The organism is Streptomyces sp. NPDC001544, assembly GCF_042894285.1.
Taxonomy (GTDB): Bacteria; Actinomycetota; Actinomycetes; order Streptomycetales; family Streptomycetaceae; genus Streptomyces.
The window spans coordinates 57672-114053 of the sequence record NZ_JBIAVN010000004.1; the positions used below are offsets into that span (position 1 = coordinate 57672).

Sequence of the window (56382 nt, forward strand, 5' to 3'; positions counted from 1 at the left end):
GCCGTGCCCGCCTTTATCGCGGCTTCACCGCTGACCGGGTCCAGTTCCCAGAAGACGCACGAGCGACAGCGCTTGGGAAGGTCCTGAAGGTTGTCCAGCGTGAGCGGTACGAGCCGGCGCCCCATGAAGGCTGTTCCTCACTTCCTTCGCCCGCGGCCTCGCGAGCTGCTGTCAGTGTGCTCCGTTCCCTCAGCAGGCTGCCGACGAACCCGCCGACCGCACCGAGCCCGAGGCCCGCCCTCACCAGTCCGGACCGGCTCACCGATCGCATGGCCCCCGCCTCCCCCTCAGAGGTGCCACCAGGTGGATGCGCCCTACCTGATCGCATCGTATCCACGATGGGATTCCCTCGACACCGACTGAACGCAAAGAGCGGGTCGTGTTCCGGTACACACCGCAACACGCCCCGCTCCCTCGGTCAGCCGGACGAAGCAGCCCTCGCCCGGCCGCAGGCTCAGCCCTCCACGTCCTCGGCGTCCCCCTCCGAGAGACTCTTCTGGAGCTTCAGCTTCTCGCCCGGAGCGAGCGTGCTCAGGATCCGGTCGAGATCCTCCGCCGAGGCGAACTCGACGGTGATCTTTCCCTTCTGCTGCCCCAGGTCCACCTTCACCCGGGTCTCGAAACGATCCGACAGACGCGTGGCGAGCTCGTTCAGAGCCGGAGAGAGGACAGAACCGGCCCGCGGCCCCTTGGACCGCTGGGCCCTCTTCGGCCGTGATCCCATCAGGGTCACGATCTCCTCGACGGACCGGACAGAGAGTCCCTCGGCCACGACCCGGTAGGCAAGGCGCTCCTGCTCCTCCGGGTCCTCGACGGACAGGAGTGCCCGCGCATGCCCGGCGGAGAGCACGCCGGCGGCCACTCGGTTCTGGACCTTCGGCGAGAGCCTCAGCAGGCGCAAGGTGTTGGAGACCTGCGGGCGGGAACGGCCGATCCGGTCCGCCAGCTGGTCGTGGGTGCAGTTGAAGTCCTTCAGCAGCTGATCGTAGGCCGCCGCCTCTTCGATCGGGTTCAGCTGAGCGCGGTGCAGGTTCTCCAGCAGCGCGTCCAGGAGGAGCTTCTCGTCGTCCGTGGCCCGCACGATCGCCGGGATCGCCTCGAGCCCGGCCTCACGACAGGCCCGCCAGCGCCGCTCGCCCATGATGAGCTCATACCGGTCGGAGCCCAGCTGCCGTACGACGACGGGCTGGAGGAGGCCGACCTCCTTGATGGAGGTGACCAGTTCCTGCAGCGCGTCCTCGTCGAACACCTCACGCGGCTGGCGCGGGTTCGGCGAGATGGCGTCGAGAGGGATCTCCGCGAAGTGGGCCCCCACAGGAGCCGCATGCGCTTCCGCGGCACCAGGCGCCGACGGCTCCTCGATTTCCTCAGCGACCGCCGGCAGCGTAGCCACCTTCGCGGCAGCCACCCCCCGGTCGGTCGTCAGGACCGGCACCGCTGCAGGGGACGTGGACGCCGAACCTCCCACCGCGGCCGAAGCCGGGTTCTTCTCCGTCGGGGCAGCAGGGATCAAGGCGCCGAGACCACGACCCAGTCCCCTCCGTCGCTCGCTCACTGGATCCCCTCCACCATGCTCGGGTTGCTCTGTGCGCCGATGTGGGCGTTGGCCGGGTCATAGCTGACACCGACGCCCTTCAGGGCGATTTCTCGCGCCGCCTCAAGATAGGAGAGGGCACCGCTCGAGCCTGGATCGTACGTCAGCACCGTCTGCCCGTAGCTCGGCGCCTCGGAGATACGTACCGAGCGGGGAATGCTCGTCCGCAGCACCTCGTCACCGAAATGCGTGCGCACCTCGTCCGCGACCTGGGACGCGAGCCGCGTCCGGCCGTCGTACATGGTGAGCAGGATCGTCGACACATGCAGTGCGGGATTGAGGTGACCCCGCACCAGGTCGACGTTGCGCAGCAACTGCCCCAGACCCTCCAGCGCGTAGTACTCGCACTGGATCGGGATGAGGACCTCCTGGCCCGCCACCAGAGCGTTGACCGTCAGCAGTCCGAGCGAGGGCGGGCAGTCGATCAGGATGTAGTCCAGAGGCTGCTCGTAGGCCCGGATCGCCCGGTCCAGTCGGCTCTCCCGTGCCACCAGGGACACCAGCTCGATCTCCGCACCGGCGAGATCGATCGTGGCAGGGGCGCAGAAGAGGCCCTCCACATCAGGAACCGGCTGGACGACCTCCGCCAGGGGCTTGCTCTCGACCAACACGTCATAGATGGATGGGACTTCGGCGTGGTGGTCGATCCCCAAGGCAGTGGAAGCGTTGCCCTGGGGGTCGAGGTCGATCACCAGGACCCGACCACCGTGCAGGGCCAGCGAAGCGGCGAGATTGACGGTCGTCGTCGTCTTGCCAACACCGCCCTTCTGGTTGGCGACCACGATGACCCTGGTCTGTTCAGGCCGTGGCAGGCCTTCACCGGCACGACCCAGAGCCTCCACCGCAAGCTGGGCAGCACGACCGATGGGAGTGTCGTCCATCGGGGGCGGTGTTTCACGTGAAACATCCGCCCCCGTCGACTCGGTACGGGGACCGGGGACCGGATCGGTCATCGGTCCCGCGATGTTGGCGTCGGACCGCAAGGATTCACTCTCCTCGACTTCAGGCTCGCAATGAACAGAGCCTGCCATGCCTTCGGGGTCGTGAACCAGTGAGGCCTGGCGATCTGTGGAGAAATCCACCTCTGTGGACAACTCCGTTGCCTCTCCGAGTGAACCAAGAGGCTTCCGGTCACGCGGTTCGGCCGCGGCGCGGCCGCGACTGATGATGCCGTGCAGCAGTGAGCGACGTTTCACGTGAAACACGATGCACAGCCCGGCCGTCCGGACTGTCGCGACACTCCGTCATGCCTGGGTTTGGCAGCTTGTGTGGAGTACGTCTCACCGACGCCTGCGTGTGCGTCCCGTACGGGCCGCCTTGGCTCGCTTGGCCGCGAAACGTACACCGCCAGGGCTCTCCCCGACCTCTACCCGCACCACGGTGGACATGGGATCCACCACTCCCTCACCGACCTGGAGGACGGACGTCGACACCGCACCGAGCTTGCTCAGCGCCGTGGCCGCAGCCTTCAACTCCTCCTCCGCGGTGTCCCCCTTGAGCGCCAGCATCTCGCCGTACGGCCGCAGCAGCGGAATGCCCCAGGTGGCCAGCCGGTCCAGGGGAGCGACCGCGCGGGCCGTCACCACATGCACCGGCGGCACCTTGCCCATGACCTCCTCGGCACGGCCACGCACAACGGTCACATGGTCCAGGCCCAGCAGCTCGACGACCTCCGTCAGGAAGTTCGTCCGCCGAAGCAGCGGCTCCAGCAGAGTGATCTTCAGGTCGCTTCTGACGAGCGCCAGCGGAATCCCCGGCAGGCCGGCACCCGAGCCGACGTCGCACACGGTGACGCCTTCGGGGACCACCTCCGAGAGCACCGCGCAGTTGAGCAGATGCCGTTCCCAGAGGCGGGGCACCTCACGGGGGCCGATCAGCCCGCGCTGCACGCCCGCCTCGGCGAGCAGCTCCGCATAACGCACAGCATCGGCGAAGCGATCACCAAACACCTCCCGCGCCTGCTCGGGCACAGGGGGGAGCTCCGCTGCCTCCGTCACGGGGACCGTCCTTCCGTACCGCATCAGCGCATCAGCGCCGACCACCAGAACTACCAGGCTGACAAAATTCGGCCCCGCCTGCGCAACAGACGGGGCCGGGGAACGTACGAACCGAATCAGTTGGGCAGCACGACGACGAAGCGCTGCGGCTCCTCGCCCTCGGACTCGCTGCGCAGGCCCGCGGTCTTGACCGCGTCGTGCACGACCTTCCGCTCGAACGGGGTCATCGGCTTGAGCTTCACGGGCTCACCGCTGCTCTTGGCTTCCGCGGCGGCCTTGGCGCCCAGCTCGGACAGCTCCGAGCGCTTCCTGGCCCGGTAGCCGGCGATGTCCAGCATGAGCCGGCTGCGGTCCCCGGTCTCCCGGTGCACAGCCAGCCGCGTCAGTTCCTGCAGCGCCTCCAGCACCTCGCCGTCCCGGCCGACCAGCTTCTGCAGGTCGCGGCTGCCCGTGTCGCTGATGATCGACACAGAGGCACGGTCGGCCTCGACATCCATGTCGATGTCGCCGTCGAGGTCGGCGATGTCCAGCAGACCCTCGAGGTAGTCCGCCGCGATCTCGCCTTCCTGCTCCAGGCGGGTGAGGGTGTCTGCACCCTCGGCAGCGGCGGAGGTGGTGCCTTCCGTCACGGGATGGGCTCCTTCTTACTTCTTGGAGGGGGACTTGGGCCGCTGCGGGCCACCCTTGCGCTGCCCGGACTGGGCCCTGCTGCGGGTGCCGTTACCGGGCTTCTGAGGGGCGTTCTTGGCGACGGCGGGCTTGGCGTCCTGCCTGGCGTCCGGCTGGGCGTCCTCGGGCTCGTCGGACTTCTCGAGCGACATGGACGGCGCGCCCTCGCCCGCCTGCTTCAGCCCGCCGGACTGACGCTGGGCCTTGGACTGGCGCTTGGGCTGCTGACGCTTGGCAGCGGTGGCGGTGGTGGTGGTCACACCGTCCTCGGTCTGTGCGACGGTCTGACCCTCGCTCTTCACCACGGACCCGTCGGCCTGGGCCGCGAGGCCGGCCTTGGTCAGGCCGTTGATGAACTTGCGCTCGAACTCGTTGCGGTCGCGGCCCTTGGCGACGATCGCCTTGATGATCGCCTTCTCGCTGCGCCGACTGACCTTGCCGTGGTGCGTGACGTGCTTGGTCAGACGCTCCAGGTAGGCGGCCTGAGCCTTGGAACCCGGGGTCGGGTTGTTGTGGATGACGTACATCTGCTGGCCCATGGTCCACACGTTGGTGGTCAGCCAGTAGACGAGGACACCGACCGGGAAGTTGATACCGAAGACGGCGAACATCACGGGGAAGACGTACATCAGCATCTTCTGCTGCTGCATGAACGGCGTCTTCACGGTCGTGTCGACGTTCTTCGTCATCAGCTGACGCTGCGTGTAGAACTGCGACGCGGACATCATGATGATCATGAGGGCCGTGACGACCCGTACATCCGTGACCGTGGCGCCCAGGGCCTGGACGGTGGCGGAGCCATCCTTGAACTTCGCCGCCAGCGGAGCTCCGAAGATGTGCGCCTTACGGGCACTGGCCAGCAGCGACTCGTTGATGACGCCGATGGTCGTGCCCGACGCGATGCCGTTGAGCACGTGGTACAGGGCGAAGAAGAACGGGGACTGCGCCAGGATGGGAAGGCACGAGGAGAGCGGGTTGGTACCCGACTCCTTGTACAGCTTCATCATCTCTTCGGACTGGCGCTGCTTGTCGTTCTTGTAGCGCTCCTGGATCTTCTTCATCTCGGGCTGGAGCGTCTGCATCGCCCGGGTCGCCTTGATCTGCTTCACGAAGAGCGGGATCAGGCAGATACGGATCAGGATCACCAAGGAGACGATGGACAAGCCCCAGGCCCACCCGGTGTCAGGGCCGAAAATGGCGCCGTACACCGTGTGGAACTGGACGATGACCCACGAAACGGGTGTCGTGATGAAGCTGAAGAGGCTGGCAATCGTGTCCACTAATCATGCTCCTTGGGCATGGGACGAGGTCTCTGCGGCCGGGCTCGAAGGAGGCTCGGAAGGAAGCTTCCCCTCGAGGGCCGGTTCGGCGGCGGAGGGCCCGCCCCTGCGTGCCCGCCAGGCGTCACGCAGCATTTCGTGCCACCGCGGGCGCTTGCGCGGCGGAACATGGTCCACCCCACCCAGCGACCACGGATTGCACCGCAGAATGCGCCAGGCGGTGAGTGCCGTGCCCTTGATCGCACCGTGCCGGTCGATGGCCGTGTAGCCGTAGTGGGAGCACGACGGGTAGTACTTGCACACCGGCCCGAGCAGTGGGCTGATCGTCCACTGGTACAGCTTGATCAGAGCCAGCAGCGGGTACTTCATCGCGCGCCCCCTCCCAGCAGCCGCTGAAGGGCGGCATCCAGGTCTCGGGCCAGCTGTGCGTGGTCTGCGTCGCCCGCTCCGGGCAGCGCTCGTACGACTACCAGGCTACCGGGGGGGAACAGGGCCACTCGGTCACGCATCAGATGGCGAAGTCTGCGCTTCACTGAGTTCCGCACGACCGCGCCACCCACGGCCTTGCTCACGACGAAACCCGCACGCGTCGGGGGAGCGCTCTCCCCAGGCGCGTGCGGGTCCGTGGCACCGCTACGAAGGTGGACGACGAGGAGCGGGCGGCCGGCCCGGCGACCCCGTCGTACCGCGGTCGCGAAGTCCTCGCGCCGCCTCAGCCGGTTCTCGGTGGGCAGCACGACGTCATGACCTGATCGGAATCAGGCGGACAGGCGGGCGCGACCCTTGCTACGGCGGGACGCGAGAATCGCGCGGCCGGCACGGGTGCGCATACGCAGCCGGAAGCCGTGGGTCTTCGCGCGACGACGGTTGTTCGGCTGGAAGGTGCGCTTGCTCACTCGGGGGCTCCAGAAATAAATCGGTAGTGGCGGGGTGCCGCCCTGGCTGTCACCGTGCGCCCACGAGTAGCTCGCGTCACGCCCGAGTGCACCGCTTCCCGATCACCTTCAGCGATCTGTGCCCATCGGAGGCAGGCGGCAGCAGCCATCGACAACTCGACCTGGTTACGGTACGCGCGGCTGGGCCATCCGGTCAAACCGGGAGCCACGCAGAGACACTGTCCACAGGCTGGGGACAACAACTTGAACCGCACCCGCCGCCCTGACTACCGTGACTGGACTCCGATTCGTTCCTTTGTCCCCCGCCCCGCCGATGTACATCCCGATCCGTCCCGTGACCACACGTTCGTGGGACCTGTGAGAGAGCGTGTCCCTGTGGCTGACGTACCTGCCGATCTTGCCGCAGTGTGGCCACGAGTACTCGAGCAGCTCCTCGGCGAGGGTCGCGGCCAGGGCGTGGAGACCAAGGACGAGCACTGGATCCGGCGCTGCCAGCCGCTCGCGCTGGTCGCGGACACCGCGCTGCTCGCCGTACCGAACGAATTCGCGAAGGGCGTACTGGAGGGCCGGCTCGCCCCGATCGTCAGTGAGACCCTGAGCCGCGAGTGCGGCCGCCCGATCCGGATCGCGATCACCGTCGACGACTCCGCGGGCGACCTCCCGGCCCCGCCCGCGCCTCCCGCCCAGCAGCAGCCGCAGCCGCGCTACGAGGAGCCCGAGCTCCCCACCGGGCAGTACGAGGGATACGGCCGCCATCGGGCCGACGACCAGCTGCCCACGGCCCGGCCCGCCTACCCGTCCGAGTACCAGCGGCCCGAGCCCGGCGCCTGGCCGCGCCCGTCCCACGACGAGTACGGCTGGCAGCAGCAGCGCCTCGGCTTCCCCGAGCGGGACCCGTACGCGTCGCCGTCGCAGGACTCGTACGGGGAGTCGCGCCGCGACCCGTACGGTGAGCCGAAACGGGACTCCTACGGAGAGCCGCACCGTGACTCCTACGGCACCCCGCCGCAGGACTACCGTCCCCAGGCGATGGACCGCCCGTCCTACGAGCCGTCGTACGACAAGCCGCGCTCCGATTACGAAAAGCCCCGCTCCGACTACGAGCAGGCACGCCCGGACTACGACAAGCCGCGCTCGGACTACGACAAGCCGCGCTCCGACTACGACCAGCGCGACCCCGCCCGCCGTGAGCTCCCCGAGCCGCCGGCCGGTGCCGGCCACGTGCACCGCGGCGGCCCCGTGGGCCCGAACCTGCCCACGACCGGCGCCCCCGGCCCGCTGGCCGCGCAGCCCGCGCCGGCGACCGGACCCGGCGAACCGACCGCGCGGCTGAACCCGAAGTACCTCTTCGACACCTTCGTCATCGGCGCCTCCAACCGCTTCGCACACGCGGCCGCGGTGGCCGTCGCCGAGGCGCCGGCGAAGGCGTACAACCCCCTCTTCATCTACGGGGAGTCCGGGCTCGGCAAGACACACCTGCTGCACGCGATCGGGCACTACGCCCGCAGCCTCTACCCGGGCACACGCGTGCGGTACGTGAGCTCCGAGGAGTTCACCAACGAGTTCATCAACTCCATCCGCGACGGCAAGGGCGACAGCTTCCGCAAGCGCTACCGCGAGATGGACATCCTCCTCGTCGACGACATCCAGTTCCTGGCGGACAAGGAGTCGACGCAGGAGGAGTTCTTCCACACGTTCAACACGCTCCACAACGCCAACAAGCAGATCGTGCTGTCCAGCGACCGGCCGCCCAAGCAGCTGGTCACGCTGGAGGACCGGCTGCGGAACCGTTTCGAGTGGGGCCTGATCACCGACGTCCAGCCGCCCGAGCTGGAGACGCGCATCGCGATCCTGCGCAAGAAGGCGGTGCAGGAGCAGCTCAACGCCCCGCCGGAGGTGCTGGAGTTCATCGCCTCCCGGATCTCCCGCAACATCCGAGAGCTGGAGGGCGCGCTGATCCGGGTGACCGCGTTCGCCTCGCTCAACCGGCAGCCGGTGGACCTGGGGCTGACGGAGATCGTCCTGAAGGACCTGATCCCCGGCGGTGAGGACTCGGCCCCCGAGATCACCGCGACGGCGATCATGGCGGCGACCGCCGACTACTTCGGGCTGACGGTGGAAGACCTGTGCGGGACCTCGCGCGGCCGCGCGCTCGTCACCGCCCGCCAGATCGCCATGTACCTGTGCCGTGAGCTCACGGACCTGTCGCTGCCGAAGATCGGCGCGCAGTTCGGTGGCCGCGACCACACGACCGTCATGCACGCCGACCGCAAGATCCGCGCGCTGATGGCCGAGCGCCGCTCCATCTACAACCAGGTGACGGAGCTGACCAACCGCATCAAGAACGGCTGACGCAGCCGCACGACGGCACCGAGGGCGCCCCCGGGAGGCAGATCCCGGGGGCGCCCTTCGTCATGACGCGGCCATCCGCTGTTCGATTACCGGCCGGGTTACGGCCTTCCTCCACAGATTGGGCCACTTTCTTGCGTCCACATCCTGGGGACCACGGAGTTGTCCCGAAACCATCCACAGGCTGTGCGGTCGAAAGGGCATCAGCCCAGCTCATGCCCCTGTGGATCCGTGGACGGACGATCTCCACAGACTGTGGACGAAGCGGGGATCCACAGGCTGTGCACGAAGTTGTCCACCGACAACCCACAGGTTGGACGCCGTTGTCCCCAGCGATCGGCGGCTTCTCCACATCGCTGTCCACTGTTCGGCAACGCGACGCCCCCGATCACTGCCGCGAGTGAAAGCCGTCACACCAAGGTGCCGGATTGGGGTGTGGGAAACGTGGGTAAATCTGGGGACGCAGCTGGGGAGAACCGGCCCCGGGCTGTGGGTGCTGTGTGCAGAACTTTCTGTTCTCCACAGAACGCCTCGGTTGTCCACCGGCGTCACCCACAGGACCGGTGGACAAAATCCTGCCTCTGAGCTGGGAAAACGTGGTTATCCACGGTATCCACAGGCCCTACTACTACTCCCGACTAGAGAGAGCGGGAAATCCGTTTCGAAGCGGGGCCTGTGCACAACTCGCCGTCTCGAGCCCGGCTGCCCCTCGGAGCGACTTGACCCCGACAGGCACCTACTGTCAGTGCGGTGCGTCAGACTGGTCCCCGGTGTCCTTCCCGTCGCAGTGGGCTGTGACACCGAGTCGGAGGACTCAGAGGCAACAGCAGCAGGAGGCGGCTTACGGTGAAGATCCGGGTGGAACGCGACGTACTCGCGGAGGCAGTGGCCTGGGCGGCACGCAGCCTCCCGGCCCGTCCGCCGGCGCCTGTCCTCGCCGGCCTGCTGCTGAGGGCGGAGGAAGGCCAGCTGAGCCTGTCCAGCTTCGACTACGAGGTGTCCGCGCGGGTGTCCGTCGAGGCGGAGGTCGAGGAAGAGGGCACGGTCCTCGTCTCCGGCCGTCTGCTCGCCGACATCTCCCGCGCCCTGCCCAACCGCCCCGTGGAGATCTCCACAGACGGTGTACGGGCGACCGTGGTCTGCGGCTCCTCCCGGTTCACCCTCCACACACTGCCTGTGGAGGAGTACCCGGCGCTGCCCCAGATGCCGAACGCGACCGGCACGGTCCCCGGCGAGGTCTTCGCCTCCGCGGTGCAGCAGGTCGCCATCGCCGCCGGCCGGGACGACACGCTGCCCGTGCTCACCGGTGTGCGCATCGAGATCGAGGGCGACACGGTGACGCTGGCCTCCACCGACCGCTACCGCTTCGCGGTCCGCGAGTTCCTGTGGAAGCCGGAGAGCCCGGACGTCTCCGCGGTCGCCCTGGTCCCCGCCAAGACGCTCCAGGACACCGCCAAGGCGCTGACCAGCGGTGACAACGTCATCCTGGCGCTGGCCGGATCGGGCGCTGGCGAGGGCCTGATCGGTTTCGAGGGCGCCGGCCGTCGTACGACGACCCGCCTGCTGGAGGGCGACCTCCCGAAGTACCGCACGCTGTTCCCGACCGAGTTCAACTCGGTCGCCGTGATCGAGACCGCCCCGTTCGTGGAGGCCGTCAAGCGTGTGGCCCTGGTCGCCGAGCGGAACACCCCGGTGCGGCTCAGCTTCGAGCAGGGCGTGCTCATCCTGGAGGCGGGCTCCAGCGACGACGCACAGGCTGTGGAAAGGGTCGACGCCCAGCTCGAGGGCGACGACATCTCGATCGCCTTCAACCCGACCTTCCTGCTGGACGGCCTGAGCGCGATCGACTCCCCGGTGGCCCAGCTGTCGTTCACGACGTCCACCAAGCCCGCCCTGCTCAGCGGCAAGCCGGCGGTGGACGCCGAGGCGGACGAGGCCTACAAGTACCTGATCATGCCGGTGCGGCTGAGCGGCTGAGTCTGCGGTCGCTTCGGCGGCTGAGCGCCGACTCCAGCGAAGTCGCAGGTGAGGGCATACGAATGAGCGCGTATGCCCACAGCTGTGCGGGAGAGTCCGGGTTTAGGCTCGGACACAGGTACGACAGTGCCTCTCACGCCACACAGCGACCTAAGGAACACAACTGATGGAGCTCGGTCTCGTCGGCCTCGGCAAGATGGGCGGCAACATGCGCGAGCGGATCCGCCGCGCGGGCCACACCGTCGTCGGATACGACCGCAACGCTGACCTCGCGGACGTCCACAGCCTGGAAGAGCTTGTGGGCAAGCTTTCGGGCCCGCGCGTGGTCTGGGTGATGGTCCCGGCCGGTGCCCCCACCCAGTCGACGATCGACCGGCTCGCCGAGCTGCTGGAGCCCGGCGACGTGGTCGTGGACGGTGGCAACTCCCGCTGGACGGACGACGAGAGGCACGCCGAGGAGCTGGCCGCCAAGGGCATAGGCTTCGTCGACTGCGGGGTCTCCGGCGGTGTCTGGGGCCTGGAGAACGGCTATGCGCTGATGTACGGCGGCGACGCCGAGAACGTCGCCAAGGTGCAGCCGGTCTTCGACGCGCTCAAGCCGGAGGGCGACTCCGGTGCGGTGCACGCCGGCCGGGTCGGTGCCGGTCACTTCGCGAAGATGGTCCACAACGGCATCGAGTACGCCATGATGCAGGCCTACGCCGAGGGCTGGGAGCTGCTGGAGAAGGTCCACTCCGTGGAGAACGTCCGCGAGGTCTTCCGCTCCTGGCAGGAGGGCACGGTCATCCGTTCCTGGCTGCTCGACCTGGCGGTGAACGCCCTCGACGAGGACGAGCACCTGGCCGGGCTGCGGGGTTACGCACAGGACTCGGGCGAGGGGCGCTGGACCGTGGAAGCCGCCATCGACAACGCGGTGCCGCTGCCGGCGATCACCGCGTCCCTGTTCGCGCGGTTCTCCTCCCGTCAGGAGGACTCGCCGCAGATGAAGATGATCGCCGCGCTGCGCAACCAGTTCGGCGGCCACGCGGTCGAGAAGAAGCAGTAGCGCGGGCTCGGCGAAGACCGAAAAAGCGACGGAGCCCGAAGAAGTTGTCCACAGGGTCGCACGGCGATCCACAACCCTGGGGGAGGTCGGCGAACGACCATGCACGTCACGCACCTGTCGCTGGCCGACTTCCGCTCGTACGCCCGGGCCGAGGTCCCGCTCGACCCGGGCGTGACGGCATTCGTCGGCCCGAACGGACAGGGCAAGACGAACCTCGTGGAGGCGGTCGGCTACCTGGCCACGCTCGGCAGCCACCGTGTCGCCTCCGACGCGCCCCTGGTGCGGATGGGCGCCGATCGCGCGGTCGTCCGCGCGCAGGTCCGGCAGGGCGATCGGCAGCAGCTGGTCGAGCTGGAGCTGAACCCCGGCCGGGCCAACCGGGCCCGCATCAACCGGTCCTCGCAGGTCAGGCCGCGGGACGTGCTGGGGATCGTACGGACCGTGCTGTTCGCGCCCGAGGACCTCGCCCTGGTCAAGGGAGATCCCGGGGAGCGGCGCCGCTTCCTGGACGAGATGATCACCGCGCGTTCTCCGCGCATGGCGGGGGTGCGCTCCGACTACGAGCGGGTGCTCAAGCAGCGCAACACGCTGCTTAAGTCGGCGGCGCTGGCCCGTCGGCACGGTGGTCGCTCGACGGACCTGTCCACGCTGGACGTGTGGGACCAGCATCTGGCGCGGGCGGGCGCCGAGTTGCTGGCCCAGCGGCTGGATCTGATCGCCGCGGTCCGACCGCTGGCCGACAAGGCGTACGAGCAGCTGGCTCCCGGCGGTGGTCCGGTCGCCCTGGAGTACAAGCCGTCGGCGCCCGGTGAGGCGCACACGCGTGAGGACCTGTACGCCCAGCTGATGGCGGCCCTGGCGGACGCCCGTAAGCAGGAGATCGAGCGGGGTGTCACGCTCGTGGGCCCGCACCGGGACGATCTGGTGCTCAAGCTCGGTGAGCTGCCTGCCAAGGGGTACGCCTCCCACGGTGAGTCCTGGTCCTTCGCGCTGGCGTTGCGTCTGGCGTCGTACGACCTGCTGCGCGCGGAGGGCAATGAGCCGGTGCTGGTCCTCGACGACGTCTTCGCCGAGCTGGACGCCCGGCGGCGCGAGCGTCTGGCCGAGCTGGTCGCGCCGGGTGAGCAGGTGCTGGTGACGGCCGCGGTCGGCGACGACGTACCGCATGTGCTGGCGGGCGCCCGGTACGCCGTGTCCGGAGGGACGGTGGAGCGCGTATGAGCACCGAGGGTCCCGGCTCCGGGCAGGGGCCGCAGCAGGGCGCCGAGAAGCCTCGCGAGAAGGGGCGCGAGCCTTCGGGCGTCGATCTCGCGCGCGTGGCGCTGCGCGCGGCGAAGGAGCAGGCACGCGCGCGTGGTGACGCGGTGCAGCAGAAGAAGCAGGCGCGGCGCGGTGGTCTGCGTTCCGGTGCGCGCGCCGACGGCCGTGATCCGATGGCGCTGGGTGCGGCGATCAACCGGCTGATCACCGAGCGGGGCTGGGAGACTCCGGCGGCGGTGGGCGGTGTGATGGGCCGCTGGCCGCAGATCGTCGGCGACGACGTGGCCAAGCACTGCGTTCCGGAGAAGTACGACGAGGACGAGCGGGTGCTGGTCGTGCGCTGTGACTCCACGGCCTGGGCGACGAATCTGCGTCTGCTGGGGCCGACGCTGGTGGCCCGTCTCAACGAGGATCTCGGCCACGGCGCGGTCCGGCTGATCAAGGTGTACGGGCCCGGTGGACCCGCCCGTCGCTACGGTCCGCTGCGTGCCCCGGGCAGCACGGGCCCCGGTGACACCTACGGGTGACGGAACTCACACAAGGGGTTCACAGGGGTCCGCTGGGGGTGAGTTCCGGCGGTTCGGCGGTGGTTCGGCGGGGGTCGGACGCTCCCCGCACGCTCTTGCGAATCCCGGGCTGGCCGGGGAGTAGCGAAGGGTTGACGTCCCGAAGCGCTGAGTGCCGCTGTGAGCCTCTTGGAGCCCCCTTCCGTATATCGGGACCCGAGCGAGACCGGTTGAGGGCGGCACATGCGGACTCAGGTACCGGCAAACCCCCATCACTGTCGGCGCTACCGGTAGACTGGAAGACAATCCCGCCCCGAACGTGGGGACCGTCCGGGAAAAGCTGAGCAACGCTGATCAGGGCTTGACCAACGCAACATGCCGCAGCCGCTCCGGCAACCCTCCCCCAGAGGGGGCACCTCCAGGAGCCCGGCTCGTGCTGTGCCAGTGCCAGAAAGGGCGCTTCGTGGCCGATTCCGGCAACCCCAACGAGAACATCCCGTCCACCGACGCGGGCGCGAACGGCCCGGCGACCTCCTCGAACGGGGAGGTCACGGCCTCGTACGACGCCAGTGCCATCACCGTCCTCGAGGGTCTGGACGCGGTCCGCAAGCGACCCGGTATGTACATCGGCTCGACCGGGGAGCGCGGCCTGCACCACCTCGTGTACGAGGTGGTCGACAACTCCGTCGACGAGGCGCTGGCCGGGCACGCGGACACCATCGACGTGACGATCCTGGCCGACGGCGGTGTGCGGGTCGTCGACAACGGCCGTGGCATCCCGGTGGGCATCGTGCCCTCCGAGGGGAAGCCGGCCGTGGAGGTCGTGCTGACCGTGCTGCACGCGGGCGGCAAGTTCGGCGGCGGCGGTTACGCGGTCTCCGGCGGTCTGCACGGCGTCGGCGTCTCCGTCGTGAACGCCCTGTCGTCGAAGGTGTCCGTCGAGGTCAGGACAGACGGTCACCGCTGGACGCAGGACTACAAGATGGGCGTCCCCACGGCCCCGCTCGCCAAGCACGAGGCGATCGAGGCGACCGGCACCTCGGTGACCTTCTGGGCCGACCCGGACATCTTCGAGACCACCGAGTACTCCTTCGAGACGCTCTCGCGGCGCTTCCAGGAGATGGCGTTCCTCAACAAGGGCTTGACGATCAAGCTCACCGACGAGCGCGAGTCGGCGAAGGCGGTCACCGGTGCGGACGAGGCGGGCACCGACGAGAAGGACGAGGTCAAGACCGTCACGTACCACTACGAGGGCGGCATCGTCGACTTCGTGAAGTACCTCAACTCCCGCAAGGGAGACCTGGTGCACCCCACGGTCATCGACCTGGAGGCCGAGGACAAGGACAAGGCCCTGTCCCTCGAGGTCGCGATGCAGTGGAACAGCGGCTACAGCGAGGGCGTGTACTCCTTCGCCAACATCATCCACACCCATGAGGGCGGTACGCACGAGGAGGGTTTCCGTGCGGCGCTGACCTCGCTGATCAACAAGTACGCGCGTGACAAGAAGCTGCTGCGCGACAAGGACGACAACCTCACGGGTGACGACATCCGCGAGGGTCTGACGGCGATCATCTCGGTCAAGCTGAGCGAGCCGCAGTTCGAGGGCCAGACCAAGACCAAGCTGGGCAACACGGAGGCGAAGACCTTCGTGCAGCGGGCGGTCTACGAGCACCTCAACGACTGGCTGGACCGCAACCCGGTCGAGGCCGCGGACATCATCCGCAAGGGCATCCAGGCGGCCACCGCGCGCGTGGCGGCCCGCAAGGCCCGTGACCTGACGCGCCGCAAGGGTCTGCTGGAGTCGGCCTCGCTGCCGGGCAAGCTCTCCGACTGCCAGTCGAACGACCCGACCAAGTGCGAGATCTTCATCGTCGAGGGTGACTCCGCCGGCGGCTCGGCCAAGTCCGGCCGTAACCCGGAGTACCAGGCGATCCTTCCGATCCGCGGCAAGATCCTCAACGTCGAGAAGGCCAGGATCGACAAGATCCTGCAGAACCAGGAGATCCAGGCGCTGATCTCGGCCTTCGGCACGGGCGTCCACGAGGATTTCGACATCGAGAAGCTCCGCTATCACAAGATCATCCTGATGGCGGACGCCGATGTCGACGGCCAGCACATCAGCACCCTGCTGCTGACCTTCCTGTTCCGCTTCATGCGGCCGCTGGTCGAGGCCGGGCACGTGTACCTGTCCCGTCCGCCGCTCTACAAGATCAAGTGGGGTCGGGACGACACCGAGTACGCGTACTCCGACCGTGAGCGCGACGCGCTGATCGAGATGGGCCGGCAGCGGGGCAAGCGCGTCCGCGAGGACTCGATCCAGCGCTTCAAGGGTCTCGGCGAGATGAACGCCGAGGAGCTGCGCGTGACCACGATGGACCAGGAGCACCGGGTCCTCGGCCAGGTCACCCTCGACGACGCCGCCCAGGCCGACGACCTGTTCTCGGTCCTGATGGGCGAGGACGTGGAGGCCCGACGCCAGTTCATCCAGCGCAACGCCAAGGACGTCCGCTTCCTCGACATCTGAGTCGGTCTCAGCTGACCGCACCAGGAAGGATCCCCACCAGCAATGGCCGACGAGAACACTCCCGTCACTTCTGAAGAGGGCGGCGTAATCGCCCAGCGCGTCGAGCCCGTCGGGCTCGAGACGGAGATGCAGCGCTCGTACCTGGACTACGCGATGTCCGTCATCGTGTCCCGTGCGCTGCCCGACGTCCGCGACGGTCTCAAGCCCGTCCACCGCCGCGTCCTGTACGCCATGTACGACGGCGGCTACCGCCCCGAGCGCGGCTTCTACAAGTGCGCCCGCGTGGTCGGCGACGTGATGGGCAACTACCACCCCCACGGCGACTCCTCGATCTACGACGCCCTGGTCCGTCTCGCCCAGCCGTGGGCGATGCGGATGCCGCTGGTGGACTCCAACGGCAACTTCGGCTCGCCGGGCAACGACCCGGCGGCGGCGATGCGCTACACCGAGTGCAAGATGGCGCCGCTGTCGATGGAGATGGTCCGTGACATCGACGAGGAGACCGTCGACTTCACGGACAACTACGACGGCCGCTCCCAGGAGCCGACCGTCCTGCCGGCCCGCTTCCCGAACCTGTTGATCAACGGCTCGGCCGGTATCGCGGTCGGTATGGCGACCAACATCCCGCCGCACAACCTGCGCGAGGTCGCGGCCGGCGCCCAGTGGTACCTGGAGAACCCGGAGGCCTCGCACGAGGAGCTCCTGGACGCGCTCATGGAGCGCATCAAGGGCCCGGACTTCCCGACCGGCGCGCTCGTCGTCGGCCGCAAGGGCATCGAGGAGGCCTACCGCACGGGCCGCGGTTCGATCACCATGCGCGCGGTGGTCGAGGTCGAGGAGATCCAGAACCGCCAGTGCCTGGTGGTCACGGAGCTGCCGTACCAGGTGAACCCCGACAACCTCGCGCAGAAGATCGCCGACCTGGTGAAGGACGGCAAGGTCGGCGGGATCGCGGACGTCCGTGACGAGACGTCGTCGCGCACGGGCCAGCGCCTGGTCATCGTGCTCAAGCGGGACGCGGTCGCCAAGGTCGTGCTGAACAACCTGTACAAGCACACCGACCTGCAGACGAACTTCGGCGCCAACATGCTGGCGCTGGTCGACGGGGTGCCGCGGACGCTGTCGCTGGACGCGTTCATCCGCCACTGGGTGACGCACCAGATCGAGGTCATCGTCCGCCGTACGCGCTTCAGGCTGCGCAAGGCGGAGGAGCGGGCGCACATCCTGCGGGGCCTGCTGAAGGCCCTGGACGCCATCGACGAGGTCATCGCGCTGATCCGGCGCAGTGAGACCGTCGAGGTCGCGCGCGGCGGCCTGATGGAGCTCCTGGAGATCGACGAGATCCAGGCGAACGCCATTCTCGAGATGCAGCTGCGCCGGCTCGCCGCCCTGGAGCGCCAGAAGATCGTCCAGGAGCACGACGAACTCCAGGCGAAGATCAACGAGTACAACCAGATCCTCGCCTCCCCGGTCCGCCAGCGTGGCATCGTCAGCGAGGAGCTGGCCGCGATCGTCGAGAAGTACGGCGACGACCGCAAGACCATGCTGGTGCCCTACGACGGTGACATGTCCATCGAGGACCTGATCGCCGAGGAGGACATCGTCGTCACCGTCTCGCGCGGCGGCTACGTCAAGCGGACGAAGACGGACGACTACCGGGCGCAGAAGCGCGGCGGCAAGGGCGTGCGCGGCACGAAGCTGAAGGAAGACGACATCGTCGACCACTTCTTCGTCTCGACCACGCACCACTGGCTGCTGTTCTTCACCAACAAGGGCCGGGTGTACCGGGCCAAGGCGTACGAGCTGCCCGACGCCGGCCGGGACGCGCGCGGACAGCACGTGGCCAACCTCCTGGCCTTCCAGCCGGACGAGGCGATCGCCGAGATCCTCGCGATCCGGGACTACGCGGCGGCGCCGTACCTGGTGCTGGCCACCAAGGCCGGCCTGGTCAAGAAGACGCCTCTGAAGGATTACGATTCGCCCCGCTCCGGCGGTGTCATCGCGATCAATCTGCGGGAGCGCGAGGACGGTTCCGACGACGAACTGATCGGAGCCGAGCTCGTCTCGTCCGACGACGATCTGCTGCTGATCAGCAAGAAGGCGCAGTCGATCAGGTTCACCGCCTCGGACGAAACCCTGCGCCCCATGGGCCGCGCCACCTCGGGTGTCAAGGGTATGAGTTTCCGCGAGGGCGACGAGCTTCTCTCGATGAATGTTGTTCGACCCGGTACGTTCGTGTTCACTGCCACGGACGGCGGGTACGCGAAGCGGACCCGCGTCGACGAGTACCGCGTCCAGGGTCGTGGCGGCCTCGGTATCAAGGCCGCCAAGATCGTGGAGGACCGCGGTTCGCTCGTGGGCGCGCTGGTGGTCGAGGAGAACGACGAGATCCTCGCCATCACCCTCTCCGGCGGTGTGATTCGTACGCGAGTCAACGAGGTCAGGGAGACGGGCCGTGACACCATGGGCGTCCAACTGATCAACCTGGGCAAGCGCGATGCCGTCGTGGGCATCGCTCGTAACGCCGAGGCGGGACGCGAGGCGGAGGAGGTCGACGGCGACGTGGCCGTCGACGAGACCGCCGAGGCCGCGACCACCGGCACGGACGAGGGTGAGGCGCCCTCGGACGAGTAGCACGAGGAGTGAGTCATCGTGAGCGGAGCCACGGGCGCCGGGTCGGCCGGTACCTCCACGGGTACGGAAACGGGCGGCGGCGGCCGTGGCTCCGCCGCGAGCGCCGCGCAGTCGGATCCGCAGACCACCAATCTGAAAGCGGTCAAGCCGTCCGCGGCGGACTCGTCCTCGCCCGACTCCCGTGGATCCCAGGGGGGCACCGTGTCGGACACCAGAGGCCGTGACGCCCAGCCGGCGCCCGAGGCGGCCTCGCCGCTGCCCGGGGAACGGGGGCCGCAGCAGCCCTCCGGCCCGTACCACCCGCCGCAGGCCTACCCGGCGCAGGGCACCGGGGCGACCGGAGCCGTACGCCGTCCGCGCACCGGTTCCGGAGCCGGTACCGGCGCGGCGCGCACCGCGCCTCGCACCCGCAAGGCGCGGCTGCGGGTGGCGAAGGCCGACCCGTGGTCGGTGATGAAGGTCAGCTTCCTGCTCTCCATCGCGATCGGCATCTGCACGGTCGTCGCGTCCGCGGTGCTGTGGATGGTCCTGGACGCGATGGGCGTCTTCTCGACGGTCGGCGGCCAGATCTCGGAGGCCACCGGCGCCACCGAGTCCAGCGGCTTCGACCTGCAGGCCTTCCTCTCACTGCCGCACGTCCTGACGTTCGCCACGATCATCGCGGTCATCGACGTCGTCCTGGCCACCGCCCTCGCAACCCTCGGCGCGTTCATCTACAACCTCTCCGCGGGCTTCGTCGGCGGCATCGAGCTGACCCTCGCCGAGGACGAGTGATCCGCCCCTTCCATCCGCTGTCCCACCTCGGCTGACGGTCCCCCGACAACCGATTTTGGGACTGCCCCGGTCGTGCGCTAATCTTCAGGAGTCAGCGCGCGGGACACACACCGCAGAGCGCGGCGGGGCTATAGCTCAGTTGGTTAGAGCGCATCCCTGATAAGGATGAGGCCACAGGTTCAAATCCTGTTAGCCCCACCAGACACGAAGACCCCCGGTCCGTATGGGCCGGGGGTCTTCGGCGTCCGCGGTCTTTGGCGTCCGCGTACCGCCGGGTGCCTTGGGGGTGCCGACGCCTTGGATCGCGGGTGCCTTGGGGCTGTGGCGGGCCGGTGGCATACGACGAGACCCCCGACCGGTTCTGCCGGTCGGGGGTCTCTCTGTGCGGGTGCTGTACGCAAACTCGCCGTTGTGTCGATGTGTCGCCGGTGTGCTGCCCGGGGGCGTCAGGTCTGCAGCGGGGCCGTGTGCTCGGAAGCGGCGGACGCTTCCTGGTCGGGGAGGGGGCGGCGGCGGCAGCCGGGGGACTTGCCGTGGGCTTCGGCCTGGATGCGTTGCTTCATCGTGGGGGGCAGTGACGCGGCGTACAACCGGGACCAGGGGGTCAGCACCTGGGCCGCCACCTGGACAGCGGGGCTGCTGCACGGTTCCTCGGTCCGCGGTGCGGCCGCGGCGGTGGCCGCCGTGACGAATCCGAGCGCGGTGCACAGCGCGAGGAAGGCGGTCACGATGACGGTCCACAGCTTCATGACCTTGTTGCCGGCCATGGTCCCCTCACTTTCGGGTCGGGCGATTTGCGTACTTTGCTCATCATGTGTATGAGGGCCGCGAAGTGGTGGACCGACGCCCGTGGCGCGGCGATGTTCAGATGAACACCACTCGGATGGGCGTAAGAGAAAGAAATTGTTCTCACATAGACCGAAGTTGGGGTCCGGATGTAGGTCACCGATCGATATCGGTCGGTGTGTATAGTCGGGCGCCAGAGGTCCCCTACGTCAACGAAAGACGAGGTCGCGCGGTGAAGAAGCTTCTCCTGGTCGCACTGGCCGCCATCGGCGGGCTCCTCGTGTACCGCCAGATCCAGGCGGATCGCGCCGAGCAGGATCTGTGGACGGAGGCGACTGACTCCGTGCCCACGGGTTCGTGAGTACCGGAAACACCGAAATCTGAGCAGGCCCCGACCGCCCTCGCGGTCGGGGTTTCGTGTTGCAGGATGAGCGGCGGTCCGGTAGAGGCGCGAGGGGGCGGGGATGGGGACGGGGCGGTGGCCTACGGCGTGGTGGCGGACGGCGGTACGGTTCGCCGTCACCACGGTCCTGATCGGCGCGGTGACCGGCCTGCCGGGCGTCGCGGCCGCCGACGGCACCGCGACCGGGTCGCCGGGCGGCTACGCGTTCGCCCCGGGAGCCCGGCCCGTGAAGGGCACGGCGAGGACCACGGACGCCGAACGGCTGGAGCCCGGCCGGACCTACCGCAGCTCCCTGGCGAGGAACGCCACGCTCTACTACCGCCTCGACCTCACCGCCCCGGACACCGCCTACGTCCCCGTCACAGCCGTACCCCCGTCCGACGCGACCGTCGCGGCCACCGACGGCATCACCGTGTCGGTGCAGGACGCCCACGGCACCTCCTGCTCCTACGCCTCCGCCCGCTTCGGCGGCGGCCTGAGCCCGCACCCCGTCACCGCGCTGGGCATGCGCGAGGCGGGCAGGACGCAGTGCCAGGGCGCGGGCCCGTACTACGTGGTCGTCGAACGCCTCGACGCGACCGCATCCGGGGCCGGGTCCAGGTCCGGCGGCGCGTCCTCCACCGAGGCATGGGGCCTCGAGCTCGCCCCGGTCACCGAGCCGCCCCGCGCCAAGGCCGACGGCAGCGCGGCGCCCGAGGACTGGGACTCCGCCTCCCCCGAACCCCTCACCGGCACCCGCAGGGAGCGCACCGGCGGCGCGGGCTTCAGCGGGGCCCGGGCCCTCGGACAGGGCGTCTGGGGCACCCGTGTACGGCCGGGGCAGACGCTCTTCTACAAGGTCCCCGTCGACTGGGGCCAGCAGCTGTACGCCACTGCCGAACTCGGCAACACCACCGGCAGGCACGGCTATGTGACCGGCGCCCTCACCCTGGCGCTGTACAACCCCGTCCGCGGTGACGTCGCCGACGCGGGGGACGGCTACACCGGCCGCCAGACGGCGGCCACCCTCGCCCCCCTGCCACCCGTCGAGTACGCCAACCGGTACGCCGTGAGCAGCCAGGTCAACGCCCTGCGCTTCGCCGGGTACTACTACCTCGCCGTCCACCTCAACGGACAGGTCGCCGCCACCTTCGGCGACGGGCCGTACGAGCTGACCCTGCGTGTCCGCATCAAGGGCACACCGCACGCCGGGCCGGGCTACGCCGGGCAGTCCGAACCCGCGCAGCTCTTCGAGGTCACCGACGGCGACCGGGCGGCCGCGATCACGGGCGAGGTCCCCGGGAGCGGCACCGCGATGAAGGCCCTCGCCGCCGGAGGCATCGGCACCGGGACGCTGCTGCTGACGGGGCTCGGGCTGTGGACGCTGACCGCCCGGCGCAGGGCCGCGGCTCAGACCCGGGCCAGCGCCCAGAACCCGACCGCGTAACAGGCCAGCGCCAGCAGCAGGACCGGTACGACGACGCCCCGCGTGGGCCCGGGCCGGCGCCGGGGCTGGGCGGCATGCGCGGCACGCGTGGCCCTGGGGGCCTGTGGGACCTGTGGGACCTGGGCGGTGTAGGGAGCGGTCGGGGTCGGCGGCTGCAGCGGGGCGTACGGGGGAGAGGGGGCCGGCGGGGCGTACGGGGAGGCATGCGCGGGACCGTGGTTCTGTGTCGTGGGCGTGGGCGTGGGCGTGGGCGTGGGCGTGGGCGTGGGCGTGGGCATGGGTGCCGGTGCCGGGTCGGACGTCCACGTCGACGGATGCCGCGGGGGCGGCAGGCGGAAGCTGCCGGTGTCCGAGACGGATCCGTCCACCGGACCCGCGCCCGTGCTCGTACCCTCGTGCTTCCTGTACGCCCCTTCGTCCGCCCCTTCGTCCGCCCCCGGCTCCGGGCCTTCCCCCGACGGCCCCTGCGGACCGAACCCCGGGGGCAACGGGCCGAGTTGGTCGAAGATCTCGATCAGTTCGTCGTCGGGGCCGGGCTCCGGCAGGAGTTCCGTGGCGGCGACGAGGGCCTTGCGCGCCCCCGTGGCGGTGCGGAAGCGGGCTTGCGGGTCCGGCTGCAGCAGAGCCGCCACGACCTGCCACAGCGGCTCGGGAACGCCCTTGGGCGCGGCGGGCGTGCCGTGTTCCAGGAAGTACTGGATGAGCGCCTTGGCGTCGGGCTTGGCGCCCTCGAGCAGGTACAGGGCGACCAGGCCGACGGCGAACAGGTCGGCGGGGAAGTCCGGTTCGGCGCCCAGCATCTGCTCCGGCGCGAGGTAACCGGGCGTCCCCACCACGAGGTTGGTCTCCGTCAGCCGCGGCTCGCCCAGCCGCATCGCGATGCCGAAGTCGGACAGGCGGAGCCGGGGACGGCCGGTACCGGTGGCCTCCAGAAGGATGTTGGCGGGCTTGATGTCCCGGTGGATCACCCCTTCGGCGTGCACCGCGGCCAGGCCGGCCAGAAGCTGGTCGAGGAGCGTGCAGACGAACCGCGGCGGCAGGGGACCGTAGTCCCCGACCAGGTGGACCAGCGAGCCGCCGGCGACAAGGTCCATGGTGAACAGGACCTTGTCGTCGTCCGCGGCCCAGCTCGCCGGAGCGAGCACATGAGGGTGGTCGATCCGCAGGGCCTGCTCCCGTACGAAGCGCAGGAGGGAGTGGGCGTCGCGCTGCTGCAGCACCTTGGCGGCCACATAACGGCGACGGCGTTGGTCCCAGGCACGCCAGACCGCGCCCACTCCGCCGCGTCCGATCGGGTCGACCAGTTCGTACCGTCCGGCGAAGACCTCACCCATGACCGTCCGTCGCTCCTCCCCCTGCGGCCCCCGTGTGCTTCCCCCGTGACGTGCTTCCCCCGTGACGTGCTTCCCCCGTGACGTGCTTCCCCCGTGACGAGAGCTACGACCCCTCCCGGGTCGTGGAATCAGCTCTGGTGGGACTGGTAGTGCGCGACCGCGTCGGAGGTACGGCCGGCGCCGTACACCCGCAGGAACTCCGCGAGTTCCGGATGGCTCGGGGCCAGGGTGTCGGCGGCGTCGATGATGTCGCCGGCGGCGGCCACCGAGCGCAGCAGCGACTGGATCTCGCGGACCACCCGCTTCACCGTGGGCGCGCCCGAACTGCTCGTCGTCTGCGTGGTGTTGCTGAGCACCGATCCCCCCTGGGACTTCTTGATCTCGTCCATCCGCTCGGTCGCCTCCGCGGCGCTGACACTGCCGTCGGCGACCTGCCCCGCCAGGTCCTGCAGCAGCTGCACCCGCTGGACGACCGCCGGATTGCCGATCTTCGCGCGCTGACCGCTCATCAGCTGCGACAGCATCGGCGCGGACAGCCCGAGGACCGCCGCGAGACGAGCCTGGTTGAGACCAAGATCGTCGATGAGCTTACGGAAGAGCGCCCCCAACGGCTCCCCGTACCAGTTCCGCTGCAGCTCCCGCGCTCTTGCGGTGGCTTCCTGCTGTGCGGCGTCCATTGCGTCTCCCCATCGCTTCCCCTGAACGTGGGTTCGCTGTAGCGAACCACGAGGGGCATCTTACGGAGCGTGGTCGCCCACGGGGACCCCAACTTTTTTGCGAGATCCCGGGGGTGACCCGGTACTCTGGTCTGCGGCGCCCTCCGGTGTGTGATTCTTCCGGGGGATGCCTGTATCCGGGGCCTTAGCTCAGTTGGTAGAGCGCTGTCTTTGCATGGCAGATGTCAGGGGTTCGACTCCCCTAGGCTCCACTGCACAAAAGCCCCTCCGGCCTGCGACTGAGCAGATCGGAGGGGCTTTCGCGTGCGCGGGCCGCACCGTGTGCGCGATGTACGGCCGGGCACGTGCCCAGGAGCCGTGCGGGCACCGGACCGGCCCCCCACCGTGCCTCTCCGGGCAGTCTTTGCGGCCGATGCGGCTCACCACGGCCCCCCACGGTTCACCCGGCGACGATACGCACTGTTTACGGGGATTTGCAGATGTTTGCGAAAAAACAGTGGGGCGGGAGACGCCTGGTCTCCCGCCCCACTGTTCTCGCTGATGCCGATGCCGATGCCGACGTCGGCAGCGCGGCGTCAGCCGCGCTCGTCGCGGTCCGCCGCGTCCTCCTCGGCGTCCTTGGCCGCCTTGGCCTGGACCTCGGGGTCGAGCGGGGCCTCACCGCTGCCGTCGACCGACGACAGCCGGCCCGACTCGGGCACCTCCGTCGCGGCGGGCGGCTCCACCAGCCAGTCGGGGTTGGCCTGCTTGTCCCACCACTTCCAGGCGGCGAAGGCACCGCCGGTCACGACGCCCACCACGGCCAGCGCCTTGGCCAGGCGCCCCGCCCTGGCCCGCCGCCGGTGCTTGCGGGCCAACTTCTGGATCTCCTTCGGCGTCACCTGGCCGCGCAGCGCGGCCAGCGCGGCAGCACCCCGCGCGGCGGCCTCGTCACGTACCGGCCCGGCCGCCGCCACCGCCTGCTCGATCCTCGGGCGCGAGTAGTCGGCGGCCTGCCGAGCGGCCTTGCGGGTGCGGACGGCGGCCTGGTGGGCCGCCTGGTCGACCTTCGGTGGCACATGGGCCATGGCCTGCGTGCGGGCCACTTCCAGCCGGGGTGCGAGACGGGCGTCGTACTGGGCGCGGGCCTGCCCGGCGGCCTGCGTCACCTTGGGCGCGAGCCGTACACGTGCCTCCTGCGCGTAGTGCGCGGCACGCTCCTTGGCCGTGTCGGCGTAGGGCGCCACCACTTCCGCGGCGTGCAGCACGCTGTCCTTCGCCGAGCCGGTCGCGGCGCGCACGCTGTCGATGCGGGTCACGGGTTCCTCCTCCTCGGTGGCGTACGGTATTTCGACTTTCCACCCTTTTACGGATCATGCCTGTCAACGCGAATTGCGGCATGCGAGGGCGGGCATACGGGTGCCGCCCTGAACCGCCCACGCCCCGTGCCCCGCATGCATAACGGGTGAATACTGGGCAACAGGCGCCTGTCGTCGACAATGCCGACAATGCCATGGATCGCCGTCGCGCGCGCCCGTGCCGGAACGATTCGCGCCCATACGACACCGTCGGACCACGCACGGCCCGGAGCGTGCAAGGATCAGGGGGTCACAGGAAGACAACGGAAGGCAGATCGTGGCCGAGCAGCTCTACGCCACCCTGAAGACCAACCACGGCGACATCGAGGTCCGGCTCTTTCCGCACCACGCGCCGAAGACGGTCAAGAACTTCGTCGAGCTCGCCCAGGGCGAGCGCGAGTGGAAGCACCCGGCCACCGGCGTGACGAGACAGGACAAGCTCTACGACGGCACGGTCTTCCACCGGGTGATCAGCGGCTTCATGATCCAGGGCGGCGACCCGCTCGGCAGCGGCATCGGCGGCCCCGGATACGAGTTCGAGGACGAGTTCCACCCGGACCTGTCCTTCAACAAGCCCTACCTCCTCGCCATGGCCAACGCCGGACCCGGCACCAACGGCTCGCAGTTCTTCATCACGGTCTCCCCGACGACCTGGCTGAACCGCAAGCACACCATCTTCGGCGAGGTCACCGACCCGGCCGGCCAGAAGGTCGTGGACGCCATCGCCGCGGTCCCCACCACCAAGCCCAACGACCGTCCGGTTAACGACGTCGTCATCGAGTCCGTCGTCATCGAGCGACGCCAGGGCTGAGACGGGCCGGGGAACCAATAGCCCCGCTCGTCCGTAAGGATGAGCGGGGTGGCGCAGTGGCCACGAGACGACCGAGGTGACTCCCATGGACCAGGAGGCCGCAGGCAACGCGCAGGCCGCCGCGAGCGTGCCCGTGTGCTACCGGCACCCGGACCGCGAGACCGGCATCCGCTGCACCCGCTGCGAGCGCCCCATCTGCCCCGAGTGCATGGTCAGTGCCTCCGTGGGCTTCCAGTGCCCCGACTGCGTCCGGGGCGGCTCCGGCACGGGCCGGCCGCCATCCGCCTCCCGGCCCCGCACCCTCGCCGGAGGCACGGTCACCGCCGACCCCCGGCTGGTCACCAAGATCCTCATCGGGATCAACATCGCCGTGTTCATCGCGGTCCACGTACGGCCCTCGCTCCTGGACCACCTGGTGCTCATCGGCCAATGGCCTCCGAAGCCGTACACCCCCACGACGGGCGTCGCGGACGGCGAGTGGTACCGCCTGGTGACCTCGATGTTCACCCACCAGGCCGTCTGGCACATCGGCTTCAACATGCTGAGCCTGTGGTGGATCGGCGGCCCCCTGGAAGCGGCGCTGGGCCGCGCCCGCTACCTCACGCTCTACTTGGTCTCGGGCCTGGCCGGCGGCGCCCTGACCTACCTGCTGGCCGACCCGCACCAGCAGACCCTCGGCGCCTCCGGAGCCGTCTACGGCCTCTTCGGCGCGACCGTCGTGCTGGTGCGCCGGCTCAACTACGACATGCGGCCGGTCATCGCCCTGCTGGTGATCAACCTCATCTTCACCTTCGGGTTCAGCGGCATCGCCTGGCAGGCCCACATCGGCGGCCTGGTGGCAGGCCTCGTGTGCGGCTACGCCATGGTCCACGCCCCCCGCCGGCGGCGCGCCCTGATCCAGTACGGCAGCTGCGTCCTCGTGCTGGCCGTCGTGGTGGTGCTGACGCTGGTCAGGACCGCTCAGCTCACCTGATACCGAACCGTTGTCCACAGTCTGTGGTGGATCTGGTGCACAGGGTACGGACACAGCTGCGCCCCCTGCCGCTCAGGTGAGTTTTCCCAGGTCAGACAGGGGGCGCGAGTGTGGTCGTCGGGTAGTCGGGCAGTCATACCGGCGTCAACGTCCGACGGGTTATCCACAGATCGTCGTTTTCTATCCCCAGCGTGTGGACAGGGGCTGTGGATAACTCAGCGGATAACCCTGGGCAGAGCTGCGTTCACCGGGAAGCAGCCGCTACTTCCACTGCGTGGAGACGCCGAACCCCGCGGCGATGAAGCCGAAACCGACCACGATGTTCCAGTTGTCCAGCTTGTCGATCGGCAGGGATCCGTCCGTCACGTAGAAGACGACGATCCAGGCCAGGCCGATGAGGAACATCGCCAGCATGACAGGCGCGACCCAGGCCCGGTTGGTCAGCTTGATGGCCGTGGCCTGCTTCGACGGCGGCGGCGTGTAGTCGGCCTTCTTGCGGATACGTGACTTCGGCACGAGGGTCTCTCCTGTCGATGCGCTGCGTGGCCGCGCAGGTAGCTGGGTCGGGCTCCGGGGCAGCGTACAAGGGCACACTGAGCGCTCCCCCGGGCGTCCGTTAGCGTAGTGCTTCCGCGGCGCCGAAGGAGATAAGGGTACGTTGAGCAATTCTGCCGACTCTCCCGGGACGGGATCAACGGGTTCCACCCCTGACACCCCCGACGCCACTGTCCCGCCTGTCACCACCGTCCCCCCGGCCCCGCCCGCACGAGGTTCCCGTTTCCGGCCGGTGCGGGTCCTGACCGCGGCGGTCTTCGCCCTCGCCGGGCTGATCTTCTTCACCAGCTTCGACACGGCCAAGGGCACGGACATCCGCACGGACTCCTCCTTGCTGAAGCTGTCGGACCTCATCCAGGAGCGCAGCCACAAGAACAAGGGGCTGGACGAGTCCAACGCGGCCCTGCGGGACGACGTCGAGTCGCTGGCCGAGCGGGACGACGGCAGCACCAAGGCGCAGGACGAGAAGCTCTCCGGGCTGGAGAAGAACGCGGGGACGGAGAAGCTCAAGGGCAAGGCGATCACGGTCACGCTCAACGACGCCCCGCCGAACGCCACCGCCAAGCTCCCCGGCTATCCGGAGCCGCAGCCCGACTACCTGGTCATCCACCAGCAGGACCTGCAGGCCGTAGTGAACGCCCTGTGGCAGGGCGGGGCCAAGGGCATCAAGGTCATGGACCAGCGGCTGATCTCCACCAGCGCGGTGCGCTGCGTGGGCAACACCCTGATCCTCCAGGGCCGGGTCTACTCGCCGCCGTACAAGATCACGGCGGTCGGTGATCCCACGAAGCTGGAGCAGGCGCTGTCGGACTCCCAGGCGATCCAGACCTACATGGTGTACGTGAACGTCTACGGCCTCGGCTGGAAAGTCACCGAGGACGGGACGGTGACTCTGCCGGGCTACTCGGGCACAGTGGACCTGCACTACGCGAAGCCCGTGAAGTAGGTGCCCCCTCCAGGAGCCGCCGGTGCGCGTGATCGTCAGGACCGTCAGCGAGCTCTGCATCACCGTGGGCGCCCTGATCGTGCTGTTCGTGGTCTACGTGCTGTTCTGGACCGGGGTCAAGGCCGACAGGGTGATGAGCGACCAGATCGACCAGCTGCAGCGGCAGTGGTCGCAGGGGGCCGTGCATCCCACGGCCCCCGCGTCGGCTGCGGGGTCCCGTGCTCCCGCGTCCCGCGCTCCCGCGAAGTCGGCGGCCTACACATACGGCAAGCCCTTCGCGATCATGTACATCCCCCGGCTCGGTTTCACGTGGAACAAGCCCGTGCTCGAGGGCACCGGCACGGACGTGCTGAAGAAGGGGCTCGCCCACTACGCGCGCACCGCGCGGCTGGGCCAAGAGGGCAACTTCGCCGTCGCCGGCCACCGGCGTACGTACGGCGACCCGTTCAAGGACTTCCCCGAACTGCGGCCCGGGGACGCGGTCGTGCTGACGGACGGAACCACCTGGTTCACGTATCGGATCGACAAAGGGCCCTACAAAACCGTTCCGAGTGATGTTGAAGTGATCGACCCTGTGCCACGTAAGTCCGGGTACACGCGTCCGGGACGGTATCTGACACTGACCACGTGCGATCCCGAATGGGGCCACAGTCACCGGCTGATCGTCTGGGCGCACCTGGACTCCACACAGCCTGTGGAGGCAGGCAGACCGAAGGCTCTGCGCCGTTAGTCTGGTGAGGTACGGCGGGAGTCTGGTGCCGTGGGTGGAACGGAAGGGACGGCATGTACGGCTGGATCTGGCGGCATCTGCCGGGAAACGCGTGGGTGAAGGCGCTGATCTCACTGTTGCTGGCGCTGGCCGTGGTCTACGTGCTCTTCCAGTACGTCTTCCCCTGGGCCGAGCCGCTGCTGCCCTTCAACGATGTGACGGTGGACAACCAGTGAGTGCGCGGATTCTCGTCGTCGACAACTACGACAGCTTCGTCTTCAACCTGGTCCAGTACCTGTACCAGCTCGGCGCCGAGTGCGAGGTGCTGCGCAACGACGAGGTGTCGACGGCGCACGCCCAGGAGGGGTTCGACGGGGTGCTGCTGTCGCCGGGGCCGGGGACTCCGGAGCAGGCGGGGGTGTGCGTGGACATGGTCCGGCACTGCGCCTCGACGGGTGTCCCGGTGTTCGGCGTCTGTCTGGGCATGCAGTCGATGCAGGTGGCGTACGGCGGTGTGGTGGACCGCGCGCCGGAGCTGCTGCACGGCAAGACCTCGCTGGTGGAGCACGAGGGACGGGGTGTCTTCGCGGGGTTGCCGTCCCCGTTCACCGCGACCCGCTACCACTCCCTGGCGGCCGAGCCGGCGACGGTGCCGGCCGAGCTCCAGGTGACCGCCCGTACCCACGACGGCATCATCATGGGGCTGCGCCACCGTGAACTGCCCGTCGAAGGTGTGCAGTTCCATCCCGAGTCGGTGCTCACCGAGCACGGCCACCGCATGCTGGCCAACTGGCTGGTGGAGTGCGGTGACCAGGGGGCCGTGGCCAGGTCGGCGGGGCTCGCCCCGGTGGTGGGCAGGGCCACGGCGTGACCGCACTGCGCCCGGAGCGCAAGACCGATACCTCGTACGGGGATCAGTCGTACGAGGCTTCCGGTGCGCGTGGGGACTGGTACGGGCAGGGGGCGCGCGAGGAGCCGTATCCGTCTCCCGTCGACGAGGAGACGATGGCGCTGCGAATACCGGATCCGCCGCCCCAGCAGGCCTCTACGGCCGCTTCCGCCTCCTCTGCCACAGGAACCCGCTCCGGTGGCCGGGCGGCCCGCAGAAAGGCCGCCAAGCGTCGTGGTGGACGCCATGGCGCTGCCCGGGAGGGCGTGGAGGAGCCGCCGGAGGAGCCGAAGGCCGGGGCGCCGCTGTCCCGTGTCGAGGCCCGGCGTGCGGCCAAGGCCCGCAAACCGGGCGCTGCCGTCGTCGCGAGCCGGGTGATCGGCGAGGTGTTCATCACCACCGGCGTGGTGATGCTGCTGTTCGTCACCTACCAGTTGTGGTGGACGAACGTGCGGGCGCACGCTCAGGCCGGCAGGGAGGCGAACACCCTGCAGCAGGACTGGGCGAGCGGCAAGCGTGCCCCGGGGACCTTCGAGCCGGGACAGGGCTTCGCCATCCTGCACATCCCCAAGCTGGACGTGGTGGCGCCGATAGCGGAGGGCGTCAGCAACAAGAAGGTGCTCGACAAGGGCATGGTCGGCCACTACGGCGAGGGCGCGTTGAAGACGGCGATGCCGAGCGCGAAGACGGGCAACTTCGGTCTGGCCGCGCACCGCAACACGCACGGGGAGCCCTTCCGGTACATCAACCGGCTGCAGAAGGGCGACGCGGTGGTCGTGGAGACGCAGGACACCTACTACGTCTACAAGATGACCTCGATGCTGCCCGTGACAGACCCTTCGAACACGAGTGTGCTGGATCCCATCCCGAAGGGCTCGGGTTTCACCGCGCCGGGCCGCTACATAACCCTGACCACGTGCACCCCGGAGTTCACCAGCAAGTACCGGCTGATCGTCTGGGGCAAGATGGTCGAGGAACGCCCGCGCAGCAAGGGCAAACCGGATGCGCTCGTCGAGTAAGGGCAGATGAACAGTGGCAGCGACCGCCGACGACACCGAAGCACAGACGGACGGGCCCGAGGCGGCGCGCCCTCCCCGGCGCCGGCGAACGGGCCGGATCGCGACGGCGGTCAGCTTCTTCGGTGAACTCCTCATCACGGCGGGCCTGGTGCTCGGCCTCTTCGTCGTCTACTCCCTGTGGTGGACGAACGTCGTCGCCGACCGCACGGCGCACAAGCAGGCCGACAAGGTCCGCGACGACTGGGCCCACGGCTCGTCGAACGGCGGTGGGCCCGGGGCGCTGGACACCAAGGACGGCATCGGTTTCCTGCACGTCCCGGCGATGAGGAACGGCGAGGTCCTGGTGGAGAAGGGCACGTCGACGGACGTGCTCAACGACGGGGTGGCCGGCTACTACACGGACCCGGTCAAGGCCACGCTCCCGACCTCCGGCAAGACGGGCAACTTCGCCCTCGCGGCCCACCGTGACGGCCACGGCGCCAAGTTCCACAACGTCGACAAGGTGAAGGTGGGCGACCCGATCGTCTTCGAGACGAAGGACAAGTGGTACGTCTACAAGGTCTACGACATCCTCTCGGAGACCTCGAAGTACAACGTCAAGGTCTTGACCTCGGTCCCGAAGGAGTCGGGCGTCAAGAAGCCCGGCCACTACATCACCCTGACGACGTGCACACCGGTGTACACGTCCCGGTACCGGTACGTGGTGTGGGGGGAACTGGTCCGCGTGGACAAGGTCGACAGCAAGCGGACACCGCCGAAGGAACTGCGCGGCTAGCACCCTGTGAGCCGCGAACGGCCCTGCGGAGCGTTCCGCAGGGCCGTTCGCGTGTTCACCGGTCGGCCGGCTGTGGCAGCCGGACGTGGTCAGCCGGTGCCGGTCAGGTTCCAGGTGATCGGGTCTTTTCCGTCATCGGCGATGTCGTACGCGACCTTGCCGTCGGCGGACATGCCCGTCGTGTCGGCCGAGTTCCAGACGCAGGTGATGGTGCTGCTGCCGGATTCGTACGAGTTGATGTCGGGGTGCGTGGACTCGCTGCACTTGTTCACGTCGTTCTTCTGCACCCAGGTGGTGTGCTCGAACCAGTTGAACTTGGTGCCGCAGCAGTCGGTGCCGATGGTGGAGTGCCACTTGAGGACCTGAACCGCCTGGTAGAAGCCCTTTTCGTTGTACAGGCAGGTCGAGACGGTGACAACGACGTCAGGCTTGTTCGGCAGGTTGATCGTGCGGCTCTGGTGCGCGTACTCCTGGAAGCCGGGCTGGCAGTAGGTGCCGGCAGAGGCACTGGCGCTCGGCGCGGCGAGGAACCCCATGGTCGCTACGACGAAGGACAGAAGGATCGCTTGGACCGCACGTACTCTACGCGTCACGTTGCACGTCTTCCCGTTTTCGGGCGGGGGGCGAGACCTGGTCAGGTCTTCGTCTTCCCGCATGAGAAGACTGCGCTGACGCTCGTCCGGAGACAGGACGACAGATGTGAAGCGTTCCCCCGCTTACTTGAATGGTCGCGATCAAGTCTACTGATCACTCAGAACTGGCGCAAAAGCATCGTGCTCCCCACCGAACCGGTCGGTGGGGAGCACGATGTGGAGCCGGGCAGGACGTCAGCCGGTCACACCGCCGAAGAGGTTGGTGCCGCCGCCACCGCCGTTGTTGCCGCCGTTGTTGTTGCCGTTGCCGCCGAAGCCGACCGTCTGCAGGGTGATCTGCGTGCCGCCGGGATCGCCCTCCGGGGTGCCGCCCTGCGGGTCCTGGTTCACGACGACCGCGGTGTCGCTCTGGTCGCTGCCGTTGGCGAACTGGATGTTGTTGAAACCGGCCTGCTTCAAGGTTTCCTTGGCCTGCTTCACACTCTGCCCGCGAACGTCCGGCACCTGCGCCTGCTGATTCTGCTTGGCCTTGCCGATCTGAATCTGCACCGGGGAGTTCTTGTTCAGCTGGGTGCCGGCCTGCGGGTCGGTCGCGATGACCTTGCCGACCTTGGACTGGTCGTCGGTCTCCACGTCGGTGCAGTTGCCGACCAGGTTGTTGGAGGTCATCAGGGCCTTGGCCTCGTCGCAGGACTTTCCGGTGGCGTCGGGGACGGTCGCCTTCTCCTCGGCCTTGGCCACGGTGAGGGTGATCGTCGTGCCCTTCTGCTTCGACGTGCCACCTGGCGGGTCCTGGTTCGTGACGATGCCCGGCGGCTGGGTGGACACCTCGACCTTCTTCTCGACGTCGAAGCCCTTCTCCTTGAGCTGGGTCTCGGCCTTGTCGAACTGGATGCCGCGGACGTCCGGGACGGTCACCTTCGGCGTGCCCGTCGACACGGTCAGGGTGACGGTGTCGCCCTTCTTCACGTCCGAGTCCGCGGTCGGGTTCTGGTCGCAGACCGTCTTCGCCGGTTTGCCGCAGGCCTTCTTGGTGATCGAGACCTTCAAGTCGCGGTTCGCGGCCATGCTCTGCGCTTCGGACACCGTGTGGTTCACGAAGTTCGGCGCCGGGAAGGTCTCATCACTCGCGTTGTGCCCGGGGAACGCGTACTTGCCGATCAGGATCGCGCCCACCAGCACCAGGATGCCCGCCACGACGAGCAGGATGGTGGAGGTGTTGTTCTTCTTCGGCTGGCGGCGCCGGTCCGGGCGGTCGTCGTAGCCGAAGCCGCCGTCGTCCGGGTTCATCGGCGGCAGCATCGTCGTGGCGCCGGCGCCCGCTTCGGAGCGCAGGGCCGTGGTCGGCTGGTCGTCGGGGTAGCCGCCGTAGCCCACCGAGCCCAGTGCGGCCGTGGCCGCGACCGGCTGGCCGTCGAGGCAGGCCTCGATGTCGGCGCGCATCTCGTCGGCCGACTGGTAGCGGTAGTCGGGGTCCTTGACCAGGGCCTTGAGGACGATGGCGTCCATCTCGGGCGTGATCTCGGGGTCGAAGACGCTCGGCGGCTGCGGCTCCTCGCGGACGTGCTGGTAGGCGACGGCCACGGGGGAGTCGCCGACGAAGGGCGGGCGGACCGTCAACAGCTCGTAGAGGAGACACCCGGTCGAATAGAGGTCCGAGCGGGCGTCGACCTGTTCGCCCTTGGCCTGCTCGGGCGACAGGTACTGGGCGGTGCCGATGACCGCCGCCGTCTGCGTCATGGTCATGCCGGAGTCGCCCATGGCGCGGGCGATGCCGAAGTCCATCACCTTGACCTGGCCGTTGCGCGTGAGCATGACGTTCGCCGGCTTGATGTCGCGGTGGACGATGCCGCTGCGGTGGGCGTACTCCAGGCCCTGGAGGATGCCGATGGTCATCTCCATCGACCGCTCCGGCAGCAGCTTGCGGCCGCTGTGAAGAAGCTCACGGAGCGTGGAGCCGTCGACGTACTCCATCACGATGTACGGGATCGAGACCCCGTCGATGTAGTCCTCGCCCGTGTCGTAGACCGCGACGATCGCGGGATGGTTGAGCGAGGCGGCCGACTGGGCCTCCCGGCGGAACCGGGCCTGGAAGGACGGGTCGCGCGCGAGGTCCGCGCGCAGCGTCTTCACCGCCACCGTGCGGCCGAGGCGCGTGTCATGCGCGAGGTAGACCTCGGCCATGCCACCACGGCCGAGCACCTGGCCCAGCTCGTACCGGCCGCCGAGGCGACGCGGCTCTTCCATAGTTCCCTACCAGCCCTCTCCGTCGGTCCCGGCCGTCACATGTGTGTGCGGCCGGAGGCTGTCGTCCGGGCCTACCGTACCCGGCTCGCTTTGTGTGACCTGGCCAAGCCCGTCACCCGATACAGGACCGGTATCGCAACGTGCACCGATGTGAGGGGGACGTGAGCGGTGTCACTTCTTGGAACCGATGACCGCCTCCATCACGCTCTTCGCGATCGGCGCCGCGAGGCCGCCGCCGGAGATGTCCTCGCGGTTGGCCTGGTCGTCCTCGATCACCGTGGCCACGGCGACCGGCGAGCTGCCGTCGGAGAGCTTGGCGTAGGAGATGAACCAGGCGTACGGGTTCGCACTGTTCTCGACGCCGTGCTGGGCGGTACCGGTCTTGCCGCCCACGGTGACACCGCTGATCTGGGCGTTCTTGCCGGTGCCGTCCTTGACGACCGTCTCCATCATGGACTGCAGGATCTGGGCGTTCTTCGGGGTCAGCGGCTGGCTGAGCTCCTCCGGGTCCGTCTTGGCGACCGGGTCGAGGTTGGAGGACTGCAGTTCGTCGACCATGTACGGCTTCATCAGCTTGCCGTCGTTGGCGACGGCGGAGGCGACCATGGCCATCTGGAGCGGGGTCGCGGCGGTGTTGAACTGGCCGATCGAGGACAGCGCGGTCTGCGACCTGTCCATCTTGTCGGAGAACACCGAGGCGTTGGAGCGGACCGGGGTGAACTGCTCGGAGTCGAAGCCGAACTTCTTCGCCTCCGCCAGCATCTTGTCGTTGCCGAGGTCGGCGCCGATCTTGCCGAAGACGGAGTTGCAGGACACCTTGAGCGCCACGCGCAGGGGGGCGTTCTTGCAGGGGATGTTGCCCTCGTTCTTCAGCGGGGTCGTGGTGCCCGGCATGATGTACGGCAGCGGCGAGTCGGTGTTCTCGTCGGCCGACTTGTACAACCCGTTCTCCAGCGCGGCCGCCGCGGTGACCACCTTGAAGGTGGAGCCCGGCGGGTACGTCTCGCGCAGCGCACGGTTCTGCATCGGGTCGTTGGGGTTGTTCTTCTTCAGGAGGCTCTTCCAGGCCTTGGCGTCGGAGTCGCTGGCGCCCGCGAAGGACGACGGGTCGTACGACGGGTAGGAGGCCAGGGCCAGGATCTTGCCGGTCGACGGTTCGAGCGCGACCACGGCGCCCTTGCCGCCCTGCTGCTTCAGGCCGTTGTACGCGGCCTTCTGCGCGGCGGCGTTGAGGGTGGTGACGACGTTGCCGCCCTGCTGCTGCTTGCCCGTGATCATGTCGAGGGTCTTGCGGAAGAAGAGCCGGTCGTCGTCGCCGGTGAGGATGCCGTCGTCGATGGACTCCAGCTGGGTGGCGCCGAATGCCTGGGAGGCGAACCCGGTGACCGGCGCCCACATGGGGCCGTTCTTGTAGGTGCGCTTGTACTTCAGGTCGTTGTTCTTCGTCTCCGTGGACCCGGTGATGGGATCGCCGTCGACGATGATGTCGCCGCGCGGGGTGGCGTAGCGGGCGATGGTGACGCGGCGGTTGTCCGTGTCGTTCTTGAGGCTGTCGGCCTTGACGTACTGCAGCCAGTTGTCCCGGATGAGGAGGGTGAGGACGAGGAGGCCGCAGAAGATCGCGATCCGGCGCAGGGGTTTGTTCATGACGGGCGGACCACCTGGGTCATCTCGGCGTCGGGGTTGCCGGCGGGGGCGGGCGCCGGTCGTCTGGCGGTGTCGCTGATGCGGATGAGGATGCCGATGAGCGCCCAGTTGGCGATGACGGAGGAGCCGCCGTACGCCAGGAACGGCATCGTCATACCGGTCAGCGGGATCAGGCCCATCACGCCGCCGGCCACCACGAAGACCTGCAGCGCGAAGGCGCCGGACAGGCCGACGGCGAGCAGCTTGCCGAAGGGGTCGCGGGCGGCGAGGGCGGTGCGTACGCCGCGCTCCACGATCAGGCCGTAGAGCAGGAGGATCGCCATGATGCCGGCGAGGCCCATCTCCTCGCCGAAGGTGGCGAGGATGAAGTCGGAGTTGGCGGCGAAGCGGATGAGCTCGGAGTGGCCCTGGCCGAGACCGCTGCCGAGGGTGCCGCCGGAGCCGAACGCCCACAGGGCCTGCTGGAGCTGCTCGGAGTGGCCGAGCACGCCCTTTCGGCTGAGCAGGTACTCGTGCATCGGGTTCATCCACGCCTGGACACGCGACTTCACGTGCGGCTCGATGCTTGCCACGCCCACGGCGCCGGCCGCGGACATCAGCAGACCGAAGACGATCCAGCTGGTCCGTTCGGTGGCGACGTACAGCATGATCACGAACATGCCGAAGAACAGCAGCGAGGTGCCGAGGTCGGTCTCGAAGACCAGGATGAGGATCGAGATGAACCAGACGACCAGGATCGGGCCGAGGTCGCGGCCGCGGGGCAGATAGAGGCCCATGAAGCGGCGGCTGGCCAGCGCGAGCGCGTCGCGCTTCACCATCAGGTAGCCGGCGAAGAAGACCGCCAGGACGATCTTCGCGAACTCACCGGGCTGGATGGAGAAGCTGCCTACGTGAATCCAGATCTTGGCGCCGTAGAGGTTGGTGCCCAGCCCCGGGACGAGCGGCAGGAGCAGCAGCAGCAGCGCGGCGACCATGGAGATGTACGTGTACCGCTGCAGTACCCGGTGGTCCTTGAGGAAGACGAGAACGGCGACGAACAGCGCGATTCCCAGCGAGGTGTACAGCAGCTGCTTGGGCGCCGCACTACCGGCCTGGTCGATCGACTGCAGCAGTTTGGACTGGTCCAGGCGCCAGATGACGACCAGGCCGAGTCCGTTGAGCAGGGTGGCCACCGGCAGCATGAGCGGGTCGGCGTACGGGGCGAACTTTCTCACCACGAGGTGGGCGACGCCGGCCAGCAGACCGAGGCCGAGGCCGTAGCTCAGCAGGCCCGCGGGTACCTGGTCGTTGATGGCCAGGCCCACGTTGGCGTAGGCGAACACCGGGATGGCGACGGCGAAGACCAGAAGCGCCAGTTCGGTGTTGCGGCGGCTCGGGGCGCCGATCGCGCCGATCGTGGACGTGTGGTGCGTCGACTGGTTGGTAGTGCTCATCGTGTGACGGGGCCTCTCACGGCTTGCCTACTGCTTACCGCACAGCGAGACGACCTTCTGCTCATCCTCCGAGAGGCTGGGGCCGGGGCTGGGGGTCGCGGACGGGGTCGTGGACGGAGACTTCGAATGCGAAGGGGACGGCGTCGTGCCCGACGGGTTCGGTGTCGGCGAGGCCTTGGACGTGAAGGAGGTGGTGGTGGTTCCCGTGGTGCCCGAAGGCTTGCCCTGGCCGGTCCTGGAGCTGCTCTTGTTCGCGGCCGTCTGGCGTTCGGCTTCCTTCCTGCACGCGGAGGCCTGCACGGACAGTTCGTCGATCTTCGACTGGGCGTCCTTCAGGCCGCCCTCCGCGATCGTGTTCTTGACCTGCTTCTGCTGGTAGGGCGGCAGGTACTTGAGTTCGATCTCGGGGTGGTCCTTCTCCACCTTCGACAGCGACACCCAGGCCAGGTCCTGGCTGATGCCCCGGTACAGCGCCACGTGCTCGTCCTTGGTGCCCACGTAGTACTGCGTCTGGGTCCAGCGGTAGCCGCCGTAGAGGCCGCCGCCGATGACGGCGAGGGCGAGGGTGCCGTACAGGGACCGCTTGAGCCATCTGCGGCCCTTGCGGGGCTTGGTGAAGTCGTCGTCGGTGTAGTCGCCGAAGCTGCCGCCCGGGATGTAGCCGGTGGTGTCGCCGCTGCCGGGCGGGCCGAACTCGCCGCCGCCCTGGCCGTGGCCCTGGCGGCCGAGGCCGGAGGCGCGGCCGGCCGGGGTCTGCATGATGCCGTTGTCGTGCAGGTGGTGCTGGTTCTCGGCGACGGCGCCGACCACGACGGGCGTGTCGGACAGCTGCGCGGCGAGGGTGTCTCCGGTGTCCAGGTCCAGGACATCGGCGATGATGACGGTGATGTTGTCGGGGCCGCCGCCGCGCAGGGCGAGCTGGATCAGCTCCTGCACGGTCTCCTGCGGGCCCTGGTAGCTGGCGAGGGTCTCTTCCATCGTCTGGTGGGAGACGACGCCGGAGAGGCCGTCGGAGCAGATCAGGTAGCGGTCGCCGGCCCGGACCTCGCGGATGGACAGGTCGGGTTCGACGTGGTCGCCGCTGCCGAGCGCCCGCATGAGCAGGGACCGCTGCGGGTGGGTGGTGGCCTCTTCCTCGGTGATCCGGCCCTCGTCGACGAGGCGCTGGACCCAGGTGTGGTCCTGGGTGATCTGGGTGAGGACGCCGTCGCGCAGCAGGTAGGCGCGGGAGTCGCCGACGTGGACGAGACCGAGCCGCTGACCGGTCCACAGCAGGGCGGTCAGGGTGGTGCCCATGCCCTCGAGCTGCGGGTCCTCCTCGACCATGGAGCGCAACTGGTCGTTGGCGCGCTGCACGGCGGCGCCGAGGGAGGTGAGGATGTCGGAGCCGGGGACGTCGTCATCGAGCGTGACCAGGGTGGAGATGACCTCGGAGGAGGCGACCTCGCCGGCGGCCTGGCCGCCCATGCCGTCGGCGATGGCGAGCAGGCGCGGACCGGCGTAACCGGAGTCCTCGTTGCCCTCCCGGATCATGCCTCTGTGCGATCCGGCGGCGAAGCGCAGTGACAGACTCATGCGCACCTCGCCTGTCGGCTCCGGGTACAGCCGGTCGTGTCGAGCCACACTGCCCACCCTCCGGTCGGGAGCGCGCCGGGGGCCGTGGTGCGGTCCGCCGTGGCGTGCTCGCTCCGCTCGCGCTCAGTCATGATGTAGCACTACTTCCGCAGCTCGATGACGGTCTTGCCGATGCGGATCGGCGCGCCCAGCGGGATCGGCGTGGGAGTCGTCAGCCGGGACCGGTCCAGGTAGGTGCCGTTGGTGGAGCCGAGATCCTCGACGATCCACTGGCCGTCGCGGTCCGGGTAGATCCTGGCATGGCGGCTGGAGGCGTAGTCGTCGTCCAGCACGATCGTGGAGTCGTGGGCGCGGCCCAGGGTGACGGTCTGGCCCTGGAGTGCGACGGTGGTGCCGGTCAGGGTCCCCTCGGTGACGACCAGCTTGGAGGGGGCGTTGCGGCGCTGCCGGCCGCCGCCCTGCTGGCCGCGCTGCTGCGGGGGCGCGGCCTGCTGCCGGGCTGCGGCCTGCTGCGGGCGCGCGGCCTCCCGGCGCGATCCGCGCTGGGTGACGCGCGTACCGAACAGGTCGCTGCGGATGACCTGCACGGCCACGATCACGAACAGCCACAGTACGGCCAGGAAACCCAGCCGCATGACCGTGAGGGTCAGCTCTGACATTGCCCCCGCTTCACCCTTCGGCTTGCCGGTAAATGATGGTGGTACTGCCCACGACGATCCGCGAGCCGTCGCGGAGCGTAGCGCGGGTGGTGTGCTGCCCGTCCACCACGATGCCGTTGGTGGAGCCGAGATCCTGGATCGTCGAGGGCGTTCCGGTCCGGATCTCGCAGTGCCGGCGGGAGACGCCGGGGTCGTCGATCCGCACGTCGGCTTCGGTGCTGCGGCCCAGCACGAGCGTCGGGCGGGAGATCTGGTGGCGGGTGCCGTTGATCTCGATCCAGTAGCGGGTGCGCCCGCCGCTCATCGGGGCGGCCGCGGGCCGCTGGGTGGCGGGCTGTGGGTAGCCGTATCCGCCCGGGCGGGCGCCGGGGGGCGGGGCGGCGGGCATGGGCGGGGCGGCGGCGGGCGGGTAGCCGTAGCCGCCGGGGGCGCCCTGGCCGGGCCGTCCGGTGGGCGGGGACGCCGCGGGGGCGGCGGGTGCCGAGGGGGCCTGCTGGCTGCTGGAGGAGGCGAGGGTGCGGCTGCGCACCCGGTACAGGCCGGTGTCGAGGTCCTCGGCCTTCTCCAGGTTGACCTTGATCGGTCCCATGAAGGTGTAGCGCTGTTGCTTGGCGTAGTCGCGCACCATGCCGGCGAGCTCGTCGCCGAGCTGGCCGGAGTAGGGGCTGAGGCGCTCGTAGTCCGGCGCGCTCAGTTCCACGATGAAGTCGTTGGGTACGACGGTCCGGTCGCGGTTCCAGATGGTGGCGTTGTTGTCGCACTCCCGCTGGAGCGCACCGGCGATCTCCACGGGCTGGACCTCGGACTTGAACACCTTGGCGAAGGTGCCGTTGACCAGACCTTCGAGGCGCTGCTCGAACTTCTTCAGGACTCCCATGGGGCACCTCCTCCGTCGCTGTCGTCCTGTCGTGCCGTGCTGCTTGGGTGCTGCTTGCCGTGCTGCGTTACCTGGTACTGCTTACAGATCGTATCCACGCGCCCGGCAAAGAGCCGGTTCCCCGGGCGCCTCCCCTTCGAACTCCTCTTGTCAAGGATCGTAGAGGTGTGTGAAGACCAGTGTCCCGCACCCGGCTGTGGGCCCGGTCCGCCTCCTGGGGAGATGGCCGGGACCGGTACGAGGTTGATACGTGAACAGGTACTCCTTGATACGTGGGCGTCGGTCGGCGGCCCGGCCTGCGGGCGGCGTCGCCCGCAGGCCGGGGCGGAGGGAAGGGATGTGAATCCGCCCCGTACGACGTGCTAATGTTCTGGGTGTCGGAAGGGGAACGGCCCGCAGGGGCCGGAGCCGGAGGACACACCCAATGCGCGGGTGGCGGAATAGGCAGACGCGCTGGATTCAGGTTCCAGTGCCCGCAAGGGCGTGGGGGTTCAACTCCCCCCTCGCGCACAGTGAGATACCGATGAACGGGTCTCTGCCGGTGACGTAAGTCACGGCAGGGGCCCGTTTCTCGTTGCGTAGACGCTGTGGGGCATCGCACAGCTTGGTCAAGCCGTGGGGAAGGGCCCCGACGCGTGAGCTATCTCACGCGTCGGGGCCCTTCTGACGTTGTGTTCACCACCACCTCAACGGCGACCGTCCCGCCCCCCTCCCTCCCGCGGGCCGCCGGCATCCGCTGATCCGGCGCAGGAGCCGGACACGTCCATGTCGCCGGCAGCGCCGAACCGCGACCGTGCCGCACGCACTTCCTGCTGGGAGCTCCCTGCTTGGAGGTCCCCGCTCGGAGCGATCGGGCAGTCGGCGAACTTGTTCGCAACGAACGCGTTCGCTACGGTGGGGGCGGCTGGTGCGACTGATCCCCCGACAAGCCGCATCCCTCGCCACGACGGGCCCGGCAGCGCCGGCAGCCGACCGTCTCCCGGCATTCAGACACGCTTCCCCACGTCCTCGGAGGGGCCCATGAGCAGCAATCACTTCCCCGTCGCGATCATCGGTGGAGGTCTCGGCGGCCTGACCGCCGCCCGCGTCCTGGAGGTGCACGGCGTCGAGTCGGCGATCTTCGAGTGGGAGGCGTCGGCTTCGGCCCGTACGCAGGGCGGGATGCTCGACATCCACGAGAACAACGGGCAGAAGGCCCTGCACGCCGCAGGTCTGTACGACGACTTCCTCAAGATCGTCCACGAGGGCGGTCAGGCCATGCGTCTGCTCGGCCCCGACGGGACGGTGCACGTGTCCGAGGAGGACGACGGTTCCGGCGGCCGGCCGGAGGTCGACCGAGGCGATCTGCGCGACCTGCTGCTGAACTCCCTGCCCGAGGGCACGGTCCACTGGGGCCGGAAGGTCACCGGCGCCCGGGCGCTGGGCGACGGGCGCCATGAGGTGACCTTCACCGACGGGCTTACCATCACCACCGACCTCCTGATCGGTGCGGACGGAGCATGGTCACGGATCCGGCCGCTGGTCTCGGACGCCAAGCCCGCCTACACCGGCATCTCCTTCGTGGAAAGCGACCTGCTGGACGCCGATGCCCGCCATCCGCGCAGCGCCGCCGTCATCGGCGGCGGGTTCTTCATCTGCCTCGGCGACCAGCGCGGCTTCCTCGCCCACCGGGAGACCGACGGCAGCCTGCACGTCTACACCGCGCTCACGGCCGAGGAGGACTGGCTCGACACCATCGACCTCCGCGACACGGCAGCCGCCAAGGCGGCGGTCCTCGCCCACTTCGAGGGCTGGGACGAGGGCCTGCGCGGCCTGGTCGCCGACGCCGACGGCACGCTCACTCCCCGCCGCATCCACGCCCTGCCCGTCGGGCACCGCTGGCAGCGGACCCCAGGCGTGACGCTGGTGGGCGACGCCGCCCACCTGATGTCCCCGTTCGCCGGCGAGGGCGCCAACCTCGCCATGCTCGACGGCGCGGAACTCGGCCAGGCCGTCGCCGCCCACCCCGGCGACACCGAGGCCGCCCTGGCCACGTACGAGGCGGCCCTCTTCCCGCGCAGTGAGGCGTCCGCCGCCGAGTCCGCCGCCAGCCTGGACATGATGTTCGGCGAGCGGGGCCTGAAACAGATGGTCCACTTCTTCACCTCCGGCCCGGCGGCCCGGTGACGCCGGCTCCGACGGCCGCCGCGTCCCCCGCATCCGAACCCCTCGCACGGAGGAATCCATGACAGTGCCTCTTCGGCGCGCCCTCCGGGTGCGGCCGGGCCTGGATCTGGGACTGTGTGAAGCCGGCCGAGGCAGCCCGGTCCTCGTCCTGCACGGCGGACCCGGCCCCGACAGCATCGCGCCCCTGGTCGGCCACCTCGCATCGGAGCACCGGGTCCTGGCGCCCACCCACCCCGGCTGGGACGGCACCGTACGGCCCGACGACCTGGACTCCGTGCCGGCGCTCGCCGCCGTCTACCTTGAGCTGCTCGCCCACCTCGGACTGAACGACGTGACGGTGATCGGCACGTCCTTCGGCGGATGGGTCGCCGCCCAGACCGTCCTGGACGATCACGAGAGCCGGATCTCGCGGCTCGTGCTCATGGACGCCGTCGGCCCGGTGGTGCCCGGCCGGCAGATCACCGTTCCCGCCGGGCCACCGGCCTGGACGCCCGCGACCCCGGCCGGCGGACCGGCGCAGCGGGGCGGGCCGGCGCAGCGGGGCGGGCCGGCGCAGCGGGGCGGGCCGGCGCCGCGGGGCGGGCCGTCCGCGCAGTCGATGGCCGCCATGCGCGCCTATACCGGACCGGACATGGCGGATGCGGGTCTGCTGCCCCGCTGCTCCGCCATCACCTGCCCGGTGCTGGTGCTCTGGGGCGCCAACGACACGGTTGTCGGCCCCGACTTCGGCCGCGCCTACGCGGCGGCGTTCCCGCACGGACGGTTCGAACTCATCCCCGGAGCAGGTCACCTGCCCATCCGCGAGGAGCCCGAGGCCGTCTTCACCCTCCTCGACTCCTTCCTCACACCCCAGGGCCCGGCCGCGGGCCACTGAGCCCCACCACCTGGCGTCCCTCCCTGTACGGCCTGTGCGGCCTGCGGGGCCCAGGACCGTCCCTGCCCATGCCGGCGGAACCACCGCCCCGTTCACCTACCGAAGGCACGATGACCAAGATCGCCATCATTGTCGGCAGCACCCGCACCGGACGGGCCGGCGCCCGCGTCGCGGAGTGGGTCCTCGAACGCGCCCGCGAACGCGGCGACGCCGACTACGAACTGGTCGACCTCGCCGAGGCCGACCTGCCGCAGATCGACGAACCGCTCCCGCCGGCCATGGGCCGCTACACCCTTGCCCACACCCAGGAATGGGCCACGACCGTCGCCGCCTACGACGGCTACGTGATCGTCACCCCCGAGTACAACCACTCCTTCCCGGGCGCGTTGAAGAACGCCCTCGACCGTGTCTACGCCGAGTGGAACAACAAGGCCGTGGGCCTCGTCTCCTACGGCGTCGACGGAGGTGTCCGCGCCGTCGAGGCCCTGCGCCCGGTCCTGGCCGCCATGCAACTCGCGGACGTCTCAGCGGCCGTCAGCTTGAACCTGCGCACCGACTTCGCCGACTTCGGCGCCACGTTCACCCCCGGCGAGCACCAGGGTCCCGCGCTGACGGCGATGCTCGACCAACTCCTGTCCTGGACCGACGCCCTCGCCCGGACCCGCAACAGCGCTACCCCGACCGCTTCCTGAAGCCCGGGTGCCCGCCGCGGATGACCCTGGACCGACGATGGCCTGCCCGTCGGCAGGGCCAGGACCCTCAATCCGCCGCGTCGGGAACGGGTGTCTGCGTGATGCCGTTGACGAGGACGTCGAAACTCCAGCGCACACGCTCCTCGACGGAGCCGCCGAGCAGAGCCGGCATGTGCGCCCTGATCGCAGGATGGGTGGCCTCGTCCACGGTGTTCAAGGCCGCGGTGAGGGCACTCCAGTCGGCCTCGGCCGCGGGGTCGTGCTCCTGGGTCGAATGCTCGGCGGCGGTGGCCGTGGCGTCCTGGAGCAGCTTGTCGACACCCCAGGCGACCTGCTCACGGGGGGCTCCGCTGCGGGAGAGCAGATCCAGGACGCGCTCCAGCAGACGCAGATAGTTCTCACCGCTGGGACGTGCCACGAGAGCCGATCGGGCCAGCTGCGGATGCTCGAACAGCACGAGCATGTAGGACGTCAACACGGCCAGGAGCTGCTCACGCCACCCCTCACCGGCGCCCGCGCCTTCCAGGTCGACATCCCCCAGCAGGGCGTCCAGCACGGCCGCGTGCAGCTCGGCGGTGTTGGCCACGTAGACGTAGAGCGAGGCCGGACCGGTATCCAACTCCTGCGCCAGACGACGCATGGTCACCTTCTCCAGCCCCTCCGCCCGCATGATCCGCACAGCGGTGTCCACGATCCACCGCCGGGAAAGGGCGGGCTTGGCCGGACGCTCCCGGCGGCTGATCGGCTCTCTTCTTCCAGTCATGCGGCGATCGTAACGAACATGTTCGCCCTCTCCGGGCGCGCCGTGCCTCGTCGGTGGTCCGACCGGCGGTTTTCCACAGGCGGGCGATTGTCCACAGGGTCTGACGCGTTCGAACCACCGGCTGTACGGTCTGCAGACGTTGATGTTCGTGAGAGTGGGTTCGGGGGAGGCGGTCGCGATGACCGAGACCGGTGCTGCAGTGGTGGGGACGGACACCGGAGCGGAGGCGGACACGGGAGAGGTGCGTCGGCTGCCCCGGGTGCGCGGATTCGCCGACTGGCCGCCGCAGGGTTCGCCCAAGCAGGAGGGCAAGGCGCTGCGGGCCGGCGTGCCGCGCAGCGCGCACAGCACCCTGGACCTCGACGGACCCCGCCCGGACGCGGTGAGCGCCGTGGAGGAGTCGAGTCGCGGCCGGATTCCCGAGCTCACGCCGATCAGGGTCGGCAGGATGGCGGCGACGCCGTTCGCCTTCCTGCGCGGCTCGGCCGGGCTCATGGCGTACGACCTGGCCCGCACGCCCACGACCCGCATAGGCACGCAGATATGCGGTGACGCGCACGCGGCCAACTTCGGCCTGTACGGCGACGCGCGCGGTGGTCTGGTCATCGACCTCAACGACTTCGACGAGACGGTGCACGGCCCCTGGGAGTGGGACCTCAAGCGGCTCGCCGCCTCATTGGTGCTGGCGGGCCGGGAGGCGGGCGCCGACGAGGACATGTGCCGTCAGGCGGCGCACGGCGCGGTGGGCGCCTACCGGCGCACCATGCGGCTGCTCGCCAAGTTGCCGGTGCTGGACGCCTGGAACGCCATCGCCGACGAGGAACTCGTCTCGCACACCGACGCCCACGACCTGCTCGGCACGCTGGAGCGGGTCTCCGAGAAGGCGCGGGCCAACACCAGCGGGCGGTTCGCGGCGAAGTCGACCGAGGCCGTCGAGGGCGGCGGGCGACGCTTCGTCGACGCGTCGCCGGTGCTGCGCCGCATACCGGACGAGGAGGCGGCGGCGGTGGCGGCGTCCCTGGAGGATTACGTCACGACCCTCTCCGAGGACCGGCTTCCGCTGCTGTCCCGGCACGCGGTGCACGACGTGGCGTTCCGGGTCGTCGGCACGGGCAGCGTGGGCACCCGGTCGTACGTCGTGCTGCTCCTGGACCACCGCGGCGAACCGCTGGTCCTGCAGGTCAAGGAGGCCCGCCCCTCCGCGCTGGTCCCGCACCTGCTGACGGCCGGTTTCGAGGTGCCGCCGCCCGGCCACGAGGGGCGCCGGGTGGTACTGGGGCAGAAGCGCATGCAGGTGGTCAGCGACATCCTGCTGGGCTGGACGACGGTCGACGGCCGGCCGTTCCAGGTACGGCAGTTCCGTAACCGCAAGGGCAGCGTCGATCCCGCCGCGCTCGCCGCCGACCAGGTCGACGACTACGGCCGTATGACCGGCGCCCTGCTGGCCCGCGCCCATTCCCACAGTGCCGACCCCCGGCTGATCGCCGGGTACTGCGGCAAGAACGAGGAACTGGACGAGGCGATGGCCGCGTTCGCCGTCGCCTACGCCGACCGCACCGAGGCGGACCACGCGGACCTGGTCGCGGCGGTGAGGTCAGGGCGGATCGCGGCGGAGCTGGGGGTGTGAGGCACGTCAGGGGCGCCGCCCGTTGCCTGCCGGGCGCCGGGCCCGGAGGCGGCTCCCGGTGGCCTACGCTGGTCGGGTGACGACCCCGGAAGCTGAGCAGTCCCAGCCGTCCCGGCCCGAGGAGCGGCTGGAGCGGGCCGTGCGGGCCGCCGAGCAGGCCCTGATCGAGTTCGAGATCGCGGTGGAGACCTTCCGCGTCGAGGTCGAGAACTTCTCCCGGCTGCACGAGCAGCGGCTCGGCCCGGTGTACGCCCGGCTCGAGGAGCTCGAGGCGCAGATCGCCGAGGCCAGGGCCGCCCGCACCGGTGACTCCGAGGACCTCCGGCGGGCCGAGGAGGCGCGGGCGAGGGTGATGCCCATCCCCGGCGTCGAGGAACTGCTGCACGGCTGGATGGACGGCCACGGTCTGTTCCCGGAGGCCGCGGCGATGCTCAACGGGCAGGAGGTACGGCCCCCGCAGCGGGTCCGCCCCAGCGAGGAGGCCCGCAAGCTCTACCGGGAACTCGCCCGCAAGGCCCACCCGGACCTGGCGCAGGAGGAGCCCGAGCGGGCGCGGCGCGAGGAGTTCATCACCCGCGTCAACGCCGCCTACGCCCGCGGCGATGAGGCACTGCTGCGGGAGCTGGCCGAGGAGTGGGCCGCGGGACCCGCCCCGGCCGAGCGGCTCCCGAGCCACGCCGAGGAGCTGTACGCCCGCCTGGAGTGGCTGGCGCAGCGCAAGGAACTGCTCACCATGGTCGCCCGTGAACTGGAGGACAGCGCGATCGCCTCCATGCTCCGCCTGGCTCCCGACGACCCCGACGCCCTCCTGGAGGAGATCGCCGAGAAGCTCCGCAGGGACGTGGCGGAGCGCGAGGCGGAACTGGCTGCGCTGCTGGCGCAGGGGTAGCCCGGCCGGTCCCGTGAGCCTCTTCGGGTAGCGTCTGGAACATGAGTTTCTCAGCTGGTGTGCCCACGGTCGGGGTCACGGACCTCAAGGACGGCGACTTCCTGCTGGACGTCCGTGAGGACGACGAGTGGCAGGCGGGTCACGCCGAGGGAGCGTTGCACATCCCCATCAGTGAGTTCGTGGCGCGGTACGGGGAGCTGACCGAGGCTGCCCCGCAGGACGGCCGGGTGAACGTGATCTGCCGCTCCGGCGGTCGTTCGGCCCAGGTCACGATGTACCTGGTCCAGCAGGGCATCGACGCGGTGAACGTGGACGGCGGTATGCAGGTCTGGGCGGCCGCGGGCCGTCCGGTCGTCACGGACCAGGGACAGCCCGGGCACGTCCTGTAGCCCGGCGCCGGGGCCTCGGCGTCGGGTTGGGCGGTCACCCCAGGGGGTGGGCCGCCAGCAGGTCCCCCAGCGTCTCCTCGTACGCCGCCGCCGGGCCGAGTGACAGCTCCAGCTGCTTGGCCCAGGCGTGGTACCGGTGCAGGGGGTAGCCGGTGTCGGCGCCGAAACCGCCGTGCAGGTGCTGCGCGGTCTGCACGACCCGCCGTACGCCGTCCGCCGCCCAGATCTTCGCCACGGCGACGTCCCCCGCGACGGGCAGCGCTCCCGGCGCTCCGGAGGCGATGCGCCACGCGGCCTGCCACAGTGTGGCCTCCATGGCCCGCAGGTCGATGTACCGGTCGGCGGCCTGCACGGCCACCGCCTGGAAGGTCGCGATCGGGTGGCCGAACTGCTCCCGCTTGCCGGTGTAGTCGCTGGTCATCCTCAGCACCCGCTCGCCCAGCCCGAGCGCGAGCGCGCACGTCCCCGTGGCCAGCAGCGCGCGCAGCCACTCCCAGGCGCCGTCGGTGTCGATGACGTCCCCGGCCGCGATCCGCGCGGACCGCAACCGCAGCTCGCCCAGCCGCTCCCCGCTGGTGGAGACCTGCTCGGCGAGCACGACGCCGTCGTGGCCGAGGGGCACCAGCGCGAGGACGGTCCTATCGGCTCCGGTGTGTGCCGGCACGACGACGAGGTCCGCGCCGTACGCCCACGGCACCGCGGTCTGCACCCCGTCCAGTACCCAGCCGTCGACGTCCCGCCGTGCCGTCACGGCGAGTTCGGCCGGGTCATGACCGGTACGGCCGTGCGCGGCGACGGTGAGTACGAGCTCGCCCCGCCCGGCGCCCGACAGCAGCCCGGCCCGCAGCTCCTCGCCGCCGTAGGCCTGTACGGCCGCCGCCGCGGCGCTGCTCTCCAGCAACGGCACCCGGGCCAGCACCTTCGCGGACTCCCGCAGCACCAGGCACAGGGCGATGGTGTCCAGGCCCGCGCCGCCGTACCCGGGGTCGAGCAGCAGGCTCAGCAGGTCGGCGTCGGCGAGCCTGGACCACAGCGCCCGGTCGAAGTCCTCGGCCACGGCGCCCGTGGTGAGCGCCGGGCTCGGCACCCCGTCCGGCGCGACGTCGGCGAACACCCCCCTGGCCGCCTCGGCCGCCGCCAGCTGCTCCTCGGTGAAGGTGAAGTCCACGGTCCTGTCCTCCTGGCGGATCCGCCCGACCGGCGGTGCTGACCTGACGGTCCGTCAAGATAGAACAGGTTCTAGAAGAAGGGAACGGGTGGGTGGGGAGCGGCGCTTCAGCGGTCGAAGTCCAGTTCGACCTTCTCCGTCACGGGATGCGACTGACAGGCCAGCACATATCCGGCCTCCGTCTCCTCCGCCTCCAGCGCGAAGTTGCGGTCCATGCGCACCTCGCCCGACACCAGGAAGGCCCGGCACGTCCCGCACACCCCGCCCTTGCAGGCATAGGGCGCATCGGGGCGGTTGCGCAGCACCGTCTCCAGGAGGGACTCGCCGTCCTGGACCGGCCAGGTGCCGCCACGCCCGTCGAGCCGGGCGGTCACGGTGCTGTGCGCGGGTGCCACGGTGACCGTCGCCGGTGCCGCACCGGCGTCCACGTGGAAGATCTCCTCGTGGATCCGGGCCCGCTCCACCCCGAGTTCCCGCAACGCCCGCTCCGCGCCCTGCACCAGTCCGTAGGGCCCGCACAGGTACCAGCCCGCCACCTCGTCCACCGGCAGCAGCGCCGGCAGCAGCCCCGTCAGCCGTTCCCGGTCCAGCCGCCCGGACGGCAGCCCCGCCTGCTGCTCCTCCCGGGACAGCACGGTGACGAGCTGCAGCCGCTCGGGGTACCGGTCCTTCAGATCGGCGACCTCCTCCAGGAACATGGTGGAGGCGGCCGTGCGGTCGCCGCGTATCAGGCAGAACCGGGCGCGGGGCTCGCGGGCCAGCAGGGTGGAGACGATCGACAGCACCGGGGTGATGCCGCTGCCGCCCACGACCGCCGCGTACAGACCGGGAGCGGGCTCCAGGGTGAACCGCCCGGCCGGGGTCATGACCTCCAGTTCGTCCCCGACGTTCACCTCTTTCAGCGCGTACGACGAGAACGCCCCGCCCTCGACCAGCCGCACCCCGACCCGCAGGGTGTGCGGCCCCACGCCGCCGGGCTCCGGGGCCGGTGAGCAGATCGAGTACGTCCGGCGGGTCTCGACCCCGTCGGCCCGGCGCCGCAGCGCGAGATGCTGGCCCGGCACGTACCGGTACTCCTCGCGCAGCTCCGGCGGGACGGTGAAGGTGAGGGCCACGGAGTCGTCGGTGAGCCGGTCGACCGCGGCCACCGGGAGCGGGTGGAAGCGGGCCATTCACAGCTCCTTGAAGTGGTCGAACGGTTCCCGGCAGGCCAGACAGCGCCGCAGTGCCTTGCAGGCGGTGGAGGAGAACCGGCTCAGCAGCTCGGTGTCGGCGGATCCGCAGTGCGGGCAGCGCACGGGCTCGGGCCCGTCGGTCGCAGCGGGTTCGCCGACGAGGGTACGGATCGGCCCCAGGGTCACGGCGACCGGCCCGGCGTCCCGGCGCACCCGTGGGGGTGCTATCCCGAACTCCCGCAGTTTGCGCCGCCCTTCGTCGGTGATGTCGTCGGTCGACCAGGCGGGCGTGAGCACCGTCCGGACGCTGACCTCGCGCATGCCGTGGGCGCGCAGTGCCTGCTCTATGTCCAGGGACATCGCCTCGATCGCCGGGCAGCCGGTGTAGGTCGGCGTCAGCTCGACGTCGACGGCGTCCGTGCCGCGCACGCGCACCGCGCGCACCACGCCCAGCTCCTGAAGGGTGAGCACGGGCAGCTCGGGGTCGGGGACCGAGCCCGCGATGCGGAGCAGCTCGGTCTCGAGGGCGGTCGCCGGCGTCACCATGACGCCCCCGGATGGCTGCGGTGCAGGTGCTGCATCTCCGCGAGCATCCGCCCGAACGGCTCCGTGTGCAGGCCCTGCCGGCCCGCGCCCGCCGACCACGCCCCGGTCCGCGGGCCCTCGGGGACCGTCAGGGTGGCCCGGCGCAGCACGTCCCCGACGGACTCGAGCCAGGCCGTCTCCAGTCCCGCCCAGTCCGCGTCCAGGCCCTCCACCGGCTGGAACATCTCGCCGGTGAACCGCCACAGCGCCTCGCACGCCCGCCGCATCCGCTCGTGGCCGGTCTCGGTACCGTCGCCGAGCCGCAGGGTCCACTGCTCGGCGTGGTCGCGGTGGTAGGCGACCTCCTTGACGGCCTTCGCCGCCAGCGGGGCGAACGGGCCGTCCCCGGCGGCCAGTTCGGCATGGAGCAGGTGCTGGTAGGTGGAGAAGTAGAGCTGGCGGACGATGGTGTGCGCGAAGTCGCCGTTCGGCTGCTCCACGAGCTGGAGGTTGGTGAAGGCGCGCTCCTCGCGCAGAAAGGCCAGTTCGTCCTCATCGCCGACCATCGACAGCAGGATCCGGGCCTGTCCCAGCAGGTCCAGCGCGATGTTGGCGAGGGCGACCTCCTCCTCCAGGACGGGAGCGTGTCCCGCCCACTCGCCCAGGCGGTGCGAGAGCACCAGGGCGTCGTCGCCGAGGGCGAGTGCGGCCGTCAGGGGCACGGCGGTCGTCGTCACAGGTGCTTCACCCCTTCCGGGATCTCGTAGAACGTCGGGTGCCGGTACGGCTTGTCGGCGGCGGGTTCGAAGAACGGGTCCTTCTCGTCGGGGGAGGACGCCGTGATCGCGGACGCGGGGACGACCCATAGGGAGACGCCCTCGCCACGCCGGGTGTACAGGTCGCGGGCGTTGCGCAGGGCCAGCTCCGCGTCCGGTGCGTGCAGGCTGCCGGCGTGGGTGTGGGAGAGCCCGCGGCGGGAGCGCACGAAAACCTCCCACAGGGGCCAGTCGGTAGAGGTCATGCTCGGCTCGCTCCTGTCCCACCGGTCTGCTCACCGGCGTGCTTGGCCGCGTAGGCCGCGGCCGCCTCCCGTACCCACGCGCCCTCGTCGTGTGCCTGGCGGCGCTGGGTGATCCGCTGTTCGTTGCATGGGCCGTTGCCCTTGAGGACGTCCTGGAACTCCGTCCAGTCGATCGCGCCGAAGTCGTGGTGCCCGCGCTCCTCGTTCCACCTCAGGTCGGGGTCGGGCAGGGTGAGGCCCAGCGACTCGGCCTGTGGGACGCAGATGTCGACGAAGCGCTGGCGCAGCTCGTCGTTGGAGTGACGCTTGATCTTCCACGCCATCGACTGCGCGGAGTGCCGCGAGGCGTCGTCGGGCGGGCCGAACATCATCAGGGACGGCCACCACCAGCGGTCCACCGCGTCCTGCGCCATCGCGTGCTGCTCCGGCGTACCGCGGCTGAGGGCGAGCAGCAGCTCGTACCCCTGGCGCTGGTGGAAGGACTCCTCCTTGCAGATGCGGACCATCGCGCGTGCGTACGGGCCGTACGAGCAGCGGCACAGGGGCACCTGGTTGGTGATGGCGGCGCCGTCCACCAGCCAGCCGATCGCGCCGACGTCGGCCCAGGTCAGGGTGGGGTAGTTGAAGATCGAGGAGTACTTCTGGCGGCCGCTGTGCAGCTTGTCGAGGAGCTCCTCCCGGCTGGTGCCCAGGGTCTCGGCCGCGCTGTACAGGTACAGGCCGTGGCCCGCCTCGTCCTGGACCTTGGCCATGAGGATGGCCTTGCGGCGCAGTGAGGGAGCGCGCGTGATCCAGTTGGCCTCCGGCTGCATCCCGATGATCTCGGAGTGGGCGTGCTGGGCGATCTGCCTGACCAGCGTCGCGCGGTAGGCGTCGGGCATCCAGTCGCGGGGCTCGATGCGCTCGTCCGCCGCCACGGCGGCCTCGAAGGCGCGCTCGTACGCCGCCGTGTCGGCGGTGTCCTGGGCGTGCCGCGCCCCGGTGGCTGTGCGCTGGGCGGCTGCTGTCGCCATGCGGTCCCCCTGACCTCGGGCTGTGCTGGGACACTGTCCCGACCGATCGTTCGGTCCGTGCGGTTCAATGGTGCGGTGAGCTGCCGTGAGGTGTCAACCGCTGTGGAAAACCGCACCCACAGGCTGTGGACAACCTCGTCCGACCTTGCTCGCCACCCTCCCTTCCGCCGTACGGCACCGCATCGGCTGTGCCTCGGGGCTGCGCCGGACGGGTGAGGCTGAGTACCGTTCCGTGCGAGCGCCGCGGACATGTGCGGGGCTCGTGGGCCGATCCGGCCCGCCCGTGGCGGTGACCTGCCCGTGGCGGGGCGGCGGCGACTTCGGCCGGTGATCTGGAAACGGGGCGGAATGGACGCGCACGACGAGGACTCGAAGGCCCCGCCGGGGCCGGACGGGTCGGACGGGACGCGCCCCCGGCCCGGGCCGGACAGCACGGACGGCCCCGGAGAGGACCGCGCCGACCGGCCCGGCCCGGTCGAGGACCGAAGGGACCGCCCCGACCCCGGAGAGGACCGCCCCGCCCCCGGCACCCCCCGCACCGGTGTCGCCGCGCTCTCCCCCCGCTACCAGGTCGGCGCCGCCCTGGCGCTCGCGGTCGTCGCGGTGACCGCCTGCGTGCATCTCGGAATGGTGTTCCTGCACGTCGCACCGGCGAACACGGTGACGAAGCAGCACGGCAGGGCGATAGACGAGTGGATCTACCCGGAGTTCGAGCAGAACTGGAAGCTGTTCGCGCCCAACCCGCTGCAGCAGAACATAGCGGTGGAGGTCCGCGCGGAGCTGTGGGCGGCGGACGGCACCGTGACGACCACCGGCTGGTACGACCTGTCGGCCCAGGACGGTGAGGCGATAGACGGCAGTCTGCTGCCCAGCCACACGGAGCAGAACGAACTGCGCCGGGCCTGGGACTTCTTCCTCGCCACGCACGGCTCCGACAACCGCCCCGTGGGCCTGCGCGGCTCCCTCTCCGAGGAGTACCTGCGCCGGATCGTGGTCAGGCGCCTGTACACCGAGGACGGCGCCGGCAAGGGCGTCGTACGGCGCGTACAGCTCCGCTCCCGCACGACCGACGTGCCGCCGCCCTCGTGGAGCCGTGAACAGGTCTCCGACAAGCCTTACTACCGGCTGCTGCCCTGGTGGACGGTGACGCGGGACGAGACCGCCGGGGGTGTGCGGTGAACCGTCTCGTGCTCTCGGCCTCGCGCGCGATCGCCCGGGTCTCGGAGGCGCCCCTCGGCCCCTACCAGTCGGCCGTGATCCGCATCGGCTTCGCCGGGACCTGGCTGCTGTTCCTGCTGCGCGAGTTCCCCCACCGCGAACAGCTCTACGGCCCGGACGGTCCCTGGAGCTGGGCCATGGCCCACAGGCTGACCTCGGACAACGGTGCCTTCACGGCCCTGATGTGGACCGACGGGCGGGCCTGGTTCGAGGTGTTCTACGTGCTCGCCGTCGTGGTGAGCGCCCTGCTCCTGCTGGGCTGGCGCACTCGTACGGCGTCCGTGCTGTTCATGGTCGGCGTGCTCTCGCTGCAGAACCGCAGTGTCTTCGTGGGCGACGGCGGCGACAACGTCCTGCACCTGATGTCGATCTACCTGGTGTTCACCCGCTGCGGCCGGGTGTGGTCCCTGGACGCCCGGCGGGAGGAGCGCGCGGCGGCCGCACACGCGCGTGGGGAGCGGGTCGCCGACCGGACGGGACCCCTCCTGTGGGCGGTGCTCGGTCTCGCGCTGACCGGGGTGACCCTGGCGGGCCGTCTGAACAGCGGCCCGCTCGTTTCCGTGCTGCTGTGGACGGTGTGGCTGGCGCAGGGACTGTGGTGGGCGGTGGGGCGCAGGGCGCGCTCGCGGGAGCCCCGGATCCTGCTGGACGTGATCGCGAACATCGTGCACAACGGTGCCCTCTTCGTGATCATGGCGGAGGCCTGCCTGATCTACGCCACGGCAGGCTGGTACAAGATCCAGGGCTCGCGCTGGCAGGACGGCACCGCCGTCTACTACCCGCTGCACCTGGAGTACTTCTCGCCCTGGCCGGCCCTCGCCGACCTGCTGTCGGCCAACGGCACCCTGGTCATGCTGGTGACCTACGGGACGGTCGTCGTACAGGTCGCCTTCCCGTTCACGCTGTTCAACCGGCGGGTGAAGAACGTCCTGCTGGCCGCGATGATGACCGAGCACGCCGTGATCGCGGTCGTTCTCGGGCTGCCCTTCTTCTCGCTGGCGATGATCGCCGCGGACTCGGTGTTCCTGCCGACGTCGTTCCTGCGCCGGCTCGGCGGCCGGGCGGCACACGCGCGTGGGCGGCTGACCCGGCGCGGCGGCCGGCACCTGCCTCCGCCGCGCTCCCCGGAGGGCCACGAGGCCGCCCACGTAGGCTTCGGGGCATGACCGACCCGCTGACCCGCTGGCGTGAGCACGCCGCCGACTGTGTGCTGCTCGACGGCTTCCACGCCCTCAAGCACGCGGTGCGCTTCGCGGCCGAGGTACCGGTCGCGGTCACCACGGACCGGCCGGCGGCGCTCGCCCTCGCCGGCGAGCTCGCCCCGGACGTCCGTGACACGCTGGACACGCTCCTGGCCGAGGTGCCGGAGGCGGTGTACGCGTCCCTGGTGCCGCGGCCGCACCCCACGGCCGTGGCGGCCCTGGCCGTACGGCCGTCCCGCGCGGCCAACCTGGAGAAGCTGGCGCACGCCCCGCGCCGCGCGCCCGTCGTGGTCCTCGACGATCCGCGCAACCTGGGCAACGCGGGCGCCGTGATCCGGCTGGCCGCCGGCTTCGGGGCGACCGGGGTCGTCACCACGGGCACGCTCGACCCCTGGCACCCCACGGTGGTGCGCGGCGGGGCGGGGCTGCACTTCGCGACCGCCGTGGAGCGGCTGGCCGTGGCCGAGCTGCCGTCCGGGCCGCT

Annotated in this window: 54 protein-coding genes, 3 tRNA genes and 1 pseudogene (2 of these 58 running past the window's edge); 30 read left to right on the top strand and 28 right to left on the bottom strand. The window is 69.7% G+C overall.

Annotated features, from left to right (window positions below; all coding sequences use genetic code 11):
• From ACFY0F_RS13045 to rpmH, 9 genes are all read right to left on the bottom strand, one after another.
• On the bottom strand, positions 1-125 hold the 5' end (the start) of the coding sequence (locus ACFY0F_RS13045) for a GNAT family N-acetyltransferase (RefSeq protein ID WP_388792529.1). 493 nt of this gene lie to the left of the window's left edge; only the first 125 of its 618 coding nucleotides appear in the window; it begins with the start codon at positions 123-125; its stop codon lies off the left edge, out of view.
• A gap of 329 nt (positions 126-454) precedes the next feature.
• On the bottom strand, positions 455-1555 hold the full coding sequence (locus ACFY0F_RS13050; protein ID WP_388792531.1) for a ParB/RepB/Spo0J family partition protein: 1101 nt from the start codon (positions 1553-1555) through the stop codon (positions 455-457).
• Positions 1552-2625 carry a ParA family protein gene (locus tag ACFY0F_RS13055; protein WP_388793206.1) on the bottom strand — a complete coding sequence of 358 codons (1074 nt, stop codon included), beginning with the start codon at positions 2623-2625 and terminating at the stop codon, positions 1552-1554. The genes ACFY0F_RS13050 and ACFY0F_RS13055 overlap by 4 nt, the downstream gene beginning before the upstream one ends.
• Positions 2626-2874: 249 nt before the next feature.
• Complete coding sequence (gene rsmG, locus ACFY0F_RS13060) at positions 2875-3591, bottom strand: 16S rRNA (guanine(527)-N(7))-methyltransferase RsmG (RefSeq protein ID WP_388792533.1); 717 nt, start codon at positions 3589-3591, stop codon at positions 2875-2877.
• Between the two features lie 116 nt (positions 3592-3707).
• Positions 3708-4220 carry a protein jag gene (locus ACFY0F_RS13065; protein ID WP_388792535.1) on the bottom strand — a complete coding sequence of 171 codons (513 nt, stop codon included), beginning with the start codon at positions 4218-4220 and terminating at the stop codon, positions 3708-3710.
• Between the two features lie 15 nt (positions 4221-4235).
• Positions 4236-5540, bottom strand: a complete 1305-nt coding sequence (yidC, locus tag ACFY0F_RS13070; RefSeq protein ID WP_388792537.1) for a membrane protein insertase YidC — start codon at positions 5538-5540, stop codon at positions 4236-4238.
• Between the two features lie 3 nt (positions 5541-5543).
• A complete protein-coding gene (gene yidD, locus ACFY0F_RS13075; protein WP_388792539.1) occupies positions 5544-5909 on the bottom strand; it encodes a membrane protein insertion efficiency factor YidD in 366 nt (121 codons plus the stop codon).
• Positions 5906-6277: a ribonuclease P protein component gene (gene rnpA / locus ACFY0F_RS13080; protein ID WP_388792541.1), complete on the bottom strand. Its 372-nt coding sequence runs from the start codon at positions 6275-6277 to the stop codon at positions 5906-5908. The genes yidD and rnpA overlap by 4 nt, the downstream gene beginning before the upstream one ends.
• Positions 6278-6298: 21 nt before the next feature.
• Complete coding sequence (rpmH, locus tag ACFY0F_RS13085; RefSeq protein WP_003956500.1) at positions 6299-6436, bottom strand: 50S ribosomal protein L34; 138 nt, start codon at positions 6434-6436, stop codon at positions 6299-6301.
• A 375-nt stretch (positions 6437-6811) separates the two neighbouring features.
• Here rpmH and dnaA point away from each other — a divergent pair, with 375 nt between their 5' ends.
• The 9 genes from dnaA to ACFY0F_RS13130 all read left to right on the top strand — a co-directional run bounded on the left by dnaA (position 6812) and on the right by ACFY0F_RS13130 (position 19706).
• Positions 6812-8788 carry a chromosomal replication initiator protein DnaA gene (gene dnaA, locus ACFY0F_RS13090; RefSeq protein WP_388792543.1) on the top strand — a complete coding sequence of 659 codons (1977 nt, stop codon included), beginning with the start codon at positions 6812-6814 and terminating at the stop codon, positions 8786-8788.
• Positions 8789-9631: 843 nt separating this feature from the next.
• Complete coding sequence (gene dnaN, locus ACFY0F_RS13095) at positions 9632-10762, top strand: DNA polymerase III subunit beta (RefSeq protein ID WP_388792545.1); 1131 nt, start codon at positions 9632-9634, stop codon at positions 10760-10762.
• A gap of 166 nt (positions 10763-10928) precedes the next feature.
• Positions 10929-11807, top strand: coding sequence for a phosphogluconate dehydrogenase (NAD(+)-dependent, decarboxylating) (gene gnd / locus ACFY0F_RS13100; RefSeq protein WP_388792547.1), 879 nt, complete (start codon positions 10929-10931; stop codon positions 11805-11807).
• 99 nt (positions 11808-11906) lie between these two features.
• Positions 11907-13028, top strand: a complete 1122-nt coding sequence (recF, locus tag ACFY0F_RS13105) for a DNA replication/repair protein RecF (RefSeq protein WP_388792549.1) — start codon at positions 11907-11909, stop codon at positions 13026-13028.
• Positions 13025-13594, top strand: a complete 570-nt coding sequence (locus ACFY0F_RS13110) for a DUF721 domain-containing protein (protein ID WP_388792551.1) — start codon at positions 13025-13027, stop codon at positions 13592-13594. The genes recF and ACFY0F_RS13110 overlap by 4 nt, the downstream gene beginning before the upstream one ends.
• 442 nt (positions 13595-14036) lie before the next feature.
• A complete protein-coding gene (gene gyrB / locus ACFY0F_RS13115; RefSeq protein WP_388792553.1) occupies positions 14037-16097 on the top strand; it encodes a DNA topoisomerase (ATP-hydrolyzing) subunit B in 2061 nt (686 codons plus the stop codon).
• 42 nt (positions 16098-16139) lie between these two features.
• Positions 16140-18731: a DNA gyrase subunit A gene (gene gyrA / locus ACFY0F_RS13120; RefSeq protein WP_388792555.1), complete on the top strand. Its 2592-nt coding sequence runs from the start codon at positions 16140-16142 to the stop codon at positions 18729-18731.
• Positions 18732-18749: 18 nt separating this feature from the next.
• Entirely contained in the window at positions 18750-19505 is a 756-nt protein-coding gene (locus ACFY0F_RS13125; RefSeq protein ID WP_388792557.1) for a DUF3566 domain-containing protein, read from the top strand.
• A 124-nt stretch (positions 19506-19629) separates the two neighbouring features.
• Positions 19630-19706: transfer RNA gene (locus tag ACFY0F_RS13130), tRNA-Ile, on the top strand.
• Positions 19707-19951: 245 nt separating this feature from the next.
• Here ACFY0F_RS13130 and ACFY0F_RS13135 read toward each other — a convergent pair.
• Positions 19952-20272, bottom strand: coding sequence for a DUF6344 domain-containing protein (locus tag ACFY0F_RS13135; protein WP_388792559.1), 321 nt, complete (start codon positions 20270-20272; stop codon positions 19952-19954).
• Between the two features lie 251 nt (positions 20273-20523).
• On the opposite strand from ACFY0F_RS13135, the gene ACFY0F_RS13140 reads away from it, so the two are divergent.
• Both ACFY0F_RS13140 and ACFY0F_RS13145 read left to right on the top strand, forming a co-directional pair.
• The gene (locus ACFY0F_RS13140) at positions 20524-20652 is read left to right on the top strand and encodes a DLW-39 family protein (RefSeq protein WP_003999697.1); all 129 of its coding nucleotides are present in this window, start codon (positions 20524-20526) and stop codon (positions 20650-20652) included.
• A gap of 103 nt (positions 20653-20755) precedes the next feature.
• On the top strand, positions 20756-22120 hold the full coding sequence (locus ACFY0F_RS13145; RefSeq protein WP_388792561.1) for a hypothetical protein: 1365 nt from the start codon (positions 20756-20758) through the stop codon (positions 22118-22120).
• Here the strand turns inward: ACFY0F_RS13145 and ACFY0F_RS13150 are convergent.
• Together ACFY0F_RS13150 and ACFY0F_RS13155 are read right to left on the bottom strand one after the other, a co-directional pair.
• Positions 22084-23454: a serine/threonine-protein kinase gene (locus tag ACFY0F_RS13150; protein ID WP_388792563.1), complete on the bottom strand. Its 1371-nt coding sequence runs from the start codon at positions 23452-23454 to the stop codon at positions 22084-22086. The genes ACFY0F_RS13145 and ACFY0F_RS13150 overlap by 37 nt on opposite strands.
• A gap of 128 nt (positions 23455-23582) precedes the next feature.
• On the bottom strand, positions 23583-24131 hold the full coding sequence (locus ACFY0F_RS13155) for a helix-turn-helix domain-containing protein (protein WP_388792565.1): 549 nt from the start codon (positions 24129-24131) through the stop codon (positions 23583-23585).
• Between the two features lie 178 nt (positions 24132-24309).
• Here ACFY0F_RS13155 and ACFY0F_RS13160 point away from each other — a divergent pair.
• A tRNA-Ala gene (locus tag ACFY0F_RS13160) sits at positions 24310-24382 on the top strand.
• A gap of 324 nt (positions 24383-24706) precedes the next feature.
• Here ACFY0F_RS13160 and ACFY0F_RS13165 read toward each other — a convergent pair.
• Positions 24707-25429 carry a DUF5324 family protein gene (locus tag ACFY0F_RS13165; protein ID WP_388792567.1) on the bottom strand — a complete coding sequence of 241 codons (723 nt, stop codon included), beginning with the start codon at positions 25427-25429 and terminating at the stop codon, positions 24707-24709.
• Between the two features lie 316 nt (positions 25430-25745).
• Here ACFY0F_RS13165 and ACFY0F_RS13170 point away from each other — a divergent pair, with 316 nt between their 5' ends.
• Both ACFY0F_RS13170 and ACFY0F_RS13175 read left to right on the top strand, forming a co-directional pair.
• Entirely contained in the window at positions 25746-26279 is a 534-nt protein-coding gene (locus ACFY0F_RS13170; protein WP_388792569.1) for a peptidylprolyl isomerase, read from the top strand.
• Positions 26280-26364: 85 nt separating this feature from the next.
• On the top strand, positions 26365-27252 hold the full coding sequence (locus tag ACFY0F_RS13175) for a rhomboid family intramembrane serine protease (RefSeq protein ID WP_388792571.1): 888 nt from the start codon (positions 26365-26367) through the stop codon (positions 27250-27252).
• A gap of 261 nt (positions 27253-27513) precedes the next feature.
• Here ACFY0F_RS13175 and crgA read toward each other — a convergent pair whose 3' ends face one another.
• Entirely contained in the window at positions 27514-27768 is a 255-nt protein-coding gene (gene crgA / locus ACFY0F_RS13180; protein WP_132855222.1) for a cell division protein CrgA, read from the bottom strand.
• Positions 27769-27910: 142 nt separating this feature from the next.
• Between crgA and ACFY0F_RS13185 the strand changes: the two genes are divergently transcribed.
• The 6 genes and pseudogenes from ACFY0F_RS13185 (at position 27911) to ACFY0F_RS13210 (ending at position 32145) form a co-directional block, all read left to right on the top strand.
• The gene (locus tag ACFY0F_RS13185; protein WP_388792573.1) at positions 27911-28753 is read left to right on the top strand and encodes a DUF881 domain-containing protein; all 843 of its coding nucleotides are present in this window, start codon (positions 27911-27913) and stop codon (positions 28751-28753) included.
• 22 nt (positions 28754-28775) lie between these two features.
• Positions 28776-29483, top strand: coding sequence for a class E sortase (locus tag ACFY0F_RS13190; RefSeq protein ID WP_388792575.1), 708 nt, complete (start codon positions 28776-28778; stop codon positions 29481-29483).
• Between the two features lie 4 nt (positions 29484-29487).
• Positions 29488-29698: pseudogene (locus ACFY0F_RS13195) on the top strand (hypothetical protein).
• Positions 29695-30333 carry an aminodeoxychorismate/anthranilate synthase component II gene (locus tag ACFY0F_RS13200; RefSeq protein ID WP_388792577.1) on the top strand — a complete coding sequence of 213 codons (639 nt, stop codon included), beginning with the start codon at positions 29695-29697 and terminating at the stop codon, positions 30331-30333. Before ACFY0F_RS13195 ends, ACFY0F_RS13200 begins: the two are co-directional and overlap by 4 nt.
• Positions 30330-31370, top strand: a complete 1041-nt coding sequence (locus ACFY0F_RS13205; protein WP_388792579.1) for a class E sortase — start codon at positions 30330-30332, stop codon at positions 31368-31370. The genes ACFY0F_RS13200 and ACFY0F_RS13205 overlap by 4 nt, the downstream gene beginning before the upstream one ends.
• A gap of 13 nt (positions 31371-31383) precedes the next feature.
• On the top strand, positions 31384-32145 hold the full coding sequence (locus tag ACFY0F_RS13210) for a class E sortase (RefSeq protein ID WP_388792581.1): 762 nt from the start codon (positions 31384-31386) through the stop codon (positions 32143-32145).
• An 89-nt stretch (positions 32146-32234) separates the two neighbouring features.
• Here ACFY0F_RS13210 and ACFY0F_RS13215 read toward each other — a convergent pair whose 3' ends face one another.
• From ACFY0F_RS13215 to ACFY0F_RS13245, 7 genes are all read right to left on the bottom strand, one after another.
• A complete protein-coding gene (locus tag ACFY0F_RS13215; protein WP_388792583.1) occupies positions 32235-32738 on the bottom strand; it encodes a hypothetical protein in 504 nt (167 codons plus the stop codon).
• Positions 32739-32972: 234 nt separating this feature from the next.
• A complete protein-coding gene (gene pknB, locus ACFY0F_RS13220) occupies positions 32973-34985 on the bottom strand; it encodes a Stk1 family PASTA domain-containing Ser/Thr kinase (protein WP_388792585.1) in 2013 nt (670 codons plus the stop codon).
• Positions 34986-35156: 171 nt separating this feature from the next.
• Positions 35157-36632 (bottom strand): peptidoglycan D,D-transpeptidase FtsI family protein, encoded by a 1476-nt coding sequence (locus ACFY0F_RS13225; protein WP_388792587.1) that lies wholly within the window; start codon positions 36630-36632, stop codon positions 35157-35159.
• Positions 36629-38065, bottom strand: coding sequence for an FtsW/RodA/SpoVE family cell cycle protein (locus ACFY0F_RS13230; RefSeq protein ID WP_388792589.1), 1437 nt, complete (start codon positions 38063-38065; stop codon positions 36629-36631). Before ACFY0F_RS13230 ends, ACFY0F_RS13225 begins: the two co-directional genes overlap by 4 nt.
• 27 nt (positions 38066-38092) lie before the next feature.
• Positions 38093-39640 carry a Stp1/IreP family PP2C-type Ser/Thr phosphatase gene (locus ACFY0F_RS13235; RefSeq protein ID WP_388792591.1) on the bottom strand — a complete coding sequence of 516 codons (1548 nt, stop codon included), beginning with the start codon at positions 39638-39640 and terminating at the stop codon, positions 38093-38095.
• A gap of 140 nt (positions 39641-39780) precedes the next feature.
• Positions 39781-40299 carry an FHA domain-containing protein gene (locus ACFY0F_RS13240; protein ID WP_388792592.1) on the bottom strand — a complete coding sequence of 173 codons (519 nt, stop codon included), beginning with the start codon at positions 40297-40299 and terminating at the stop codon, positions 39781-39783.
• Positions 40300-40309: 10 nt separating this feature from the next.
• Complete coding sequence (locus tag ACFY0F_RS13245) at positions 40310-41176, bottom strand: FhaA domain-containing protein (protein ID WP_388792594.1); 867 nt, start codon at positions 41174-41176, stop codon at positions 40310-40312.
• A gap of 426 nt (positions 41177-41602) precedes the next feature.
• Between ACFY0F_RS13245 and ACFY0F_RS13250 the strand changes: the two genes are divergently transcribed.
• The 4 genes from ACFY0F_RS13250 to ACFY0F_RS13265 all read left to right on the top strand — a co-directional run bounded on the left by ACFY0F_RS13250 (position 41603) and on the right by ACFY0F_RS13265 (position 44908).
• Positions 41603-41686 (top strand) — tRNA-Leu (locus ACFY0F_RS13250).
• A gap of 510 nt (positions 41687-42196) precedes the next feature.
• Complete coding sequence (locus ACFY0F_RS13255; RefSeq protein ID WP_388792596.1) at positions 42197-43342, top strand: FAD-dependent oxidoreductase; 1146 nt, start codon at positions 42197-42199, stop codon at positions 43340-43342.
• A 58-nt stretch (positions 43343-43400) separates the two neighbouring features.
• A complete protein-coding gene (locus tag ACFY0F_RS13260; RefSeq protein ID WP_388792598.1) occupies positions 43401-44216 on the top strand; it encodes an alpha/beta fold hydrolase in 816 nt (271 codons plus the stop codon).
• A gap of 110 nt (positions 44217-44326) precedes the next feature.
• Positions 44327-44908: an NADPH-dependent FMN reductase gene (locus ACFY0F_RS13265; protein WP_388792600.1), complete on the top strand. Its 582-nt coding sequence runs from the start codon at positions 44327-44329 to the stop codon at positions 44906-44908.
• 67 nt (positions 44909-44975) lie between these two features.
• Here ACFY0F_RS13265 and ACFY0F_RS13270 read toward each other — a convergent pair whose 3' ends face one another.
• Complete coding sequence (locus ACFY0F_RS13270; protein WP_388792601.1) at positions 44976-45671, bottom strand: TetR/AcrR family transcriptional regulator; 696 nt, start codon at positions 45669-45671, stop codon at positions 44976-44978.
• A 178-nt stretch (positions 45672-45849) separates the two neighbouring features.
• On the opposite strand from ACFY0F_RS13270, the gene ACFY0F_RS13275 reads away from it, so the two are divergent.
• From ACFY0F_RS13275 to ACFY0F_RS13285, 3 genes are all read left to right on the top strand, one after another.
• A complete protein-coding gene (locus ACFY0F_RS13275; RefSeq protein WP_388792603.1) occupies positions 45850-47298 on the top strand; it encodes a DUF2252 domain-containing protein in 1449 nt (482 codons plus the stop codon).
• 76 nt (positions 47299-47374) lie between these two features.
• Positions 47375-48187, top strand: coding sequence for a hypothetical protein (locus tag ACFY0F_RS13280; protein WP_388792605.1), 813 nt, complete (start codon positions 47375-47377; stop codon positions 48185-48187).
• A gap of 59 nt (positions 48188-48246) precedes the next feature.
• Positions 48247-48576, top strand: a complete 330-nt coding sequence (locus ACFY0F_RS13285; RefSeq protein ID WP_388793208.1) for a rhodanese-like domain-containing protein — start codon at positions 48247-48249, stop codon at positions 48574-48576.
• 34 nt (positions 48577-48610) lie between these two features.
• Here ACFY0F_RS13285 and ACFY0F_RS13290 read toward each other — a convergent pair whose 3' ends face one another.
• The 6 genes from ACFY0F_RS13290 to paaA form a co-directional block, all read right to left on the bottom strand.
• Positions 48611-49744 (bottom strand): acyl-CoA dehydrogenase family protein, encoded by a 1134-nt coding sequence (locus ACFY0F_RS13290; protein ID WP_388792607.1) that lies wholly within the window; start codon positions 49742-49744, stop codon positions 48611-48613.
• 107 nt (positions 49745-49851) lie between these two features.
• Entirely contained in the window at positions 49852-50916 is a 1065-nt protein-coding gene (locus tag ACFY0F_RS13295) for a 2Fe-2S iron-sulfur cluster-binding protein (protein WP_388792609.1), read from the bottom strand.
• Positions 50917-51465 carry a 1,2-phenylacetyl-CoA epoxidase subunit PaaD gene (gene paaD, locus ACFY0F_RS13300; RefSeq protein ID WP_388792611.1) on the bottom strand — a complete coding sequence of 183 codons (549 nt, stop codon included), beginning with the start codon at positions 51463-51465 and terminating at the stop codon, positions 50917-50919.
• Positions 51459-52181: a 1,2-phenylacetyl-CoA epoxidase subunit PaaC gene (paaC, locus tag ACFY0F_RS13305; protein ID WP_388792613.1), complete on the bottom strand. Its 723-nt coding sequence runs from the start codon at positions 52179-52181 to the stop codon at positions 51459-51461. The genes paaD and paaC overlap by 7 nt, the downstream gene beginning before the upstream one ends.
• Positions 52178-52465 (bottom strand): 1,2-phenylacetyl-CoA epoxidase subunit PaaB, encoded by a 288-nt coding sequence (paaB, locus tag ACFY0F_RS13310; protein WP_388792615.1) that lies wholly within the window; start codon positions 52463-52465, stop codon positions 52178-52180. The genes paaC and paaB overlap by 4 nt, the downstream gene beginning before the upstream one ends.
• A complete protein-coding gene (gene paaA / locus ACFY0F_RS13315) occupies positions 52462-53478 on the bottom strand; it encodes a 1,2-phenylacetyl-CoA epoxidase subunit PaaA (protein ID WP_388792617.1) in 1017 nt (338 codons plus the stop codon). Before paaA ends, paaB begins: the two co-directional genes overlap by 4 nt.
• Before the next feature lie 348 nt (positions 53479-53826).
• Between paaA and ACFY0F_RS13320 the strand changes: the two genes are divergently transcribed.
• The 3 genes in view from ACFY0F_RS13320 to ACFY0F_RS13330 are tightly spaced (each overlapping or abutting the next) and all read left to right on the top strand, a layout consistent with a single transcriptional unit that may run on beyond the window.
• Positions 53827-54657, top strand: coding sequence for a DUF5819 family protein (locus ACFY0F_RS13320; protein WP_388792619.1), 831 nt, complete (start codon positions 53827-53829; stop codon positions 54655-54657).
• Positions 54654-55862: an HTTM domain-containing protein gene (locus tag ACFY0F_RS13325; RefSeq protein ID WP_388792620.1), complete on the top strand. Its 1209-nt coding sequence runs from the start codon at positions 54654-54656 to the stop codon at positions 55860-55862. The genes ACFY0F_RS13320 and ACFY0F_RS13325 overlap by 4 nt, the downstream gene beginning before the upstream one ends.
• Positions 55859-56382, top strand: the 5' portion of a protein-coding gene (locus tag ACFY0F_RS13330; protein ID WP_388792621.1) for a TrmH family RNA methyltransferase. The gene runs 226 nt beyond the window's last position; the window shows 524 of its 750 coding nt (coding positions 1-524); the start codon lies at positions 55859-55861; the stop codon falls past the right edge of the window. The genes ACFY0F_RS13325 and ACFY0F_RS13330 overlap by 4 nt, the downstream gene beginning before the upstream one ends.

Excerpts from the sequence above, each read along its gene's own strand:
- ACFY0F_RS13055 (WP_388793206.1), bottom strand. The coding sequence starts at position 2,625 with ATGGCAGGCTCTGTTCATTGCGAGCCTGAAGTCGAGGAGAGTGAATCC.
- yidD (WP_388792539.1), bottom strand. The coding sequence starts at position 5,909 with ATGAAGTACCCGCTGCTGGCTCTGATCAAGCTGTACCAGTGGACGATC.
- gnd (WP_388792547.1), top strand. The coding sequence starts at position 10,929 with ATGGAGCTCGGTCTCGTCGGCCTCGGCAAGATGGGCGGCAACATGCGC.
- recF (WP_388792549.1), top strand. The coding sequence starts at position 11,907 with ATGCACGTCACGCACCTGTCGCTGGCCGACTTCCGCTCGTACGCCCGG.
- ACFY0F_RS13110 (WP_388792551.1), top strand. The coding sequence starts at position 13,025 with ATGAGCACCGAGGGTCCCGGCTCCGGGCAGGGGCCGCAGCAGGGCGCC.
- gyrA (WP_388792555.1), top strand. The coding sequence starts at position 16,140 with ATGGCCGACGAGAACACTCCCGTCACTTCTGAAGAGGGCGGCGTAATC.
- ACFY0F_RS13135 (WP_388792559.1), bottom strand. The coding sequence starts at position 20,272 with ATGGCCGGCAACAAGGTCATGAAGCTGTGGACCGTCATCGTGACCGCC.
- ACFY0F_RS13145 (WP_388792561.1), top strand. The coding sequence starts at position 20,756 with ATGGGGACGGGGCGGTGGCCTACGGCGTGGTGGCGGACGGCGGTACGG.
- ACFY0F_RS13150 (WP_388792563.1), bottom strand. The coding sequence starts at position 23,454 with ATGGGTGAGGTCTTCGCCGGACGGTACGAACTGGTCGACCCGATCGGA.
- ACFY0F_RS13155 (WP_388792565.1), bottom strand. The coding sequence starts at position 24,131 with ATGGACGCCGCACAGCAGGAAGCCACCGCAAGAGCGCGGGAGCTGCAG.
- ACFY0F_RS13175 (WP_388792571.1), top strand. The coding sequence starts at position 26,365 with ATGGACCAGGAGGCCGCAGGCAACGCGCAGGCCGCCGCGAGCGTGCCC.
- pknB (WP_388792585.1), bottom strand. The coding sequence starts at position 34,985 with ATGGAAGAGCCGCGTCGCCTCGGCGGCCGGTACGAGCTGGGCCAGGTG.
- ACFY0F_RS13225 (WP_388792587.1), bottom strand. The coding sequence starts at position 36,632 with ATGAACAAACCCCTGCGCCGGATCGCGATCTTCTGCGGCCTCCTCGTC.
- ACFY0F_RS13230 (WP_388792589.1), bottom strand. The coding sequence starts at position 38,065 with ATGAGCACTACCAACCAGTCGACGCACCACACGTCCACGATCGGCGCG.
- ACFY0F_RS13235 (WP_388792591.1), bottom strand. The coding sequence starts at position 39,640 with ATGAGTCTGTCACTGCGCTTCGCCGCCGGATCGCACAGAGGCATGATC.
- ACFY0F_RS13240 (WP_388792592.1), bottom strand. The coding sequence starts at position 40,299 with ATGTCAGAGCTGACCCTCACGGTCATGCGGCTGGGTTTCCTGGCCGTA.
- ACFY0F_RS13245 (WP_388792594.1), bottom strand. The coding sequence starts at position 41,176 with ATGGGAGTCCTGAAGAAGTTCGAGCAGCGCCTCGAAGGTCTGGTCAAC.
- ACFY0F_RS13255 (WP_388792596.1), top strand. The coding sequence starts at position 42,197 with ATGAGCAGCAATCACTTCCCCGTCGCGATCATCGGTGGAGGTCTCGGC.
- ACFY0F_RS13260 (WP_388792598.1), top strand. The coding sequence starts at position 43,401 with ATGACAGTGCCTCTTCGGCGCGCCCTCCGGGTGCGGCCGGGCCTGGAT.
- ACFY0F_RS13265 (WP_388792600.1), top strand. The coding sequence starts at position 44,327 with ATGACCAAGATCGCCATCATTGTCGGCAGCACCCGCACCGGACGGGCC.
- ACFY0F_RS13270 (WP_388792601.1), bottom strand. The coding sequence starts at position 45,671 with ATGACTGGAAGAAGAGAGCCGATCAGCCGCCGGGAGCGTCCGGCCAAG.
- ACFY0F_RS13275 (WP_388792603.1), top strand. The coding sequence starts at position 45,850 with ATGACCGAGACCGGTGCTGCAGTGGTGGGGACGGACACCGGAGCGGAG.
- ACFY0F_RS13295 (WP_388792609.1), bottom strand. The coding sequence starts at position 50,916 with ATGGCCCGCTTCCACCCGCTCCCGGTGGCCGCGGTCGACCGGCTCACC.
- paaD (WP_388792611.1), bottom strand. The coding sequence starts at position 51,465 with ATGGTGACGCCGGCGACCGCCCTCGAGACCGAGCTGCTCCGCATCGCG.
- paaB (WP_388792615.1), bottom strand. The coding sequence starts at position 52,465 with ATGACCTCTACCGACTGGCCCCTGTGGGAGGTTTTCGTGCGCTCCCGC.
- paaA (WP_388792617.1), bottom strand. The coding sequence starts at position 53,478 with ATGGCGACAGCAGCCGCCCAGCGCACAGCCACCGGGGCGCGGCACGCC.
- ACFY0F_RS13320 (WP_388792619.1), top strand. The coding sequence starts at position 53,827 with ATGGACGCGCACGACGAGGACTCGAAGGCCCCGCCGGGGCCGGACGGG.